At 70.6% G+C, this 54250-nt stretch carries 59 protein-coding genes and 3 pseudogenes (2 of these 62 only partly in view); 24 read left to right on the top strand and 38 right to left on the bottom strand.

What is annotated here, in order from left to right:
- The 17 genes and pseudogenes from AC5Y2S_RS06280 to AC5Y2S_RS06200 form a co-directional block, all read left to right on the top strand.
- Nucleotides 1–1469, top strand: the 3' portion of a protein-coding gene (locus AC5Y2S_RS06280; protein WP_499954698.1) for a nickel-dependent hydrogenase large subunit. Its footprint begins 331 nt before the window's first position; only the last 1469 of its 1800 coding nucleotides appear in the window; its start codon lies beyond the left edge, outside the window; it ends in the stop codon at nt 1467–1469.
- Between the two features lie 3 nt (nt 1470–1472).
- The gene (locus AC5Y2S_RS06275) at nt 1473–2375 is read left to right on the top strand and encodes a NifU-related iron-sulfur-binding protein (RefSeq protein WP_499954696.1); all 903 of its coding nucleotides are present in this window, start codon (nt 1473–1475) and stop codon (nt 2373–2375) included.
- A complete protein-coding gene (locus AC5Y2S_RS06270; protein WP_499954694.1) occupies nt 2372–3019 on the top strand; it encodes a DUF5947 family protein in 648 nt (215 codons plus the stop codon). Before AC5Y2S_RS06275 ends, AC5Y2S_RS06270 begins: the two co-directional genes overlap by 4 nt.
- Nucleotides 3016–3669, top strand: a complete 654-nt coding sequence (locus tag AC5Y2S_RS06265; protein WP_499954692.1) for a DUF6084 family protein — start codon at nt 3016–3018, stop codon at nt 3667–3669. Before AC5Y2S_RS06270 ends, AC5Y2S_RS06265 begins: the two co-directional genes overlap by 4 nt.
- Nucleotides 3666–5013, top strand: a pseudogene (locus AC5Y2S_RS06260) (hypothetical protein). Before AC5Y2S_RS06265 ends, AC5Y2S_RS06260 begins: the two are co-directional and overlap by 4 nt.
- Nucleotides 5001–5120 (top strand): DUF6893 family small protein, encoded by a 120-nt coding sequence (locus AC5Y2S_RS06255; protein ID WP_499902557.1) that lies wholly within the window; start codon nt 5001–5003, stop codon nt 5118–5120. The pseudogene AC5Y2S_RS06260 and the gene AC5Y2S_RS06255 overlap by 13 nt, the downstream one beginning before the upstream one ends.
- Nucleotides 5121–5137: 17 nt before the next feature.
- Nucleotides 5138–5635 carry a hydrogenase maturation protease gene (locus AC5Y2S_RS06250; protein ID WP_499954690.1) on the top strand — a complete coding sequence of 166 codons (498 nt, stop codon included), beginning with the start codon at nt 5138–5140 and terminating at the stop codon, nt 5633–5635.
- The gene (locus AC5Y2S_RS06245) at nt 5635–5901 is read left to right on the top strand and encodes a HypC/HybG/HupF family hydrogenase formation chaperone (RefSeq protein WP_499902559.1); all 267 of its coding nucleotides are present in this window, start codon (nt 5635–5637) and stop codon (nt 5899–5901) included. Before AC5Y2S_RS06250 ends, AC5Y2S_RS06245 begins: the two co-directional genes overlap by 1 nt.
- A gap of 1 nt (nt 5902) precedes the next feature.
- Complete coding sequence (hypF, locus tag AC5Y2S_RS06240; protein WP_499954688.1) at nt 5903–8263, top strand: carbamoyltransferase HypF; 2361 nt, start codon at nt 5903–5905, stop codon at nt 8261–8263.
- Nucleotides 8263–8982: a HypC/HybG/HupF family hydrogenase formation chaperone gene (locus AC5Y2S_RS06235; protein ID WP_499955662.1), complete on the top strand. Its 720-nt coding sequence runs from the start codon at nt 8263–8265 to the stop codon at nt 8980–8982. Before hypF ends, AC5Y2S_RS06235 begins: the two co-directional genes overlap by 1 nt.
- The gene (locus tag AC5Y2S_RS06230; protein ID WP_499954687.1) at nt 8979–9647 is read left to right on the top strand and encodes a D-sedoheptulose-7-phosphate isomerase; all 669 of its coding nucleotides are present in this window, start codon (nt 8979–8981) and stop codon (nt 9645–9647) included. The genes AC5Y2S_RS06235 and AC5Y2S_RS06230 overlap by 4 nt, the downstream gene beginning before the upstream one ends.
- Complete coding sequence (hypE, locus tag AC5Y2S_RS06225) at nt 9644–10750, top strand: hydrogenase expression/formation protein HypE (RefSeq protein ID WP_499954685.1); 1107 nt, start codon at nt 9644–9646, stop codon at nt 10748–10750. The genes AC5Y2S_RS06230 and hypE overlap by 4 nt, the downstream gene beginning before the upstream one ends.
- Nucleotides 10751–10762: 12 nt before the next feature.
- Nucleotides 10763–11035 carry a HypC/HybG/HupF family hydrogenase formation chaperone gene (locus tag AC5Y2S_RS06220; RefSeq protein ID WP_499879851.1) on the top strand — a complete coding sequence of 91 codons (273 nt, stop codon included), beginning with the start codon at nt 10763–10765 and terminating at the stop codon, nt 11033–11035.
- Between the two features lie 13 nt (nt 11036–11048).
- Nucleotides 11049–12176, top strand: coding sequence for a hydrogenase formation protein HypD (gene hypD / locus AC5Y2S_RS06215; RefSeq protein ID WP_499954683.1), 1128 nt, complete (start codon nt 11049–11051; stop codon nt 12174–12176).
- A complete protein-coding gene (locus tag AC5Y2S_RS06210) occupies nt 12173–12907 on the top strand; it encodes a DUF6390 family protein (RefSeq protein WP_499954681.1) in 735 nt (244 codons plus the stop codon). The genes hypD and AC5Y2S_RS06210 overlap by 4 nt, the downstream gene beginning before the upstream one ends.
- A gap of 10 nt (nt 12908–12917) precedes the next feature.
- Nucleotides 12918–14030 (top strand): alkaline phosphatase family protein, encoded by a 1113-nt coding sequence (locus tag AC5Y2S_RS06205; RefSeq protein ID WP_499954679.1) that lies wholly within the window; start codon nt 12918–12920, stop codon nt 14028–14030.
- 616 nt (nt 14031–14646) lie between these two features.
- A complete protein-coding gene (locus AC5Y2S_RS06200) occupies nt 14647–15489 on the top strand; it encodes a PPE domain-containing protein (protein WP_499954677.1) in 843 nt (280 codons plus the stop codon).
- Here AC5Y2S_RS06200 and AC5Y2S_RS06195 read toward each other — a convergent pair.
- The 13 genes from AC5Y2S_RS06195 to dxr form a co-directional block, all read right to left on the bottom strand.
- Nucleotides 15476–16252 (bottom strand): 3-oxoacyl-ACP reductase, encoded by a 777-nt coding sequence (locus tag AC5Y2S_RS06195; RefSeq protein WP_499902569.1) that lies wholly within the window; start codon nt 16250–16252, stop codon nt 15476–15478. The genes AC5Y2S_RS06200 and AC5Y2S_RS06195 overlap by 14 nt on opposite strands.
- Nucleotides 16249–17616 (bottom strand): aldehyde dehydrogenase family protein, encoded by a 1368-nt coding sequence (locus AC5Y2S_RS06190; RefSeq protein ID WP_499954675.1) that lies wholly within the window; start codon nt 17614–17616, stop codon nt 16249–16251. The genes AC5Y2S_RS06195 and AC5Y2S_RS06190 overlap by 4 nt, the downstream gene beginning before the upstream one ends.
- Complete coding sequence (locus tag AC5Y2S_RS06185) at nt 17613–18398, bottom strand: gamma-glutamyl-gamma-aminobutyrate hydrolase family protein (RefSeq protein WP_499954673.1); 786 nt, start codon at nt 18396–18398, stop codon at nt 17613–17615. The genes AC5Y2S_RS06190 and AC5Y2S_RS06185 overlap by 4 nt, the downstream gene beginning before the upstream one ends.
- Nucleotides 18385–19737, bottom strand: coding sequence for a glutamine synthetase family protein (locus AC5Y2S_RS06180; RefSeq protein WP_499954671.1), 1353 nt, complete (start codon nt 19735–19737; stop codon nt 18385–18387). Before AC5Y2S_RS06180 ends, AC5Y2S_RS06185 begins: the two co-directional genes overlap by 14 nt.
- Before the next feature lie 11 nt (nt 19738–19748).
- Nucleotides 19749–20300, bottom strand: coding sequence for an alpha/beta fold hydrolase (locus AC5Y2S_RS06175; RefSeq protein WP_499902640.1), 552 nt, complete (start codon nt 20298–20300; stop codon nt 19749–19751).
- A 59-nt stretch (nt 20301–20359) separates the two neighbouring features.
- On the bottom strand, nt 20360–21856 hold the full coding sequence (locus AC5Y2S_RS06170; protein ID WP_499954669.1) for a cobyric acid synthase: 1497 nt from the start codon (nt 21854–21856) through the stop codon (nt 20360–20362).
- Between the two features lie 70 nt (nt 21857–21926).
- Nucleotides 21927–22784 carry a type I methionyl aminopeptidase gene (map, locus tag AC5Y2S_RS06165; RefSeq protein WP_499954667.1) on the bottom strand — a complete coding sequence of 286 codons (858 nt, stop codon included), beginning with the start codon at nt 22782–22784 and terminating at the stop codon, nt 21927–21929.
- 137 nt (nt 22785–22921) lie between these two features.
- Complete coding sequence (locus AC5Y2S_RS06160; protein ID WP_499954666.1) at nt 22922–23506, bottom strand: DUF1707 SHOCT-like domain-containing protein; 585 nt, start codon at nt 23504–23506, stop codon at nt 22922–22924.
- Nucleotides 23507–23550: 44 nt separating this feature from the next.
- A complete protein-coding gene (locus AC5Y2S_RS06155; protein WP_499954664.1) occupies nt 23551–25380 on the bottom strand; it encodes a penicillin-binding transpeptidase domain-containing protein in 1830 nt (609 codons plus the stop codon).
- A 119-nt stretch (nt 25381–25499) separates the two neighbouring features.
- On the bottom strand, nt 25500–26354 hold the full coding sequence (locus AC5Y2S_RS06150; RefSeq protein WP_499954662.1) for a GNAT family N-acetyltransferase: 855 nt from the start codon (nt 26352–26354) through the stop codon (nt 25500–25502).
- 54 nt (nt 26355–26408) lie between these two features.
- Nucleotides 26409–27557, bottom strand: coding sequence for a flavodoxin-dependent (E)-4-hydroxy-3-methylbut-2-enyl-diphosphate synthase (ispG, locus tag AC5Y2S_RS06145; protein WP_499955661.1), 1149 nt, complete (start codon nt 27555–27557; stop codon nt 26409–26411).
- Nucleotides 27558–27568: 11 nt separating this feature from the next.
- A complete protein-coding gene (locus AC5Y2S_RS06140) occupies nt 27569–28783 on the bottom strand; it encodes a M50 family metallopeptidase (RefSeq protein WP_499954660.1) in 1215 nt (404 codons plus the stop codon).
- Nucleotides 28780–29952 (bottom strand): 1-deoxy-D-xylulose-5-phosphate reductoisomerase, encoded by a 1173-nt coding sequence (dxr, locus tag AC5Y2S_RS06135; protein WP_499954658.1) that lies wholly within the window; start codon nt 29950–29952, stop codon nt 28780–28782. Before dxr ends, AC5Y2S_RS06140 begins: the two co-directional genes overlap by 4 nt.
- Before the next feature lie 81 nt (nt 29953–30033).
- Between dxr and AC5Y2S_RS06130 the strand changes: the two genes are divergently transcribed.
- On the top strand, nt 30034–30288 hold the full coding sequence (locus tag AC5Y2S_RS06130; RefSeq protein WP_499954656.1) for a DUF2631 domain-containing protein: 255 nt from the start codon (nt 30034–30036) through the stop codon (nt 30286–30288).
- On the opposite strand, the gene AC5Y2S_RS06125 is transcribed toward AC5Y2S_RS06130, so the two are convergent.
- The 8 genes from AC5Y2S_RS06125 to pyrH form a co-directional block, all read right to left on the bottom strand.
- Nucleotides 30281–31087 carry a DUF4097 family beta strand repeat-containing protein gene (locus AC5Y2S_RS06125; RefSeq protein WP_499954654.1) on the bottom strand — a complete coding sequence of 269 codons (807 nt, stop codon included), beginning with the start codon at nt 31085–31087 and terminating at the stop codon, nt 30281–30283. The genes AC5Y2S_RS06130 and AC5Y2S_RS06125 overlap by 8 nt on opposite strands.
- 36 nt (nt 31088–31123) lie before the next feature.
- Nucleotides 31124–31615, bottom strand: coding sequence for a YlcI/YnfO family protein (locus AC5Y2S_RS06120; protein ID WP_499902641.1), 492 nt, complete (start codon nt 31613–31615; stop codon nt 31124–31126).
- Between the two features lie 4 nt (nt 31616–31619).
- Nucleotides 31620–32516: a cytochrome c biogenesis CcdA family protein gene (locus tag AC5Y2S_RS06115; RefSeq protein WP_499954652.1), complete on the bottom strand. Its 897-nt coding sequence runs from the start codon at nt 32514–32516 to the stop codon at nt 31620–31622.
- A 4-nt stretch (nt 32517–32520) separates the two neighbouring features.
- Nucleotides 32521–33027 (bottom strand): disulfide bond-forming protein DsbE, encoded by a 507-nt coding sequence (gene dsbE / locus AC5Y2S_RS06110; protein ID WP_499954650.1) that lies wholly within the window; start codon nt 33025–33027, stop codon nt 32521–32523.
- A 69-nt stretch (nt 33028–33096) separates the two neighbouring features.
- Nucleotides 33097–34191, bottom strand: coding sequence for a dual-specificity RNA methyltransferase RlmN (gene rlmN / locus AC5Y2S_RS06105; RefSeq protein ID WP_499954648.1), 1095 nt, complete (start codon nt 34189–34191; stop codon nt 33097–33099).
- A 101-nt stretch (nt 34192–34292) separates the two neighbouring features.
- Nucleotides 34293–35222 (bottom strand): phosphatidate cytidylyltransferase, encoded by a 930-nt coding sequence (locus AC5Y2S_RS06100; RefSeq protein ID WP_499954646.1) that lies wholly within the window; start codon nt 35220–35222, stop codon nt 34293–34295.
- Between the two features lie 16 nt (nt 35223–35238).
- Complete coding sequence (frr, locus tag AC5Y2S_RS06095) at nt 35239–35796, bottom strand: ribosome recycling factor (RefSeq protein ID WP_499902588.1); 558 nt, start codon at nt 35794–35796, stop codon at nt 35239–35241.
- Between the two features lie 22 nt (nt 35797–35818).
- The gene (pyrH, locus tag AC5Y2S_RS06090; protein ID WP_066930239.1) at nt 35819–36568 is read right to left on the bottom strand and encodes a UMP kinase; all 750 of its coding nucleotides are present in this window, start codon (nt 36566–36568) and stop codon (nt 35819–35821) included.
- 318 nt (nt 36569–36886) lie between these two features.
- Between pyrH and mbp1 the strand changes: the two genes are divergently transcribed.
- Complete coding sequence (gene mbp1 / locus AC5Y2S_RS06085; RefSeq protein ID WP_499902589.1) at nt 36887–37123, top strand: microaggregate-binding protein 1; 237 nt, start codon at nt 36887–36889, stop codon at nt 37121–37123.
- 199 nt (nt 37124–37322) lie between these two features.
- The gene (locus tag AC5Y2S_RS06080; protein WP_499954644.1) at nt 37323–38069 is read left to right on the top strand and encodes a winged helix-turn-helix domain-containing protein; all 747 of its coding nucleotides are present in this window, start codon (nt 37323–37325) and stop codon (nt 38067–38069) included.
- 30 nt (nt 38070–38099) lie between these two features.
- Here the strand turns inward: AC5Y2S_RS06080 and AC5Y2S_RS06075 are convergent, their stop codons facing one another.
- A complete protein-coding gene (locus tag AC5Y2S_RS06075) occupies nt 38100–39035 on the bottom strand; it encodes a lysophospholipid acyltransferase family protein (RefSeq protein WP_499954642.1) in 936 nt (311 codons plus the stop codon).
- Nucleotides 39036–39128: 93 nt separating this feature from the next.
- Nucleotides 39129–39686, bottom strand: coding sequence for an MPT63 family protein (locus AC5Y2S_RS06070; protein WP_499902592.1), 558 nt, complete (start codon nt 39684–39686; stop codon nt 39129–39131).
- Nucleotides 39687–39948: 262 nt separating this feature from the next.
- Here AC5Y2S_RS06070 and AC5Y2S_RS06065 point away from each other — a divergent pair.
- Nucleotides 39949–40199, top strand: a pseudogene (locus tag AC5Y2S_RS06065) (SDR family NAD(P)-dependent oxidoreductase); the annotation flags it as partial.
- Between the two features lie 26 nt (nt 40200–40225).
- Here the strand turns inward: AC5Y2S_RS06065 and AC5Y2S_RS06060 are convergent.
- The 3 genes from AC5Y2S_RS06060 to AC5Y2S_RS06050 are packed head-to-tail and all read right to left on the bottom strand — an operon-like array spanning nt 40226 to nt 41445.
- Nucleotides 40226–40438: a DUF2795 domain-containing protein gene (locus AC5Y2S_RS06060; RefSeq protein ID WP_499954640.1), complete on the bottom strand. Its 213-nt coding sequence runs from the start codon at nt 40436–40438 to the stop codon at nt 40226–40228.
- A 44-nt stretch (nt 40439–40482) separates the two neighbouring features.
- Nucleotides 40483–40896 (bottom strand): ChaB family protein, encoded by a 414-nt coding sequence (locus tag AC5Y2S_RS06055; RefSeq protein ID WP_499954638.1) that lies wholly within the window; start codon nt 40894–40896, stop codon nt 40483–40485.
- 12 nt (nt 40897–40908) lie between these two features.
- Nucleotides 40909–41445, bottom strand: coding sequence for a DUF1360 domain-containing protein (locus AC5Y2S_RS06050; RefSeq protein WP_499954636.1), 537 nt, complete (start codon nt 41443–41445; stop codon nt 40909–40911).
- Between the two features lie 97 nt (nt 41446–41542).
- Between AC5Y2S_RS06050 and AC5Y2S_RS06045 the strand changes: the two genes are divergently transcribed.
- Nucleotides 41543–41965: a MarR family winged helix-turn-helix transcriptional regulator gene (locus tag AC5Y2S_RS06045; protein WP_499954634.1), complete on the top strand. Its 423-nt coding sequence runs from the start codon at nt 41543–41545 to the stop codon at nt 41963–41965.
- On the opposite strand, the gene AC5Y2S_RS06040 is transcribed toward AC5Y2S_RS06045, so the two are convergent.
- The 3 genes from AC5Y2S_RS06040 to rpsB are packed head-to-tail and all read right to left on the bottom strand — an operon-like array spanning nt 41962 to nt 45070.
- Entirely contained in the window at nt 41962–43380 is a 1419-nt protein-coding gene (locus AC5Y2S_RS06040; RefSeq protein ID WP_499954632.1) for an amidase, read from the bottom strand. The two genes, AC5Y2S_RS06045 and AC5Y2S_RS06040, sit on opposite strands and share 4 nt — an antisense overlap.
- A 30-nt stretch (nt 43381–43410) precedes the next feature.
- Nucleotides 43411–44229: a translation elongation factor Ts gene (gene tsf / locus AC5Y2S_RS06035; RefSeq protein ID WP_499902600.1), complete on the bottom strand. Its 819-nt coding sequence runs from the start codon at nt 44227–44229 to the stop codon at nt 43411–43413.
- Nucleotide 44230: 1 nt separating this feature from the next.
- Nucleotides 44231–45070, bottom strand: coding sequence for a 30S ribosomal protein S2 (rpsB, locus tag AC5Y2S_RS06030; RefSeq protein WP_499902601.1), 840 nt, complete (start codon nt 45068–45070; stop codon nt 44231–44233).
- A 253-nt stretch (nt 45071–45323) separates the two neighbouring features.
- Between rpsB and AC5Y2S_RS06025 the strand changes: the two are divergent.
- Nucleotides 45324–45794: pseudogene (locus AC5Y2S_RS06025) on the top strand (M23 family metallopeptidase); the annotation flags it as partial.
- A gap of 79 nt (nt 45795–45873) precedes the next feature.
- On the opposite strand, the gene AC5Y2S_RS06020 reads toward AC5Y2S_RS06025, so the two are convergent.
- The 9 genes from AC5Y2S_RS06020 to AC5Y2S_RS05980 all read right to left on the bottom strand — a co-directional run bounded on the left by AC5Y2S_RS06020 (nt 45874) and on the right by AC5Y2S_RS05980 (nt 53977).
- Nucleotides 45874–46764 carry a tyrosine recombinase XerC gene (locus tag AC5Y2S_RS06020; RefSeq protein ID WP_499954630.1) on the bottom strand — a complete coding sequence of 297 codons (891 nt, stop codon included), beginning with the start codon at nt 46762–46764 and terminating at the stop codon, nt 45874–45876.
- Nucleotides 46765–46796: 32 nt separating this feature from the next.
- Nucleotides 46797–47960 carry a lactate 2-monooxygenase gene (locus AC5Y2S_RS06015; protein ID WP_499954628.1) on the bottom strand — a complete coding sequence of 388 codons (1164 nt, stop codon included), beginning with the start codon at nt 47958–47960 and terminating at the stop codon, nt 46797–46799.
- Between the two features lie 7 nt (nt 47961–47967).
- Entirely contained in the window at nt 47968–48816 is an 849-nt protein-coding gene (locus AC5Y2S_RS06010; protein ID WP_499954626.1) for a siderophore-interacting protein, read from the bottom strand.
- Between the two features lie 32 nt (nt 48817–48848).
- Complete coding sequence (gene dprA, locus AC5Y2S_RS06005) at nt 48849–50000, bottom strand: DNA-processing protein DprA (protein ID WP_499954624.1); 1152 nt, start codon at nt 49998–50000, stop codon at nt 48849–48851.
- A complete protein-coding gene (locus AC5Y2S_RS06000) occupies nt 49997–51508 on the bottom strand; it encodes a YifB family Mg chelatase-like AAA ATPase (RefSeq protein ID WP_499954622.1) in 1512 nt (503 codons plus the stop codon). The genes dprA and AC5Y2S_RS06000 overlap by 4 nt, the downstream gene beginning before the upstream one ends.
- Nucleotides 51508–51885: a YraN family protein gene (locus AC5Y2S_RS05995; protein ID WP_499954620.1), complete on the bottom strand. Its 378-nt coding sequence runs from the start codon at nt 51883–51885 to the stop codon at nt 51508–51510. The genes AC5Y2S_RS06000 and AC5Y2S_RS05995 overlap by 1 nt, the downstream gene beginning before the upstream one ends.
- Before the next feature lie 113 nt (nt 51886–51998).
- Nucleotides 51999–52172, bottom strand: a complete 174-nt coding sequence (locus AC5Y2S_RS05990; RefSeq protein WP_499954618.1) for a 5'-phosphate oxidase — start codon at nt 52170–52172, stop codon at nt 51999–52001.
- A gap of 4 nt (nt 52173–52176) precedes the next feature.
- Nucleotides 52177–52992, bottom strand: coding sequence for a formate dehydrogenase accessory sulfurtransferase FdhD (gene fdhD / locus AC5Y2S_RS05985; protein ID WP_499954616.1), 816 nt, complete (start codon nt 52990–52992; stop codon nt 52177–52179).
- 4 nt (nt 52993–52996) lie between these two features.
- Nucleotides 52997–53977 (bottom strand): NAD-dependent epimerase/dehydratase family protein, encoded by a 981-nt coding sequence (locus AC5Y2S_RS05980; protein WP_499954614.1) that lies wholly within the window; start codon nt 53975–53977, stop codon nt 52997–52999.
- 124 nt (nt 53978–54101) lie between these two features.
- Between AC5Y2S_RS05980 and AC5Y2S_RS05975 the strand changes: the two genes are divergently transcribed.
- Nucleotides 54102–54250 carry the 5' end (the start) of a GAF and ANTAR domain-containing protein gene (locus AC5Y2S_RS05975; RefSeq protein WP_499954612.1) on the top strand. Its footprint extends 607 nt past the window's final position, so the window shows 149 of its 756 coding nt (coding positions 1–149); it begins with the start codon at nt 54102–54104; the stop codon falls past the right edge of the window.

Below are 54250 nucleotides of genomic sequence, written 5' to 3'. Positions count from 1 at the left end.
ACCTCGGCGAGGCCGCCGAGTACATGTTCGACCACAACATCTTCCAGGAGAACCTGGTCGGGGTGGACTTCTGCGAGAAGATGGTCGCCGAGACCAACCCGAGCGTGCTCTCCCTGGCGGAGAAGACCCAGGCGCCGCACGCCGACGCGCACGGGTACCGGACGATCGCCGACATCATGCGGTCGCTCAACCCGTTCAGCGGCGAGTTCTACCGCGAGGCGCTGCAGGTCAGTCGCTGGACGCGAGAGATGTTCTGCCTCATGGAGGGTCGCCACGTGCACCCGTCCACGCTGTACCCCGGCGGCATCGGCACCGTCGCGACCATCCAGCTGATGACGGACTACATGACGCGGCTGATGCGCTACGTCGAGTTCATGAAGAAGGTCGTGCCGATGCACGACGACCTGTTCGACTTCTTCTACGAGGCGCTGCCCGGTTACGAGAAGGTCGGGCTGCGACGCACGCTGCTCGGCTGCTGGGGCTCGTTCCAGGACCCCGAGGTGTGCAACTTCGCCTACAAGGACATGGAGCGTTGGGGCAACGCGATGTTCGTCACCCCGGGCGTGGTGGTCGACGGCAAGCTCGTCACCCACTCGCTGGTGGACATCAACCTCGGCATCCGGATCCTCTTAGGCAGTTCGTATTACGACGACTGGACCGACCAGGAGATGTTCGTCAAGACCGACCCGCTGGGCAATGCGGTGGACCGGCGCCACCCGTGGAACCAGCACACCAACCCGCATCCGCAGAAGCGGGACATGGAAGGTGGAAAGTACAGCTGGGTGATGTCCCCGCGCTGGTTCGACGGCACCGACCACCTGGCGCTGGACACCGGCGGCGGACCGCTGGCCCGGCTGTGGGCGACGGCGCTCGCCGGCCTGGTCGACATCGGCTACGTCAAGGCGACCGGCAACAGCGTCAAGATCAACCTGCCGAAGACCGCGCTGAAGGGCCCCGTCGAGTTCGAGTGGAAGGTACCCAAGTACGGCAGCAACACGATCGAACGCGACCGGGCCCGCACCTACTTCCAGGCCTACGCCGCCGCATGCGCATTGCACTTCGCCGAGAAGGCGTTGGCGGAAATCCGCGCGGGACGCACCAAGACGTGGGAAAAGTTCGAGGTGCCCGACGAGGCCATCGGTTGCGGCTTCACCGAGGCGGTGCGCGGCGTGCTCAGCCACCACATGGTGATCCGGGACGGCAAGATCGCGAATTACCACCCGTACCCGCCCACCCCGTGGAACGCCAACCCGCGCGACAGCTACGGGACGCCGGGCCCGTACGAGGACGCGGTGCAGGGTCAGCCGATCTTCGAGGAGAACGGCCGGGACGCCTTCAAGGGCATCGACGTCATGCGCACGGTGCGCAGCTTCGACCCGTGCCTGCCCTGCGGCGTGCACATGTACCTCGGAAAGGGCAAGACCCTGGAGAGACTGCACACGCCGACCCAATCGCCTGTCGGGGAGTGACGCATGGCGGATCGCCCGAACCCCGATAACGACACGCAGTGGCGCGCAGCGGGCGATCGGATCCAGACACTCCTGGATTCCTGCGCGGCGGGTGGGGCGGTCGCCCACGAGCGCGCGCAGCAGTTGGTCCGCGAGGTGGTCGGGCTCTACGGGGCCGCCCTCGAACGGATCGTGCGAGCCGGCGACGCCGGTTTCGCCGAGCGGCTGGCCACCGACGACCTGGTGGCCAGCCTGCTGCTCGTCCACGGCCTGCACCCGCACGACACGCACCGGCGGGTGTCCGACGCGCTGGACCGGGTGCGGCCCTACCTCGGGTCGCACGGCGGCGACGTCGACCTGCTGGAGGTTGTTCCCGTCGGAGCGACGGGAGAAATCGTGGTGCGGCTGGCGTTCAAGGGGAGTTGCAAGAGCTGCCCGTCGTCGGCCGTGACGCTGGAGCTGGCCGTCGAGGACGCGGTCCGGGCCGCCGCGCCGGAGATCTCGTCGATCGAGGTGGTGACGGCCGAGCCGGCGAGCAACGCGGCCGTGATCCCGACGGAATCGCTGATGGCGCACCTCCGTTCGAACGCGTCGAACGGGGCCGGCAACTGGCACCCGCTTCCCGAGGTGGCCGAGCTGGAGCCCGGCGACGTCGCGGGGTTCCGGGTCGCCGGCGCCGCGCTGCTGGTGTGCAGGGTCGGCGACCTGCCGCTGGCCTACCGCGACCATTGCCCGGTGTGTGACGACTCGTTGGCGGGCGCGCGACTGAACGAGACGCTGCTCGGTTGCCCGCGCTGCGGCACGCAGTTCGACATCGTGCACGCGGGCGCCGGCCCCGACGGAACTCACCTCGAGCCGCTCCCTCTGTTGCCCCGCGACGGGGTGCCCTCGGTGGCGCTGGCCGAACCGCTGGGAGCGCGCGCATGACGAGCCCGTATGACGTTCTGGCCCGCATCCGAAGCGATCGCGCGGCCCCCGCGCCGGCGGGCGAGCGATGCGAGATGTGCGCGGAGACGATTCCCGACGAGCACCAGCACGTCGTGAATGTGGCCGCCCGGCAGCTGATGTGCGTATGCCGGGCCTGTTATCTGCTGTTCACCGACCGCACCGCCGAACTGCGCTACCGGGCGGTGCCGGACCGGTATCTGGCTTTTGGAGGCTTCGCGCTGGATCGCCGCGCGTGGGAGGCGCTGCAGATTCCCGTCGGCGTCGCCTTCTTCTTCACCAACTCCGCGCTGGGGCGCACCGTCGCCTTCTACCCCGGCCCGGCCGGGGCGACCGAATCCGAACTCGACCTACAGGCCTGGAAGGCCATCGGCGGCGCCGATCCGCGGGTGGCCCTGCTGACCGAAGACGTCGAGGCGCTGCTGGTCCGCGTCCCCGACACCAGCGCGGACGATACCGAAACTGCCGAGCCGCAAAGCTATCTCGTGCCCATCGACGCCTGCTACGAGTTCGTCGGGCGCCTGCGCATGCTGTGGCGCGGGTTCGACGGCGGCCAGGAGGCCCGCGCCTTCATCGACGACTTCTTTTCGCGGATCGCCGCGCGCGCGGTGGAGACGCCACCATGAGCGGAGAGCACGTGGACGTGAACTTCGCGGTCCTCGACGTGGCGCCCGAACCGTACTCGGTGAGCCCGGTGCTGACCGCGCGGGTCAGCGTCGCCGCCAGCGGTGACGACCCGGTGCACGCGATCGCCCTGCGCTGCCAGGTCCGCATCGAACCGCTGCGCCGCTCCTACTCGGAGGCGGAGGCGGCCGGGCTGCTCGACCTGTTCGGGCCCCGCGAACGCTGGGCCGCCACGCAGCGCACCTTCCTCTGGCAGCACGCCACCGCGATGGTGCCGGGCTTCGCCGGCAACACGACGGTCGCGCTCCCGCTGGACTGCACCTACGACTTCGAGGTCGCCGCCGCCAAGTACCTGCACGCGCTGCGCGACGGTGCGCTGCCCCTCCAGTTCCTTTTCAGCGGAACAATTTTCGTCAAATCCGAACGCGGGTTCTCGGTCCAGCAGGTGCCATGGGACTGCGAGTATCGCTACGACATGCCGGCCGCGGTCTGGCGCGACCTGATCGAGCAGCACTATCCGAACACCGGCTGGGTGCGCCTGAGCCACGAAACCATCGCGGCGCTGGCGGCCTACAAGTCGGCGCAGGGGATGCTCGACCTCGACCACGCGGTCACCACGCTGTTGGGTGTCGACCGGGAGGAGGCCAAATGACCTCCGCCTGGGACCGGGCCCGCGCCGTCGCCGACGCGGTGCTGTACGAGGGCTACTTGCTCTACCCGTACCGCGGCACGTCGAGCAAGAACCAGTCGCGCTGGCAGTTCGGCGTTTTGGGTCCGCCCGGCGCCGCGGAGGCCGGCCTGGGCGAAGACGACACCCTGGCGGCGCAGTTCCTGGTCGACGGTTCCCAGGCGCTGACCCTGGTGGTCCGGTTCCTGCAGCTGCAGCACCGCGGGGCCGAGCGCGAATTCGCCCACGGCGCATTCGAACCGGTCGACGAGCTGACCACCGCGGCCGGGTCGTGGCTGACCTGGGACGAGGCGGTCGAGTGCGAACTGTCCTTCGGCCCGCTCGCGTTGGACGGTCCGCCGCGCACGCTGCCGGTCGTGGCGAAGGCCGCCACGGACGTCGAACTGCTCGCCGGGGGGCGGCTGGTCCGCGAGCGACGCGAGGTGCGCGGTGAGCTGACGGTCGCCAGCGAACCGGACGGCGACCTGCGCCGCGTCTCGGTGCGGGTGGCCAACGTCGGCGCGGCCGCGGCCGACAAAACCGATGCGATCGCGCGGTCCATGATCGGCACCCACCTCATCGCCGAAGTCGTTGGCGGTCAATTCGTTTCGCTGCTCGAGCCGCCGCCGGGCGCCGTCGCGGCGGCGGCGCGCTGCCGCCAGCACCGCTGCTTCCCCGTGCTGGCGGGCCCCGCCGGCACCCGCGACATCCTCCTGATCTCGCCGATCATCCTCTACGACCACCCCGAGGTCGCCGAACAGAGCAACACGGCGCTGTACGACTGCACCGAGATCGACGAGATCCTCACCCTGCGCGTGATGACGATGACCGACGAGGAGAAGGCCCAGGCCCGGGCCACCGATCCGCGGGCCGCGCAGATCATCGACCAGTGCGACGCCATGTCACCCGACGCGATGGCGCGCCTGCACGGGGTGCTGCGCGACCCGCACGCCCTGTCCGGGCTGGTGCCCGAGGTCCCCGAGGGCGTCGACTGGTGGGATCCGCTGGCCGACAACGCCGTTCGCCCCGAAGTCGACGCGGTGCTGGTGAACGGCGTGCGGGTCGCGCGCGGCAGCCGGGTCCGGCTGCGGCCGGCGCGCAATGCCGACGCGCAGGACATCTTCGTCGCCGGCAGGACCGCCCGCGTGACCTCGGTGCACGAGGACGTGGAGGGCAACAAGCACGTCGCGGTCGTCGTCGACGACGACCCCGCCGCCGAGCTGCACGACTGGTACGGCCGCTACCTGTATTTCTCCCCCGACGAGGTCGAGCCGCTCGAAGCCGGACAACCCGCAAATCCCTGAAAGGAGTTCGAAATGGAAGTCTTAGGCTGGATATTCATCGCCATCCTCGCGTTGGTGGCCGCGATCGCGGTCACGCTCGGACTGATATCGCTGCCCGACGCCCGCCGCTACCTGAAGCTGAGGCGGATGTAGCCAACCCGGGGGAACCGATGACGACGCGCATCCTGGTCGCCGGGATCGGCAACATTTTCCTGGGGGACGACGGTTTCGGCTCGGAAGTGGTCCGCAACGCCGAGATCCCGCAGGACGACGCGGGCGGCAATTCCTGCGTCCGGGTCATCGACTACGGCATCCGCGGCATGCACCTGGCCTACGACCTGCTCGAGGAGTGGGATTCGTTGGTCCTCGTCGACGCCGTGCCCAGCCGCGGCAGCCCAGGCACGCTGCACGTGTTCCAGGCGGACTGCCAAGAGTCCTCGGGGGCAACGGGTTTGGACGCCCATAGCATGGATCCGGCGGCGGTGTTCGCCAGCCTGCGGGCCCTCGGCGGCAGCCCGCCGTACACGGTGGTCGTCGGCTGCGAGGCGGGCAGCGTCGAGGAAGGCATCGGCCTCACCGAGCCCGTGGCCAAGGCCGTCCCCCGCGCCGCGCGGGCCGTCCAGGAGATCGTCGCGGCGCTGCAGACCGCGACGCGGGCGGACCGCTGATGTGCCTGGGGATCCCGGGTCAGGTGATCCGGATGTTGGACGGCTACGAGGGGCAGCTCGCGCTGGTCGACGTCACCGGTGAGGAGCGCCGGGTCAACGTCGGAATGCTGCCGGAGGAGACGTTCGCGCCCGGCGACTGGATAATCATCCACATGGGCTTCGCGGTGGAGAAGACCGACCGCGCCGGCGCGGAGGAGGCGATGGCCGGCCTCGAGCTGATGGGCAGGGGCCGCACGGACCCGACAACCCGCCCGGAGGGCGGTTGAGATGACCCAATCCCCCCTGATGCTGCGGGCCGCCGATATCCGGCAGCGCTTCACCGTGACCGGTGTTGTCCAGGGGGTTGGCTTCCGTCCCTTCGTCCACCGCATCGCCAGCGAGCTCGGCCTCGCCGGATTCGTCGGCAACGATTCCGGCGCGGTGTTCCTCGAGGTGCAGGGCGACCGCGCCAGCGTCGCCGAATTCGGGCGCCGGCTGCGCGCCGAGGCGCCACCGCTGGCGCGCATCGGCAGCGTGACCGTCACCGACCTGGTCGCCGACCCCGGGGGTGACCCCGAGTTCCGGATCGTCGAAAGCCGGACGGTCACCGGCGAGCGCACTTTTAAGACGCCCATCCCGCCCGACATCGCGGCGTGCGACGACTGCGTGCGCGAGCTGTTCGACCCGCGCGACCGGCGTTACCGCCATCCCTTCGTGACGTGCACCAACTGCGGGCCGCGGTTCACCATCATCCGCGCGTTGCCCTACGACCGCCCGGCGACCACCATGTCGACCTTCGCCATGTGCGAGCGGTGCGCGGCCGAATACCACGATCCGGCGGACCGCCGGTTCCACGCGCAGCCGATCGCCTGCCCCGATTGCGGCCCGTCGCTACGGTTTTCGTCGGTGGCCGGTGAGGTGACCGGATCGGACGCCGCGCTGGCGGCCGCCCAACGGGCCCTGGCGGCCGGCGCCGTCGTCGCCGTCAAGGGGATCGGCGGGTACCACCTGGCCTGCGCGGTCGACGACGACACGGCGGTCGGTGCGCTGCGGGCCCGAAAGGCGCGGGGCGCCAAGCCGTTCGCCATGCTGGTCCGCGACCTCGATGTGGCGCGCCGCTGCGCGCACATCGACGCCGACGAGGCCGCGGTGTTGTCCAGCCCCGCCCGCCCGATCGTGCTGCTGCGCCGCCGCGATGCAGCGCCCGTCGCCGACGCCGTCGCGCCCGGCAGCCCGCTGCTCGGGCTGATGCTGCCCTACTCCCCGATCCATCACCTGCTGCTGGCGCCCATCCCCGGCGCCGCCGGACGGGTCCCCGACGCGCTGGTGCTCACCAGCGCCAACCGCTCCGACGAGCCCATCTGCTTCACCGATGAGGATGCCGCCGAACGGCTCGGAGCGCTGTGCGACGCGGTCCTCGACCACGACCGGCCGATCCACGTCCCGTGCGACGACTCGGTGGTGCGCGTGGTCAGGGACGAAAAAGGGGCTCGGGAGTTGCCGATCCGCCGGTCCCGCGGTTACGCGCCGCTGCCGGTCGACCTCGGGCGGCCGGGTCCCGCTGTGCTCGCGGTGGGCGGGGAGCTGAAGAACACCTTCTGCCTCACCGACGGCTCGCGCGCCTACCTGTCCGGTCATATCGGCGACATGGCCACCTGGGAGACGCTGCGGGCGTTCGAGCGCGCGGTCGGTCAGCTCACCGGGATGCGCGGCGAGCCCGCGCGATTGGCCGCCGACCTGCATCCCGGGTATCACACCCGGGACTGGGCGGAGCGCCACGCCGGCGAGCGACCGCTGGATCTCGTCCAGCACCACCACGCGCACGTCGTCTCGCTGCTGGCCGAGCACGGCCGCATCGGGCAGCCCGTCATCGGTGTCTCGTTCGACGGGACCGGGTATGGCTGCGACCAAACCATCTGGGGCGGTGAAATTCTCGCCCTCGGGACCGACAGCCACCGGTTCGTCCGGGCCGGCCACCTGCTGCCGGTGCCGCTGCCGGGCGGCGACGCCGCGGTGCGCAACCCGTGGCGGATGGCGCTGTCCCAGTTGTGGGCGGCCGGCATCGACTGGACCCCGGACCTGGCGCCGGTCGCCGCCGCGACCGAGGACGAATTGCGGCTGACCCGTTCGCAATTGGACAGTGGCGCCGGGTGCGTGCCGTGCTCGAGCGTGGGCCGGCTGTTCGACGCCGTCGCCTCGCTGCTCGGGGTGCGGCACCGGATCGACTACGAGGGCCAGGCCGCCATCGAGCTCGAGGCGCTCGCGGAGTCGGCCCTGGGCGATCAGGGGCCGTCGCTGCCGCTGGCCGTGCGGGCCGACGGGGTGGTCGATCCGACGACCATGGTGCAAACGATGGTGGCGGCCCTCTACGCCGGCACCCGGCCCGCGCTGCTGGCCGCCGCCTTCCACGAGGCGCTCGCGGACGCCGTCGCCACGGTGGTCGGTCACGTGGCGGGCGAGGTCCGGCTGGTGGGCCTCACCGGCGGGGTTTTCCAGAACGTGCTGCTGCTGCGCGCGTGCCGCACGCGCCTGCAGCGCAACGGGTTCGAGGTGCTGACCCATCACACCGTTCCGCCCAACGATGGCGGGCTGGCGCTGGGTCAGGCCGCGATCTCGATGCTGATGGGTTCGAAAGAGGATGATCGATGATGACCACCACCGCGATCGACCGGGGCCTGGGCGCCGAATTGGCCGAGGACCTGGCCGCCACCGCATTCACGCTGGCCAAGCGGTTCGCCGCGGGGGCGACCATGTGGTCCATCGCGCCGTCGTGGGAACCGCACGCGCTGCACATCGCGGTCGAGTTCGTGCATCCCGTGATCGTGGGCAAACGGGCGCTGCCCGCGGTCGCGCTGACCGGCCCCGACCTGGTTGACCTGGTGCGGGTGTCGGTGCGGCCCGGCGACATCGTGGTCGCGGTCTCCGGAGCCGACGACGCGCAGGTGCGCTCGGTGATGCGGCGAAGTCCCGCGTGGGGCGCGACCACGATCTGGATCGGCAGCGGCGAGCGGCCGGCGGCCGGAATGGCGGATCACGTGCTGTGGCTCGACGACCCCGATCCGCGGGTGCCCGCGACGGGCGGCTTCGTGCTCTTCTACCACCTGCTGTGGGAGCTGACCCACGTGTGTTTCGAGCACCCCGGCTTGCTGAAAGACAAATGTACGGACGATGTTTGCGTGACGTGCAGCGACGAGGGACGCCTGGGCGAGGTCGTCGGCCCGTCGGCCGCCGGGCAGGCGTCGGTGCGCACCGCGCGGGGCGTCGAGGACGTGATCACCACGCTCGTCGACCCGGTCGCCGCCGGCGAGCTGGTGCTGGTGCACGCGGGCATGGCGATCAGCCGCGTCGGCGAGGAGGACGGCTCATGAGCCCGGACGAACCCACCAACTTCCTGTACCCGTTCATCGACGCGCAGGAGGACGACCCCAAGTCGCTGCTGGCCGACCTGGCCGCGTCGGCGCAGGCCAAGGCGGCGGAAAGCCTGGCGCTGCGGCGCTCCACCCTGGAGGCCAACGCCGACCTGCTGGAGGCGGCCGCCACCGAGCTGGCGCGCCGGTTCGGGACGGGCGGCCGGTTGTTCACCTTCGGAAACGGCGGCAGCTGCACCGATTCCACGACTTTGGCGCGGCTGTTCGCCCGGCCGCCGATCGGCAGGCCGCTGCCCGCGTGGGCGTTGACCGCCGATCAGGCCGTCCTGACCGCGCTGGGCAACGACGTCGGTTTCGAGTTGGTGTTCGCCCGCCAATTGATCGCGCGGGCGAAGGCCGGCGACATCGCGATCGCCATGTCGACCAGCGGCGGCTCGCCCAATCTGCTCGCGGCGCTGGCCGAGGGCCGCCGGCGCGGGCTCTACACCATCGGGTTCGCCGGCTACGACGGCGGCGCCTTCGCGGACAACCCGAACGTGGACGCGTGCTTCGTGGTTCGCTCGCAGAGCGTGCACCGCATTCAGGAATCGCAGGCGCTGCTGGGCTACCAGCTGTGGTTGAGCGTGCATGAACATCTCGGCGACCAGGGTCGGGGGGCGGCATGAGCACGGGCGAATACCTTTCGTCGGGGCCCCGCTTCGGCGAGGGCGAGGTGATCGAGCGGATCGAGTCGTTCCGCAGGCGCCGCCCCCGCTTGCTCGACGACCACGTGACGCTGGCCCACGGCGCCGGCGGCAAGGCCTCGGCGGCTCTGGTGGACGCGGTGTTCGTGGAGGCCTTCCGTAACCCGCTGCTGGAGTCCCTCGGCGACGGCGCGGTGCTGGCACTGCCCGGCGGCGAGCGCCTGGCGATGTCGACGGACTCGTTTGTGGTGCAGCCCAGGCGTTTTCCCGGCGGGTCGATCGGCGAGCTCGCCGTCCACGGCACCTGCAACGACCTCGCGATGGCCGGCGCCGTGCCGGCCTGGATCTCGGCGGCGTTCGTGATCGAAGAGGGCTTCGGAATCGCCGAGTTGAAGGAGATCGTCGCCGACATGGCGGCCGCGGCCGCGGTGGCGGGCGTGCAGATCGTCACCGGCGACACCAAGGTGGTGCCCAAGGGCGCGGCCGACGGGCTGTTCGTCACCACCACCGGCGCGGGCGTCATCCCCGAGGGGCGCTCGCTGTCGGCCGAGTCGGTGCGCACCGGCGACAAGGTGCTGCTGTCCGGGTCGATGGGCGACCACGGCATGGCCGTCATGCTCGCCCGCGGCGATCTGGCGATCGAGGCCGACATCGCCTCCGACACCGCGTCGGTCAGCCCCCTGGTGGAGCTGCTGCTGGCCGCCGCCCCGTCCACCCGGTGGATGCGCGACGCGACCCGCGGCGGCGTCGGCACCGTTTGCAACGAGCTCGCCCAGGCGTGCGGCCTCGGGGTGCTGCTGGAAGAGGAGCGACTTCCGGTGCGGCCCATGGTCAATGGCGCGTGCGAGCTGCTCGGCATCGACCCCTTGTACGTGGCCAACGAGGGCAAGTTCGTCGCGGTCGTCGCCCCGGCGGAGGCCGGCGCCGGGCTGGCCGCGCTGCGGTCCCATCCCCTGGGCACCGACGCGGCCGAGGTCGGGGAGATCGTCGCCGAACCCGCCGAGACCGTGGTGCTGCGCACCGGGTTCGGCGGAACGCGGATCGTCGACATGCTGGTCGGGGACCCGCTGCCGAGGATTTGCTGAAAGGAGCTGGCCATGTGTCTTGGGATTCCGGGCCGGATCGTCGAAATCACCGACCCGGCAAACTATCTGGCGAAGGTGGACGTCAGCGGCGTGCAGCGCACGATCAGCGTGCGCCTGCTGGAGGACGACATGCCCGAGCCCGACGACTGGGTCCTGGTCCACGTCGGTTTCGCCATGGCCAAGATCGACGAGAGCGAGGCGCTGCTCACCCTGGCGGCCATCCAGAAACTCGGCGAGGCCTATACCACCGAAATGGAAGCCTTCGACTCGTCGGCCATCATTTAAGAGGGGTACGCAGATGAAATTCGTTGACGAGTTCCGTGACCCGGCCGCGGCCCGCAAGCTGCTGGGCGCCATCGAGCGCCTGGCCAGTGGCCGTGAACAGTTCAAGTTCATGGAGGTGTGCGGCGGGCACACGCACACGATCTACCGGCACGGCATCGAACACCTGCTGCCCGACAACGTGGAACTGGTGCACGGCCCGGGTTGCCCGGTCTGCGTGATCCCCATGGGCCGCATCGACGACGCGATGTGGCTGGCGGGCCAGCCCGACGTGATCTTCACCTGTTTCGGCGACATGATGCGGGTGCCCGGCTCGGGCGGCAGCCTGCTGGACGCCAAGGCCCGCGGCGCGGACGTGCGGTTCGTCTACTCGCCGCTGGACGCGCTGAAGATCGCCGTCGACAACCCCGGCAAACAGGTGGTGTTCTTCGCCATCGGCTTCGAGACCACCGCGCCCTCGACCGCCGTGACGCTGGTGCGCGCCCGGGATATGGGCCTGGCCAACTTCAGCGTCTTTTGCAACCACGTCACGATCGTGCCGCCCATCAAGGCCATCCTCGAATCGCCCGATCTGCGGCTGTCGGGTTTCATCGGCCCCGGGCACGTGTCGACGGTGGTGGGCAACCGCCCCTACCGGTTCGTGCCCGAGGTATACCGAAAGCCGTTGGTGGTGGCCGGTTTCGAGCCGCTGGACATCCTGGCGGCGGTCGCGATGCTGCTGACCCAGATCCGCGAGGGCCGCTGCGAGGTGGAAAACCAGTACAAGCGCGTGGTGCCCGAGGGCGGCAACCTCGCGGCGCTGGCGCTGATGGGCAAGGTGTTCGCGCTGCGCCCGCACTTCGAATGGCGCGGGCTGGGGTTCATCTCGCAAAGCGCGCTGCGGCTGCACGACGACTTCGCGGAATTCGACGCCGAGCTGCGCTTCGCGATGCCCGGCGTGCGCGTCGCCGACCCCAAGGCCTGCCAGTGCGGCGAGGTCCTCAAGGGCGTGCTCAAGCCCTGGGAGTGCAAGGTTTTCGGCACCGCGTGCACACCGGAGACGCCGATCGGCACCTGCATGGTCTCCCCCGAGGGGGCGTGTGCCGCCTACTACAACTTCGGCCGCATGCATCGCGACGCGGTGAAGCTGGTGGGGCGCGCTTGACCGATATCGCCGGTGCCGAGATGTTCGCCCGGTACGCGTACGCCCCCAACGCCCTGGGCTACTGCGGTCCCCCGCTGGGGGCGACCCTGCGCGACGGTTCCGTCGACGAGGTGCGCCGCGCGGCGACGGGGTTTTCCGGGGCGTGGCCCTACCTGCGGGTGCTCTCCGAACTGACCGGCATCGCCGACCCGCTGGACTATCGGCTGGTCGAATCCTATTGGCTCGGCGGTGGTCTCGGAGCCGGCCTCGACCCGCAAGACTTCTTCGACGCGCTGCTGGCCATCATCGGCCCGCAGGCCGGCCGGTACTGGTCGCACCTCACGGCCGACCTGGCCCACGAGGCCGCCGCCAACCACTGCTTCCACGTGTTCGGGGTGTACCCGTGGACCCGGTTCCTCGGCCGCGGGATGGATGAACACCCGCTGAGCGTCCTGGACAACTGCCGGATCACCTGGGGCACAGTCGTTTCCCGCGATGGCGACGACGTCGAGGTGCTGTGCCGCAAGCTGCTCTGGGACGGCCGGGCGCTATCCCTGTCCGAGCCCGCGGTCCGCCCGCTCGACGTCTGGGCCGACGGCTACAGCGCCGTGCCCGACGTCGCCGTCGGCGACGAGGTCGCGGTGCACTGGGGCCGGCTGTGCGGCCGGGTCTCACCGGAGCAGGTTCGCGCGCTCGCCGACAGCACCGATCGTCAGCTGCGGGTGACCAGTCAGCGGCTGACGCACGTCTAGTCTTACCGTCGTGCCCGGTTCGATCTGCGACGTGCTGCCGGCCGCGGCCGCCCTGCTCGGCGCCCCCGACGGGGCCGACCGCTTGGGCCTCGCGCAATCCGTCGGCGCCGTCGATCGCGTCGCGGTCGTGCTGGTCGACGGGCTCGGCTGGCACCTGCTGCCGCAGCTGGCCGGGGATGCGCCGCTGCTGGCCGCGGTGCTCACCGGCGAGAAGGGGCGGCTTGCCGAACTCACGTGTACCTTCCCGTCGACCACGCCGAGCAGCCTGGTGTCCCTGGGGACCGGGGCCCGTCCCGGCGAGCACGGCATCCTTGGTTTCACCCTCAACGTGCCCGGCACCGACCGGGTGCTCACCCACATTGTGTGGCGCGACGACCCGCCCCACGCCGAATGGCAGCCGCTGCCCACCTGGTTCGGGCGCCTGCGGCGGTCCGGCATCGCCGCACGCGCCGTGCTGCCCGCGGCCTTCATGGGCAGCGGGCTGACGGACGCGGCCTATCGCGGCGCCCAGATCCGCCCGACGCAGCCGGCGGACGACTACGCCGCAGAGCTGGCGGGCGAGCTGAACGCGGCGCCCGGGCTGGTGTACGGCTACACCGCCGACCTGGACACCGCGGCCCACCTGTTCGGCATCGGCTCCGAACGGTGGCACGAGGCGGCGGCGCGCGTCGACGCGCTGCTGACCCGGCTGGTCGAGGCCCTGCCGCCGAACGCGGCGCTGCTGGTGACCGCCGACCACGGCGGCCTCAACGTCCCCCCGGACGCCCGGGTCGACCTCGACGCCGACCCGCGGCTGGGCGACGGGGTGCGCGTGGTCGCCGGCGAGCCGCGGGTGCGCTACCTGCACACCGAGCCGGGCGCGGCCGCCGACGTGCGGGCGACCTGGGCCGAGGTGCTCGACGACCGGGCACACGTCTACGGCCGCGATCAGGCGGTGGCCACCGGCATGTTCGGGCCGGTCGACCCGGCGCACCTGGCGCGGATCGGCGACGTCGTCGTCGTCTGCACCGGCGACACCGCCGTCCTGGCCACCGCCCACGAGCCCCCGGAAATCGCGCGCCTCATCGGCTTTCATGGCGGGGCCACCCCGGCCGAGATGGCGATCCCGCTGATCGTTTTCTGAGCCGTCACCACCAGGCCATGCGAAACCGCGCCAGGTCGCTCAGCCGAACGAGGGCGCGCCGCAGACCCATCGGGACGATCTCACGGAGCCGCAGCGCGCGGATACGCCGGCGCGCCGAGCCGGCGTCCACACCCGCCGTGGCGCCAACTCGGGATCTGTCCGGGACCAGCCATCGAGGCGCCCCCACCAATTCGGGGGGCATCGGTTCGTGCGACATTCGGGGGCGCTCGCCGGCCGACTCCAGGCAATAGAGGCCGTTGGGATCACTTTTCGAGGAGCCATCCCGGGGAATCCAAACGCCCGAAGGGTGCTGGACAATTTCCCTGCCGCAGTGGCGGCAGGTGGCCGCGTACAACTTTCGTTCCCTTGTGATATTTCGCTAGCAGGTCCGCGTCGCCCCGACCGCATCGCGTTATGTCAACTTTACGTCGCAGTCACGCCGAAATGAAAGCGCGTGTTTTCAGCCTTCGTTTCGTGTCGGGTTTGGAGCGTTCTCACAGCTCGCTCCCGCCGTTGACCCAGCATGCGGCACTACCGTCGGGACACTGTGCGCCCGGGCTGTAACCCCTGGGCGTATCTCAAGGAAGATTCGATGCTTTCGGGTGCAGGGGTTGTAATGGATTTCGCGAAGCTACCGCCGGAAATCAACTCGGGGCTGGTGCATTCGGGCCCCGGCGCGGGATCGATGGCGGCGGCGGCCACGGCCTGGGAGCGGCTGGCCGAGGGGCTGCATGCGGCGGCGGCGCAGGCGCCGACGACGGAAGGCGCGGCGCCCTACGTAGATTGGCTCGCCGCCACCGCGGCGCGCGCCGAGCGGGCGGGTGCCCAGGCCGCGGCGGCGGCGAGCGCCCACCACTCGGCGCTGGCGGCGATGGTTCCGCCACGGGCGATCACCGCCAACCGCGCCCGGCGACGCTCGCTGGCCCGGCGGAACCACCTCGGGCAGGCCGGCCCGGCCATCGCGGAGGTCGACGCCGAGTACGAACGGATGTGGGCGCGGGACGCCGACGCCATGTACGCCTACGCCCGCGCCGCGGCCGCCGCGGCCACACTGGCCCCGTTCACCTCGCCGCCGGGTTGCCGGGGCACGACCGCCGGCCCGTGGGCGCTGCGCTCCGCGCCGGACGTCGTGTCGGCCGGCGATCGGGTGATGTCCGCGATTCCCCACGCGCTGCAGGCATTTTCGGCGTCGCCGCTGACCTCGCTCGAGGCGACGCTGTCTGCGGTCACCCCGTCGCTGTCCAGGCTGAGTTCGCTGTGCGCGCCGTCGGGCGCCGCGATCAGGCAGCTCAACATCCTCAACAAGGCGGCGGCATTGCGCTGGCTGTTCACGAAGCCGGCCCGCGTCGGCCCCGCCGACAGTTTCGGACGCGGGGCGGCGATCGGGGGGCTCTGCGTGCCACCGGCGTGGGCAACCGCGACGGCGCGGCACCGGCACCCGGCTGTCAGAGCGGGGTGACGTAGGCGGAGCTGATGCCGCCGTCGACCAGGAACGTCGACGCGGTGATGAACGATGCGTCGTCGCTGGCCAAAAACGCGACCGCGGCGGCGATTTCGTCCGGTTCGGCGAATCGGCCCAGCGGCACGTGCACCAGCCGGCGCGCCGCCCGTTCGGGGTCCTTGGCGAAAAGCTCTTGCAGCAGCGGGGTGTTGACCGGTCCCGGGCACAGCGCGTTGACGCGGATGCCCTGCCGGGCGTACTGCACGCCCAATTCCCGCGACATCGCCAGTACCCCGCCCTTGGACGCGGTGTAGGAGATCTGCGAGGTGGCCGATCCCAGCACCGCGACGAACGACGCCGTGTTGATGATCGAGCCCCTGCCGAAGGGCACCATGTGCCGCAGCGCGGCCCGGCAACACAGGTACACCGATTTGAGGTTGACGTCCTGGACCCGTTGCCACGCCGGAAGTTCGGTGTTCTCGATCAGGTCGTCGTCCGGTGGTGAGATGCCGGCGTTGTTGAACGCGATGTCGACCCAGCCGTAGGCCTCGGCCGCGGCGTCGAACAGCGCGTTGACCGCGTCTTCGTCCGAAACATCAGTGGGCACGAACAAACCCGACAGCTCCTCGGCGGCCGCCGCGCCGGCGTCGCGGTCGACGTCACCCACCACGATGCTCGCGCCCTCCGCGCGCATCCGGCGCGCCGCGGCCAACCCGATGCCGCCGGCACCGCCGGTGATCACGGCCACCCGGCCCGCCAGCCGCTGTGACAGGTCCATCACGAGCCCTCCTTGACGGCGATGAAGACGTTCTTGGTCTCGGTGAAATGCGATGGCGCGTCGGGGCCCAGCTCGCGGCCCAGCCCGGACTGCTTGAAACCGCCGAACGGCGTGCTGTACCGGACCGACGAGTGCGAGTTCACCGACAGGTTGCCGGACTCGATCGCCCGCGACACCCGCAAGGCGCGGGACAGGTCGTCGGTCCAGATGGATCCTGAGAGCCCGTAGTCGGTGTCGTTGGCCAGCGCGACGGCGTCGTGCTCGTCGTCGAAGGCCAACACGGTGACGACCGGGCCGAAGATCTCCTCGGTGACGGCGCGGTCGGTGCGCTGCGGGGTGAGAACCGTTGGCGGAAACCAGAATCCGGGGCCGGACGGCGCCACGCCGCGGAAGGCGACGGGGGCGTCGTCGGGCACGTAGGAGGCGACCCTGTCGCGGTGCGCGCCGGACACCAGGGGCCCCATCTCGGTGTCCCGGGAAGCGGGGTCCCCGACCGTGACGGCCCGCACCGCGGGCTCGAGCAACTCCATGAACCGGTCATACACGCTGCGCTGCACCAGGATCCGGCTGCGCGCGCAGCAGTCCTGCCCGGCGTTGTCGAACACCCCGGCGGGCGCGGTCGCCGCCGCGCGCTCCAGGTCGCAGTCGGCGAAGACGATGTTGGCGCTCTTGCCGCCCAGTTCCAGCGTCACCCGCTTGACGTGCGCGGCCGCGCCCGCCATGACGCGCTTGCCCACCTCGGTGGAGCCGGTGAACACCACCTTGCGCACTCCCGCGTGGGTGACGAACCGCTCCCCCACCACGGCACCCTTCCCGGGCAGCACCTGCAGCAGGTCCGCGTCGAGTCCCGCCTCGACCGCCAGCTCTCCCAGCCGCATTGTGGTCAACGGTGTCCACTCGGCGGGCTTGACCAACACGGCGTTGCCGGCGGCCAGCGCGGGGGCGATGCTCCACGCCGCGATCGGCATCGGGAAGTTCCACGGCGTGATCACGCCGACCACACCCAGCGGTTCGTTGAACGTGATGTCGAGCCCGTCGGCGACGGGAATCTGCTTGCCGGACAGGCGTTCCGGGCTACCCGAATAGAACGTCAACACGTCGCGGACGTGGCCGGCCTCCCATTCCGCCGACGCGATCGGGTGCCCCGAGTTGGCCACCTCGAGGGCGGCGAGCTCGTCGACGTGGGCGTCGACGACGGCGGCGAACGCGCGCAGGGCCGCCGCGCGCCCTGCCGGCGCCAACCGCGCCCAGCGCCGCTGGGCCGCCCGGGCGCGCTGCACCGCGTCGTCGACCGCGGCGGCGTCGAGCAGGTCGACCGACCGCAGCACTTCCTCGGTCGCCGGGTTGACCAGTTGTGTCGCCGTCATCGGGTGACCGCGTGCGACCGCGCGGCGTCGACCACCGCCCTGAACAGCCGCAGGTCGTCGAGCGATTTCTCCGGATGCCATTGCACCGCAAGCGCGAACGCCTGGCCCGGCACCTCGACGGCCTCGACCACGCCGTCGGGGTCCATGGCGCTCACCACCAGGCCGTCACCGACCTTGTCGATGGCCTGGTGGTGGTAGCAGGGCGCGTCGACGCACTCACCGATCAACGCGGCCAGGCGCGTGCCCGCGACGGTGCGGACCGGCAACCGGCTGAACACGCCGTTGCCGGCCCGGTGGCCGTGGTGGCCCAGGACGTCGGGCAGATGCTGGTGCAGGGTGCCGCCGAATGCGACGTTGAGCAGCTGCGCGCCGCGGCAGATGCCGAGCACGGGTAGCCCGCGGTCCAGCGCGCCGCGCAGCAGCGCGAGCTCCCAGGCGTCGCGGTCGCCGCGCGGCAAATCGGTGGCCGGATGGGGTTCCTGGTCGTAGTGCGCGGGGTCGAGGTCATAACCCCCGGTGATCACCAGCGCGTCCAGGCGCTCCAGCAGCCGGTCGGCGACCTCGGGGTCCACCGGCTGCGGCGGCAGCAGCACGGCGATGCCACCGGCCATGACGACGCCCTCGAAGTAATCGGCCGGCAGGTAACCGGCGGCGACGTCCCATATCCCCGTCCGCACCTGCTCCAGGTAACTGGTCAGGCCGATCACGGGCCTACGTGGCGATCGCAAGCGCGGCGTAGCCGGGCGCAGCGGGTCGCCACCGTCCGACTCAGAGGCGTTCAAACCCTCGCATCCTCTCCCAGTCCGTGACCGCCGCGTTGAACGCCGCCACCTCCACGCGTGCGTTGTTCAGGTAATGCGCGACGACGTCGTCGCCGAAGACCTCCCGCGCGAGCGCCGAGCCTTCGAAGAGCGCCGCCGCCTCGGCGAGCGTGGCGGGCAGTCGCTCGACGTCGGTTGCGTCGTAGACGTTCCCGACGTAGGGCGCGGGCGGCTCGAGGCCCCGTTCCATACCGTACAGCCCGCCGGCGATCAGCGCCGCCGCAGCGAGGTAGGGGTTGACGTCGCCGCCGGGAACCCGGCATTCGACCCGGATGTTGCGCCCGTGGCCGACGACCCGCAGGGCGCAGGTGCGGTTGTCCAGGCCCCACGCGATCGCGGTGGGCGCGAAGCTGCCGTCGGCGAATCGCTTGTAGGAGTTGATGTTTGGCGCGTAGAACAGTGTCAGTTCGCGCAGGGTGGCCAACAGTCCCGCGAGGAAACCGCAGAACGTCGCCGACATTCCGTGCGGGCGGGTGGCGTCGGCGAACACCGCCGAGCCGTCCCGGTCGCGCAGCGACAGGTGGATGTGGCAGCTATTGCCTTCCCGCTCATCGTATTTCGCCATGAACGTCAGGCTCTTTCCGTGCTGGTCGGCGATCTCCTTGGCACCGTTCTTGTAGATGGTGTGGTTGTCGCACGTGACCATCGCCTCGTCGTAGCGGAACCCGATTTCCTGCTGGCCCCGGTTGCATTCGCCCTTGACGGCCTCGAAGCGCAGGCCCGCGCCCTCCATGCCCAGCCGGATGTCGCGCAGCAGCGGCTCCATCCGCGAGGACGCCAGCATGGCGTAGTCGATGTTGTAGTCGCTGGCCGGCGTCAGCCCGCGATACCCGCCGGCCCAGGCCTGACGGTACGGCTCGTCGAACACGATGAACTCCAGCTCGGTGGCGATGTCGGCGGCCAGCCCGCGCTCGCCCAGCCGGCCGAGCTGGCGGCGCAGGATCGCCCGCGGCGCGACGGCGACCTCGCCGCCGTCGGCCCAGCCGAGGTCGGCGATCACCAGGGCGGTGCCGGGCAGCCACGGAACCAGGCGCAGCGTGGCCAGATCCGGGGTCATCACCATGTCGCCGTAGCCGGTTTCCCAGCTCGACATCGCGTAGCCGGAGACGGTGTTCATGTCGACGTCGACGGCGAGCAGATAGCTGCAGCACTCGGCACCGTGCGCGGCTATTTCCTCGGCGAAGAGCCGGGCCGACACGCGTTTGCCGACCAGCCTGCCCTGCATGTCGGCGAACGCCACGATCACGGTGTCCACCGCGCCGCTTCCCACCAGCTCTTCCAGCGCGGCCAACGTGAGCATGGCGGACGGCGCTACCACGTGCTGGTGCGCAAGACGATCTCGGCGGCCAGCTGCGCCGTCGACTCCTGCACGGTGCGCCGGCCCAGGTCGACCACGCGGTATTCGGCGTAGACGTACCGCTGGCTCGCGTCGGCCACCGCCTTGGCGGCCGCGGAGCTGACCAACACGGTGGTGCCGATTTCCACGGGCGGGCAGTGCTCGTCGAGCACCACGCCCTTGGGGTCGGCCACCCGCGGATGGCCGCGGTCGATCACGACCAGGCCGACGAACCGGCCCAACCGGGTGGCCGCCAGTTCCCAGGCGAGCTCGCCGCCGGCGCGGTCGCCGAAGACGACGGCCCAGCGGATGCCCAGCGAGTCGAGGATGCCGACCACCGATTTCGCGGTCAGCCGTGGATCGAGGCCGATGACGACCGTCCGCAGCGAGGCGGTGTGCAGCCGCTCGCACACCGCGTCATAGGCGACCGGCGAACGCTGCTGGTCTCCGAGGATGACGACGACGACGCCCTTGTCCGGCCCGGCTACCGACACCGGGACGGGGAATCCGTCGAGCGTGGTCATCATCGAGTGCACCCACGCACGTTACCTGTCAAAGGCCAGCGTGCGCGAGGTTTCCTCCTCACCTACTGGCGTAACGCGCTGGTTATCGGCGGTCGCGGCGGCGGTCCGTCGAGCAGCCCGAGGACCGCGTCGACGTCCAGATGGGCGGCCAGCAGGTCCGCGATCGCGTCGAGTTGGGCATCGCGGCGCGCGGCGACGTCGGTGTCGGCGACGACGAACCCGCCGCGGCCGGCCGCGTCGGCGACCCGGGAGAGCCACCCCCGGCGGAAGTCGTCGTTGTCGAGCAGGCCGTGCCAGTGGGTGCCGTAGACCGCGCCGCGCACGACACCCTGGGGTTCGGCGTCCTGTGCGAACCAGGTCTCCTCGGCGCAGCGGGCGAGCCGCCCGTGATGAATTTCGTATCCGGAGAGCGGCCGCTGCCGGCGCCGCAGGACCTTGGCCTGGCCGAAGACGATGTCGGCGTCCAGCAGGCCCAGGCCGGCGAGCGCCCCCGCGCCGGATTCGACCGTGTCCTCGATGCGCCGGCACAGCATCTGGAACCCGCCGCAGATGCCCAGCACCGGCTTGCCGGCCCGGGCGTGGTCGACGATCGCGCCGGCCAGGCCGCGCTCCCGCAGCCACGACAGGTCGGCGACGGTCGCCTTGCTGCCCGGAACCACGACCAGGTCGGTGTCGGCCAGGTCGGCGGGATCGGTGATCCAGCGCACCAGCACGCCCGGCTCGCACGCCAGCGCCTCGACGTCGGTGGAGTTGGAGATGCGGGGCAGCCGGATCGCCGAAACCCGCAGCCACTGGTCGCCGCGCGGCGGCGCGGGCCTGCCGACGATGCGGTTCGCGACCACCGACAGCGAGTCCTCGGCGTCCAGCCAGAGCTCCTCGGCGTAGGGCAGCACCCCGTAGGTCGGGCGGCCGGTCATCGCCTGCAGCTGCTGCAGGCCGGGTTCCAGGAGCGCGGGGTCGCCGCGGAACTTGTTGACCACGAAGCCGGCGATCAGCGCCTGGTCGTCGGGCTCGAGCACCGCGACCGTCCCGAACAGGTGCGCCAACAGGCCGCCGCGATCGATGTCACCGACCAGGATCACCGGCAGGTTCGCGGCCCGGGCCAACCCCATGTTGGCCAAATCCGTGGACCGCAGGTTGATCTCGGCCGGCGAGCCGGCGCCCTCGCAGATCACCGCGTCGAATTCGTCTCGCAGCGAGGACAGTTCGTGTGCGACGATGCCCGCGAGCCGGTCGCGGTGCCGGATATAGCCTGCGGCGGTGACCGACTCGGCGACCTGACCCCGGATCACCAACTGCGACGTCCGATCACCGCCCGGTTTGAGCAGGATCGGGTTGAATCGCACGCTGGGCTCCAGCCCCGCCGCGCGCGCCTGGATCGCCTGGGCGCGGCCGATCTCGCCGCCTTCGACGGTGACCACCGAGTTGTTGGACATGTTCTGGGCCTTGAACGGCGCCACCCGAATCCCCTTGCGCGCCAACAACCGGCACAGGCCCGCCACCACCACCGATTTGCCGGCGTCGGAGCTGGTGCCGGCGACCAGCAGAGCCCCGCTCACCTTTCTGTGGCGACCAGACGCAGAATCGCACTTTCCGGGAGGAAATCGTGCGATTCTGCGACTGCTCGCGCTAGAGACAAGTGAGGATCTCGACGCCGGTGTCGGTGACCAGCAGGGTGTGCTCGAACTGGGCGGTCCACTTGCGGTCCTTGGTCACCACGGTCCAGCCGTCGTCCCAGATCTCGTAGTCCAGCGCGCCGAGGTTGATCATCGGCTCGATGGTGAACGTCATTCCCGGCTGGATGACCGTCGCCACGGAGGGCTGCTCGTAGTGCAGCACCACCAGGCCGTTGTGGAAGGTGGTGCCGATGCCGTGGCCGGTGAAGTCACGAACGACGTTGTACCCGAACCGGTTTGCGTACGACTCGATGACCCGGCCGACCACCGACAGCGCGCGGCCCGGTTTGACGGCGTTGATCGCGCGCATCGTCGCCTCGTGGGTTCGCTCCACGAGTAGCCGGTGCTCCTCGGCGACGTCGCCGGCCAGGAACGTCGCGTTGGTGTCGCCGTGCACCCCGTCGATGTAGGCGGTGACGTCGATGTTGACGATGTCGCCGTCCTCGATCACCGTCGAGTCGGGGATGCCGTGGCAGATGACCTCGTTGAGCGACGTGCAGCACGACTTCGGGAAGCCCTTGTAGCCCAGCGTCGACGGGTAGGCGCCGTTGTCGATCATGTACTCGTGGGCGATCCGGTCGAGCTCGTCGGTCGTCGCCCCGGGCGCGACCGCCTTGCCCGCCTCGGCCAGGGCGCCGGCCGCGATGCGGCCCGCGACGCGCATCTTCTCGATCACCTCGGGCGTCTGCACCCACGGCTCGCTGCCCTCCCGGGCCGTCGGCTTGCCGACGTACTCGGGGCGGGGGATGCGTCCGGGCACCGGCAGAGTCGGTGATATCACGCCGGGGGAAAGCGCGGTGCGAGCTGGCATGCAGGCCAGCTTAATAGGCGCCCGCCCGGTGCGGCGCGTGTGCGTCAGCGGCTTGGAGTGTGAGCGCAGGGCGCCACGGCTTCACAATCGCCGCCGCCAATTCACACGTAACGCCGTCAGTTCACACGCAAAGCCGATCAACCGGAGCGGCGGCGCAGCAACGAGCGCCGCGGCCCGCGGATGATCAGCGACCCGCACACCACCCGGCCCGTCAACACGACATGCGGCGTGCCCTCGCCCGGCGCGCCTTTGCGACGGTCGCTGGCGCTGCCCACGTAGACCTCGACGTCGTCGATCGACGCGCTGGCGCCGTCGGGCAAGCGGACCTCCACCGAGCCGAACCTCATGTCGAGCTCGATGATCACCACCGGCCCCGCGAATCGGGCCCTGGTGAGGTCGAGGTGCACCGAGCCGAGCCGGCGCACCAGCGCCAGCCGGGTGGGCACGGTCCACTCGCCGTGGCGCCTCAGCGAACCGGCCCAGCCGCGCAGCTCCACCCGGTCGGCCGCGGACGAGACGAACGCGCCGGGCCCGGGCAGGTCACCGACCAGCCCGTCCAGCTCGCTTCGGGTGCGCGCGTAGGAGACCTGGGTGGAGCGCTGCTCGAACTCGTCGATGTCGATCAGGCCGAGCGCGACGGCGTTGTGCAGCCGGCGCATCGTGCCGTTCCGGTCGGCGTCGGAGACCCGGAGCGCCAGCATGTCCCCGCCGGTATCGGTCATGTTCGCAATTTACCGCTGTTGCCCGCCCCCGGGGGCCGGGCAGTTCAGGCCAGGTAGCCCGGCGGCATGGACTCGAACATGAATTTCGTCATCCGAACCGCCCACTCCGAGCTGCCGCCCCCGACGATCAGCGCGGCGAAGGCGAGGTCGCCGCGGTACCCGGCGAACCAGGAGTGCGATCCGCCCGGGAACTCGGCCTCACCGGTCTTCCCGTAGATCTCGCCGCAGCCGTTGATCTCCTTGGCGGTCCCGTTGGTCACCACCAGCCGCATCATGGGCCGCAGCGCGTCGACCATCTTCGGGCTGATCGGGGTGTCTGGGACGTTCGGGCCCTCGACCGTCGTCGGGCGCCCGGCGATCAGCTGCGGCACCGGGGTTTTGCCGGCCGCGACGGTGGCCGCCACCAGGGCCATCCCGAACGGGCTCGCCAGCACCTTGCCCTGGCCGAAGCCGTCCTCGGTGCGCTCGGCCAGGTCCACCGTCGGCGGCACGGACCCGGTCACGGTGGTGAGGCCGTCGACGGTGTAGTCGAGCCCGATGCCGTAGCGGGTGGCCGTCTGGGTCAGGCCGCGGGGCGGCATCCTGCTGCTCAGCTCCGCGAACGTGGTGTTGCACGAACTGGCGAACGCGCGCGACATGGACACCACGCCCAGGTCGAAGCCGCCGTAGTTGGGGATGGTGCGATGCCCGATGTCGATATGGCCCGGGCAACCCAGCATCGAGTTGGGCGTGGCCATGTCGCGGTCGATCGCGGCGCCCGCCGTGATCATCTTGAACGTCGACCCGGGCGGGAACAGGCCGTTGGTGGCCGGCAGGCCGTCGGCGTCGGCGCCCTTGTTCTGCGCGATCGCGAGGATCTCCCCCGTCGACGGCTTGATCGCGACGATCATCGCCTTGCCGCCCTTGTTGTCCACGGCGCGCTGCGCGGCGTTCTGCACGACCCGGTCGAGCGTGATCGACACCGACGGCGCCGGCAACCCCTCGACCTCGTGCAGCACGGCGACGTCGACGTTGTTCTGGTTGACGCTGACCACCCGCCAGCCCGCCTGGCCGTCCAGCTGGTCCGTCACGGCTTTTTTCACCTCGCCGATGACGGCCGGCGCGAAATGCGGGTCGGTGGGCAGCATTTCGGGCTGTGGCGTGACGACGATGCCGGGCAGCCGGCCGATCGCGGGAAAGACCTTGTCGTTGTCGGCGGGCAGCAGCGTGACGCCCAGGTCCACCTGGTTGGTCGTCGAGCTGGCCCGCTCGGCGAGCAGCTGCGGGTCGGTCAACGTGTCGTTGAACGGCCGCAGCACGTCGACGATCGTGTGGGTGGTGAAGCTCAGCGACTGTGGCGGTCCGGCCGCGGCGGCGTCCAGCGTGTAGTGATAGCGGTAGCCCGGCGCCAGCACGTCGCTGCCGCCGAGTTCATTGACCGACGCGCGCCGCGGCTGATCGGCGCGCAGCGCGAACGTCTGATGCTCGCCCAGCCGCGGATGCAGGTCGGTCGGGGTCCACCGGACCTCCCAGCGCCCCTCGTCGCGGGCCATCTTCAGCTGGCCGTCGTAGCTCCAGGTCCGGTTCTTGGGCAGGTGCCAGGTGAAGCGGTAGTCGACGGTGCCGGTGTCCTCGGCGTACTTCGAGCTGAGGACCTGCGCGTCCAGGTGGGTGGCCTGCAGACCGGACCAGGCCGCGTTGAGCGCCTCGCGGGCCTCGTTGGGGTTGTCGGCGAGCTGCGCGGCCGTCGCGGTGTCCCCGATTGCCAAGGCGCCGAAGAACTTCTCGGCGGCCGGGCCCGGGCCGTCGGGCCGCGGGGTGCAGCCGGACAGGCCGACCGACGCGACGAGCAGCAGACTCGTCGCGGCCGATACCAGTGGGGTTTTTGTGACCATCGGTACAGATGTTATGAATGCTGGGCCGCCGACAAGCGCCGACACACCGAGACCTGACCGTTATGCGCGGATTGGGCTGCCGAGCTGTGCGCCAGAGTGACGCTCGCGGGAGAAGGACCTCAGTCCAGCAGGACCGTCGCGAAAGTGCCGACTTCGGCGAAGCCCACCCGCGCGTACGCGGCGCGGGCGACGGTGTTGAAGCTGTTCACGTACAGGCTGGCGACCCGCCCGGTAGCCACGATCACGGCGGCCACCGTCGCGGTGCCCGCTGTGCCCAGCCCCTGGCCGCGCCACTCCGGGTGCACCCAAACCCCTTGGATCTGACCGACGCCCGGCGACTGCGACCCGACTTCGGCCTTGAAGATCACCTGACCGTGCTCGAAGCGGGCCCAGGCCCGGCCGGCCGCGATCAGGCTGGCCACCCGCCGGCGGTAGCCGCGCCCGCCGTCGCCGAGCCGCGGGTCGACGCCGACCTCGCCGATGAACATGTCGACTGCGGCCACCAGGTAGGCGTCCAGCTCGTCCGGTCGCACCTGCCGAACGCCGGGGTCGATGTCGCAGTTCGGGTGGCTGGTCAGCGCCATCAGCGGCTGGTCGTCACGCACGTCGCGCGCCGGGCCCCAGGCCGACTCGAGGCGCTCCCACATCGGCATCACCAAGTGGGCCCGGCCGACCAGCGAGGAACAGCGCCGCGTGGCGCTCATCGCCTCGTCGGCGAAGGCGTTCAGGTCGGCCGGTCCGCCGCGCAGCGGGATGAGGTTGGCGCCGGCGAAGCACAGCGATTCGTCGGGGCCGCGGCGCGTCCACAGTTCGCCGCCGATCGCAGTGGGCTCGATGCCGTGGTCGGCCACCCGGGCCGCGACCATGCAGGAGCCCACCGGGTCGTCGCCCAGCACCCGCCAGACGGCGGCGGCGTCACGCACCACGGACACCCGCCGCTCGCCGACAAGGCGAAAGATGGGCGGAGCCGACATCGGGGGAACTCTCTGTGGTGCGAACTGAAGATCAGAGCTGGGCGCGGGCCCCTATCAGCTTACGGTCACAATCGGCGAACCGCTCGATTCTGTTCCCGGTCCGTGACCCGTTTCCATTTCGGAGGCCAACCGCATGGCCTCCTCGATCAGCGTCTCGACGATCTGCGCCTCGGGCACGGTCTTGATCACCTCGCCGCGAACGAAGATCTGTCCCTTGCCATTTCCCGACGCGACGCCCAGGTCGGCCTCGCGGGCCTCGCCCGGACCGTTGACGACGCAGCCCATCACGGCGACCCGCAGCGGGACGTCGAGCCCGTCCAGGCCGGCGGTGACCGCGTTGGCCAGCGTGTAGACGTCGACCTGCGCGCGCCCGCACGAGGGGCAGGACACGATCTCGAGCCCGCGGGGCCGCAGGTTCAGCGACTCGAGGATCTGGATGCCGACCTTGACCTCCTCGACCGGCGGCGCGGACAGCGACACCCGGATGGTGTCGCCGATCCCCCGCGACAGCAGGGCGCCGAACGCGACCGCCGACTTGATGGTGCCCTGGAAGGCCGGGCCGGCCTCGGTGACACCGAGGTGCAGCGGGTAGTCACATTGCGCGGCCAGCTGCTCGTAGGCGGCGACCATCACGACCGGATCGTTGTGCTTGACGCTGATCTTGATGTCGCCGAAGCCGTGCTCCTCGAACAGCGAGGCCTCCCACAGCGCGGACTCGACCAGCGCCTCGGGGGTTGCCTTGCCGTACTTCTCCATGAACCGCTTGTCCAGCGAGCCGGCGTTGACGCCGATGCGGATCGGGATGCCGGCCGCCGCCGCGGCCTTGGCGACCTCGCCGACGCGGCCGTCGAATTCCTTGATGTTGCCGGGGTTCACCCGCACCGCGGCGCAGCCGGCGTCGATGGCGGCGAAGATGTACTTCGGCTGGAAGTGGATGTCGGCGATCACCGGGATCTGGCTGTGCCGCGCGATCTCGGCCAGCGCGTCGGCGTCCTCCTGGCGCGGGCACGCGACCCGGACGATGTCGCAGCCGGCGGCGGTCAGCTCCGCGATCTGCTGCAGCGTCGTGTTGACGTCGTGTGTCTTGGTGGTGCACATCGACTGCACCGAGATCGGGTGGTCGCTGCCGACCCCGACGTCGCGGACCATCAGTTGCCGCGTCTTGCGCCGCGGTGCCAGCGTCGGCGGCGGGGAGTCCGGCATGCCCAGGCTGGTCACTGGAACAGCCTGATCGGGTTGACGAGGTCGGCGGTCACGGTCAGCAGCATGTAGCCGACCACGAACACCAACACCACGTACGTGGCGGGCATCAGCTTGAGGTAGTTCACCGGCGCGGCCGCGACCATGCCGCGGGCCGAACGGATCAGGTTGCGCATCTTCTCGAACACCGCGATGGCGATGTGGCCGCCGTCGAAGGGCAGCAGCGGCACCAGGTTGATGGCGCCCAGGATGAGGTTCAGCTGCGCCAGGAAGAACCAGAACGCCACCCACAGCCCGTGGTCGACGGTGTCGCCGCCGATGATGCTGGCGCCGACGACGCTCATCGGGGTTCCCGGGTCGCGCTGGCCGCCGCCGATGGCGTGCACCAGCGCACCGACCTTCGTCGGGATGGTCACCAGCGCCTTGCCCACCTCGACGGTCAGGTCGCCGGCGAACGCGAAGGTGGCCGGGATCGCCGACAGGACGTTGTAGTGCGTGGGCGCGACCCGGACCGTGCCGACTCCGATGGCGCCGACGGTGGAGGCCTCCGGCTGGCCCTTGGCGCCCTTGGTCAGGAAGCGCTGGGTGGGGGTCACGTCGACGTAGGTGGTGATGGTGGTGCCGTCGCGCTCGACGACGACGGGAACCGTGCCGTGCAGCTTGCGCACCGCGGCGGCCATGTCCTCGAACGTCGACACCGGGGTGTCGCCGACCTTGACCACGACGTCGCCGGGGCGGATTCCGGCGGTCGCCGCCGGACCGGCCCCGGTGCAGTTGCCGAGCTTGCCCGGAGCGGTTTCCGGTGCGACGCAAGCGGTTTCGCCGATGATGGCCTTGGTGGGCGGGTGCAGGTTGGGCAGCCCCCAGACCAGCGCGATGCCGTAGATCAGGACCAGGCAGATGACGAAGTTCATGCCCGGGCCCGCGAACAGCGTCGCCACCCGCTTCCAGGTCGCCTGCTTGTACATCGCGCGGTCGGCCTCGTCGGGCTCGAGGTCCTCGACCGGGGTCATCCCGGCGATGTCGCAGAAGCCGCCCAGCGGAACGGCCTTGATGCCGTACTCGATCTCCCCGCGCCGGGTCGACCACAGCGTGGGCCCGAAGCCGACGAAATAGCGGCGCACCTTCATGCCGGTGCCGCGCGCGACCCACATATGGCCGCACTCGTGCAGGGCCACCGAGATCAGGATGGCGAGCGCGAACAGCACAATGCCGATTGCGAACATCATCGGGTTACTAGGACCTTTCTGACAGCGCGCTGCGCTCGCTCACGTGCCCAGCGCTGCGCGTCCAGTACCTCATCCACGGTAGCGGGTTCCGCGGCCCATTGGTCGGCAGCGCGCAGCACCTCGGCGATGGTGCGGACGATCGCGGGGAAGCCGATCCTGCCGTTCAGGAACGCCTCCGCGGCCTCCTCGTTGGCCGCGTTGTAGACGGCGGTCATGCAGCCGCCGGTCTGACCGGCGTGCCGGGCCAGCTCGACGGCGGGGAAAACGTCGTTGTCCAGCGGCTCGAATTCCCAGCTAGACGCGGTGCTGAAGTCGCAGGCGGGGGCGGCGCCCGCCACCCGGGCCGGCCAGCCCAGGGCCAGGGAAATGGGCAGCTTCATGTCCGGAGGGCTGGCCTGGGCGATCGTCGAGCCGTCGACGAAGGTGACCATCGAATGAACAATCGACTGAGGGTGCACGACGACGTCGATGCGGTCGTAGGGAACGCCGAACAGCAGGTGGGTTTCGATGAGCTCGAGCCCCTTGTTGACCAGCGACGCCGAGTTCAGCGTGTTCATCGGGCCCATCGACCAGGTCGGGTGGGCGCCCGCTTGCTCGGGCGTGACGGCCTCGAGGTCGGCGGCGGCCCAGCCGCGAAACGGCCCGCCCGACGCGGTCAGCACCAGTTTGGCGACCTCCTCTGGGGCGCCACCGCGCAGGCACTGCGCCAGCGCCGAGTGCTCGGAGTCGACGGGCACGAGCTGGCCCGGCCGCGCCGCCCGCAACACCAGCGGCCCCCCGGCGATCAGCGATTCCTTGTTGGCCAGCGCCAGCCGGGCCCCCGAGTCGAGCGCCGCCAGCGTGGGCTGCAGGCCCAGCGCCCCGACCAGGGCGTTGAGGACGACGTCGGCGTCGGTCTCCTGGACCAGCCGGGTCGCCGCGTCCGGGCCGCTGTAGGCGACGTCCCCGAGCTGCTGCGCCGCACGCTCGTCGGCGACGGCGACGTTGGTGACCCCGGTCTCGGCGCGCTGACGCGCGAGGGCCTCGGGTTTGGCGCCCCCGGCGGCCAGCCCGACCACCTGGAAGCGGTCGGGGTTGGCCGCGATGACCTCCAGCGCCTGGGTGCCGATCGAGCCGGTGCTGCCCAGCACCAACACGCGCAGGCGGCCCCCGGCAGTCGCGTTAGTCACCCACTCATTGTGCCCCCCACGCTCTCGCAGCGGGTGTGCCAGAATCTCCACGGGAGCAGCCGACAGGAAAGAGGATTCGCCGTGGCCAGTACCGAGGTGGAGCACTACAACGGCGTCGACGTCGCCGAGGTGCCGTCGGCGGCCTGGGGGTGGAGCAAGATCAACGTCCGCACCTGGCACGCGGTCGGGGCGTTCGCCGTCATATTCCTGCTGGCGATGATGTGGGGGAACCACGTCGGCCACGTCGAGAACTGGTTTTTGATCGGCTTCGCCGCCCTCACCCTCGTCGTGCTGGTGCGCGATCTCTGGGGCCGCCGCCGCGGCTGGATCAGGTAGCGTTCGCCGTCTTCGTCCGGTGAATGCTCACGTCACCCGAACCGCTGCGCACGGTTAGGGCGAACTTTTCGTCGCCCTGTCGCGGGCCGTCGGATGGCTCCAGTTCGCTGCTGAGGACGCCCGATCCGGTAACGATGTCCAGCCGGACCGCCGTGCCCTCGGCGATGCCGACCGTGACCTCGCCGCTGCTGGCGTGGGCCGACACCCCGCCCCGGACGGCGGCCGCGACGTCAACCGACCCCGAGGCGGTCCGCGACTTCACATAGCCGCTCAGCCGGTCGACGCGCAGCGAGCCGCTGGCGGCCTTGAACTTCAAATCGCCGTCCAGGTCCCCGACCGTCACGTCGCCCGACGCGGTGGCGATCGACGCGCCGCCGGACACCGCGCGCACGCTGATGGACCCGGACGCGGTGGTGGCCTTGAACTTTCCCGTCACGGAGTCCACCTCGGCGTTGCCGCTGGCCGACGCGACCCGAACGTCGCCGAACTCGCCCTCGGCGCGCAGGTCGGCCGACGCCAGCGACGCGTGCAGCCGCGAGCGTGCGGGCAGCGCGATGTCGACGTCGACGGCGGCGTCCCGGAAAGGTGTCATCCCGCGCTTGGCGCCGGAAACGATGAGCTTGCCGTCGCGGAAGTCCACGCGTGTGTGCTCCGCGGCGGAGACGTCGGCGCTGCGCGATTCGTCGTGGGGCCGCACCTCGACGACGGTGTCGGCTCGGTCGGCGGCCACGAGCCGGATCGAACCGTTCCTGGCCTCGATGCTCACGGCGATCGGCTCGGGGGTGGCGAACGTCGGCATTCTGATCTCCTTCGATGGACGGTGTGTTCGGTGGTGTCAGCGCACCCAGCCGGTGACGCGGTGGCCGGAGGTTCGGCCGGAGTGGCCCTTGGCGGACGCCTGACCGTCGCCATGGCTGGCCATGGCGGCCGCACGCACCAGCCAGGCGTTCAACGAGGCGCCGTCGCGGCGGGCGGCCGACTCGACCGCCGACCGCAGCCCCTCCGGGAGGCGCAGCGTGACCCGCCAGGTGCCGCCGTCGTCGTCGTATTGCGCGACGAAGGCGCGATCGTCGGGCGGCTCGTCTTCCAAGCCGCTGACGATGAACTCGGGGTCGCGGCCGCGCAGCCGGACCTCGACGGACCCGGGAGCCAGCTCGCCGGTGATCTCCTCGGCGGCGGCCGACAGGGCTTCCAGCAGCGCCAGCCGCATCGCCGCGTCCAGCGGCGCGGTCAGCCGCCCGGCCAGCTCCTGCGCTTCCGAGCCGGCCGCCGCCGCGGCTGCGAGTAAGTCCTGGCGGACGGCGTCGACGTACGGTTGCAGATCCATGGTGTCATGGTGACACCATTTTGATGTCGTGACAAGTGTCGCGATGGTGTCGGCTCCGGACCCGCCGTCGCCAGGCGGCCGCGGCCGCGCCGACCACGATGACGGACAGGGCCACCGCCCAGGGCAGGAGGCCGTGCTGGTGCACCCAGCCGGCCAGCGCGCCCTGCAGGCGGCCGGCGGAGCGGATCACCGCGTCGTCGGGGTTGGCATTCGTGTTGAACAGGCGCAGCTCGTAGACGCCGTAATAGCCGACGTACGAGCCGACGAGCACGAGCAGCGCCCCACCGATCCGGTTGACCAACGGCAGCACCCGCCGCAGCCGGTCGGCCAGCGCCGAGCTCGCCGTCGCCGCCGCGACGGCGAGGGCGCCCACCACCAGCGTCAGCCCCGCGACGTAGGCGAGGTAGACCGAGACGCCCGTGGCCGGGGACCCGCCCCGCAAGCCGGCGGCGGTGACGGCCAGGAACGGCCCGATGGTGCACGACAGCGACGCGATCGCATAGCTGACGCCGTAGGAGTACATGGAGCCGAGCCGCACGGTCGGGGCCCAGCGCGGGCCCAGTTGCCGGGGGGTCAGCGCCGTCAGCTCCCGACCCGAGAGCAGCCAAACCCCGAGCGCGACAAGCACAATGCCGATGACCACGGTCCCGTAGGGCAGGTATCGCTGCACGGTCGAGGCCGCCGATATGGTCAGCGCGCCGAACAAGCCGAACACCGTCAGGAAGCCGAGCGCCATCCCCACGGTGGCCGCGAAAGCGCGGCCCACCGCGCCGATGGGGTTGGTCGCCGACCGGCCGCGCACCACGAGGAGCAGGTACGCGGGCAGCATGGCGAACCCGCACGGGTTCAGCGCGGCGACCAGTCCGGCGGCGAACGCCAGACCGACCAGACCTCGATCCACGGGATCAGCGCAGCGCGGCCACCCGGGCGGCCAGCTCGTCCTGGGGCATCGCCGAGGTGGGGTTGTTGACGAACGTCGAGCTGCCGTCGGCCCGGTAGAACACGTAGGCCGGCTGCCAGGGGACGTTGTAGCGGGCCCAGATCGAGCCGTTGGCGTCGTTGAGGTTGGTGAAATTCAGGCCGTACTTGGAGACGAAGTTCTGCATCGCCCCCACGTCCGAGTGCGCCGCGACGCCGACGAAGGTGACGCCGGGGTTGGCCGCGGCCACCTGGCTGACGCCGGGGGCCTCGGCGTTGCAGAACGGACACCACGGCGTCCAGAACCACAGCACCGCCGGTTTGCCCTGCAGGCTGGCTCCGTTGAACGGCGCCCCGCTGAGCGTGGTCGCGGTGAATTGCAGGCGGTCGTCGGCAGCCGCGGAGCGCGGCGCGTCGGCGAGCCCGAAGATCAGGGCGGCGGCGAAAAGCGCCGCGGCAAAGAGCTTGAGCGGGGTCAAGAACCGAACGAACATGGCATCACCTCGTTTGCTGGTGTTATGCCTAAATGACGCGGGGGACGCCCTCGCGGTTCAGATCGCCGACTACGCGCCTTCGGCGGCCAGCTGTCCGCACGCGGCGCTGATCTCACGCCCGCGCGTATCCCGCACCGTGCAGGAAACCCCGGCGGCCCGGACGCGCCGCACGAACTCGCGCTCGACGGCCTTCGGGCTCGCGTCCCAGTCACTGCCCGGCGTTGGGTTCAGCGGGATCAGGTTCACGTGCACCAGCGGGCCGAGCGCGCCGTGCAGCCGCTTACCCAGCAGGTCCGCCCGCCAGGGCTGGTCGTTGACGTCACGGATCAGCGCGTACTCGACCGAGACCCGCCGGCCGGTCACGTCGCCGTAATAGCGGGCCGCGTCGAGGGCCTCGGCGATCTTCCACCGGTTGTTGACCGGGACGAGCGTGTCGCGCAGCTCGTCGTCGGGCGCGTGCAACGACAGCGCCAGGGTGACCCCGAGCCGTTCGTCGGCGAGTTTGCGGATCGCTGGCACCAGGCCGACCGTCGACACCGTCACCGAGCGCGCCGAAATCCCGAAGCCCTGCGGCGGCGCCTCGGTGATGCGCCGGACCGCGGCCAGCACCCGGTTGTAGTTCGCCAGCGGCTCCCCCATGCCCATGAAAACCACGTTCGACAGCCGGTCGCCGAACTCGTCGCGCAGCGCCGCGGCGCCGGCGCGCACCTGCTCGAGGATCTCGGCGGTGGACAGGTTCCTGGTCAGGCCGCCCTGGCCGGTGGCGCAGAACGGGCAGGCCATGCCGCAGCCGGCCTGTGACGAGATGCACACCGTGTTGCGGTCCGGGTAGCGCATCAGCACCGACTCGACGGTCGCGCCATCGAGGGCCCGCCACAACGTCTTTCGCGTCTGCCCCGCGTCGCAGGTGACTTCGGTGGCCGCCGTCAGCAGGTTGGGGAACATCGCCTCGGCGATCGCCTCGCGCACGGCCGCCGGGAGGTCGGTCATCTGCCGGGGATCGGCGATCAGCCGGCCGTAGTACTGCTGCGCGAGCTGCTTGGCGCGAAAGGCGGGCAGGCCGAGCTCGGCGACGGCCGACGCGCGGCCGGCGGCGTCGAGGTCGGCGAGGTGCCGCGGCGGCTTACTCGGGCGCGGATCGGTGAACACCAGTTGTTGGACCATGACCTGTCCAGTATCGCCGGATTAGTCCGATGGTGGCGACCCGTCCCCCAGCTCCGCGGGGGTACCCCCAGCGCCCGGCTACGCCGCGCTTGCGATCGCCACTAGGGAACCAGGGTCAGCACGATCCAGGCCGCGACGGCCGACGGGAGGACCCCGTCGAGGCGATCCATCAGGCCGCCGTGGCCGGGCAGCAGCCGGCCCATGTCCTTGATGCCGAGGTCGCGCTTGACCTGCGACTCCACCAGGTCGCCCAGCGTGCAGGTCAGCACGAGGACCACACCCAGCAACGCGCCGATCCACAGCGGCTTCTCGGCCAGCAGGGTCGCGGTCAGGATCGCCGCGGTGATGCCGAAGACCAGCGATCCGACCAGCCCCTCCCAGGACTTCTTCGGGCTGATCGCCGGGACCATCGGGTGCTTGCCCAGCAGCACGCCCACGGCGTAGCCGCCCACGTCGGACGCGACGACGGTGATCATCAGGCAGAACACCCGTCCGGCGCCGTCCTTCGGGTACACCAGCAGCGCGGCGAAGGAGGCGAACAGCGGGACCCAGGCGGCCAGGAAGACGGTGGCGGACGCGTCGCGCAGGTAGTTCGCCGACGGGGATCCGGCGAACGGCTCGGGCCGGTGGCTGTTGTCCTGCATGAACAGCCGCCAGACGTTGCAGGCCACCACGGTCGCCGCGAAGCCGGCCAGCGCGCCGGCGGCATGAAACGGCCACGTCAGCCAGACGGTCACCTGCCCGCCGATCAGCAGCGGGATGAGCGGGATGACGTATCCGGCCTCGCGCAGCCGGCGCACCACCTCGTGGCTGGCGACCAGGATGGCGCCGGCGCAGTAGGCCACCCAGACGTGGGGCGCGAAGATCAGCGTGACGACGAGAACGGCGCCGATGCTGACGCCCACCGCGATCGCGGCGCGCAGGTCGCGTCCCGCCCGCGACGTCTTCTGGGCCGGCCGCGGCTCAGGGTTCCTGGGCGGACGCGGGGACTCGTCGGGCGGGTTGCCTGCGCCGGTGGTTGCCACGGACATGATTGCTGAGCGGCCGCTAGACCTCCAGCAGCTCGCCTTCTTTGTGCTTGACCAACTCATCGATCTGGGTTGTGTACTGATGGGTGGTCTTGTCCAAATCCTTTTCCGCCCGGCCGACCTCGTCCTCGCCGGCTTCGCCGTCCTTGCGGATCCGGTGCAGCTCCTCCATCGCCTTGCGACGGATGTTGCGCACCGACACGCGGGCCTCCTCGCCCTTGTGCTTGGCCTGCTTGACCAGCTCCCTGCGGCGTTCCTCGGTCAGCTGCGGCACGGCCACCCGGATCAGGGTGCCGTCGTTGGTGGGGTTGACGCCCAGGTCGGAGTTGCGGATCGCCGTCTCGATGGCGTGCAGCTGGCTGGCCTCGTAGGGCTTGATGACGACGAGCCGCGCCTCGGGGACGTTGATGCTGGCCAGCTGCGTGATGGGCGTGTTGGTGCCGTAGTAGTCGATGACGATCCGGTTGAACATGCCCGGGTTGGCGCGGCCGGTTCGGATGGTTGACAGGTCGTCGCGGGCTACGGATACGGCCTTCTCCATCTTCTCTTCCGCGTCGAAGAGAGCTTCGTCAATCATCGCGTCTTCCCCTCAGTGGTGCTCAGGTCGTAACCAGCGTTCCGATCTTCTCACCAGCGACCGCACGAGCGATATTCCCATTGGTCAGCAGGTTGAACACCAGAATCGGCATGCCATTGTCCATGCACAGGCTGAAGGCCGTGGCGTCGGCCACGCGCAGCCCGCGGTCGATGACCTCGCGATGGCTGATCGCGGTGATCAGCTCCGCCTCGGGGTGGTGCCGCGGGTCGGCGGAGAACACGCCGTCGACCGCCTTGGCCATCAAGACCACCTCGGCGCCGATCTCCAGCGCCCGCTGCGCGGCCGTGGTGTCCGTTGAGAAGTACGGCAGGCCCATGCCGGCCCCGAAGATCACCACCCGGCCCTTCTCCAGGTGGCGGACGGCGCGCAGCGGCAGGTACGGCTCGGCGACCTGACCCATGGTGATCGCGGTCTGGACCCGCGTGACGATGCCCTCTTTTTCCAGAAAGTCCTGCAGGGCGAGGCTGTTCATGACAGTGCCCAGCATGCCCATGTAGTCCGACCGGGTGCGCTCCATGCCCCGCTGCTGAAGCTGCGCGCCGCGGAAGAAGTTGCCGCCGCCGATCACCACCGCGACCTGGACACCGCCGCGGACCACCTCGGCGATCTGGCGGGCGACCTGCGCCACCACGTCGGGGTCCAGGCCGACCTGGCCGCCGCCGAACATTTCACCGCCGAGCTTGAGCAAGACTCTCGAATACTTGGATCGGCTCTCCGGCTGGCCGGAAGCCCCGTTGGTCGGCTCCGTCATCAGACTCCTCGCATGAGAGTGCCATTCCGGGGCGAACTCATCCGGAACGGCATTTCACATCCTGCCTCATCGCAGCACAATGTTGCGCCGGCGGGGTGCATTATCTGCGCAGTTGGCGATTCGCGTGAATTCGCTTTCCTTCCGGTGTCGGATGTTTGAGCGCTCGGCGGGGCGGGGAATCCGCACCAACGCGGGGGGCGAACCTACGGTCTTGAGAATAAGGACCATGCCTCGCCGTGTGACGGGGCCGACCGCATGCGCGGTCGGCGTTGAGCGGGAAGTGCTCAACCACGTACGCCAATGAGGAGGAACAGATCCATGGCGGACCACAATTCGGGACCTGCCGAAGCCGTTAAGGGCGTCGTCGAGGACGTCAAGGGCAAGGCGAAGGAAGCAGTCGGCGCGGTGACCGGTCGGGATGACCTCACGCGCGAGGGCGAGGCCCAGCAGGACAAGGCGGAAGCCCAGCGCGACGCGGCGAAGAAGGAAGCGCAGGCGGAGGCCGCTCGCGGCGGCGCTGAGGCGGCCGAGGAGCGCCAGAAGGCCAACCAGTAGCTTGTCGCTGCGATGGGTCCGGTCCGTGAAAACGGGCCGGACCCATTGGCTTTCCCGGGCCAGAGTGTTGATCCTGCGCACACGCACAATAAACTTTGCTTGGTTTTGCTCTGAACGGGGTACTCAGCGCTGCGCTGGCAGACATCTCACCGTGAGGTGCCTACGGGTGGGGGGCGATGACAAACTCACGAATTTGGAGATGTCGTTGGAAGTTTTACTGCTCACCGAGGCAGACGATTTCGAATCGGCCTTGCCTAGGCTGAGTTCGTTCACGCAAACGGTGCGGCGCGCCCCCCTTACCGGCCATATCGACGGGCATCACGGCAGCGCCGACGTCGCGATCATCGACGCACGCACGGACCTCGACGCGGCCCGGGATGCCTGCCGTCGCCTGACGGCCGACGCGCCGTCCATCGCGGTGGTGGCCGTGGTGACGCCGGCGGCCTTCATGGCGGTGGACGTGGACTGGCACTTCGACGACGTGCTGTTGCCCGCCGCCGGAGCCGACGAACTGCAGGCCCGGCTGCGACTGGCGATCTCGCGTCGGCGCAGCGCGATGGCCGGCAGCCTGAAGTTCGGCGACCTGCTGCTGCACCCGGCCAGCTTCACGGCCTCGATGAACGGCCGGGACCTGGGCTTGACGCTCACCGAGTTCAAGTTGCTGAATTTCCTTGTGCAGCATGCCGGCCGGGCGTTCACGCGCACCCGGCTGATGCACGAGGTATGGGGTTATGACTGCAACGGCCGCGTCCGCACGGTCGACGTTCACGTGCGGCGCCTGCGCGCCAAGCTCGGTCCGGAACACGAAGCGATGATCGACACCGTCCGCGGTGTCGGCTACATGGCGGCCACACCGCCACGACCGGAATGGATTCTCAGCGGCTCGACGCTCACCCCGGTCTGGACGTCGACGGCGCGGCCCGCCACCGATCCCGTCGCACAATAGCGTTGCCGCGCAGCGACTTTCGCGAACCAATCAGGCAAACAGCGGTAATGCCCGCTTGCGGGCCAGCGCGTCCATGCCTTCCTGGATGGCGTCTTCGACCTCGTGGTACTTGGCCTCGACGTAGTCGTCGTCCTCGGCGCGCGCCGGATCGTGGTCGAGCTCGACGGCGGGCATGAAGCGGGTTCTGATCTTGGCCGGCAGCGGCAGCTGCGGCAGCGCCGCCGGGGCGATCCCCCACGGCAGCGAGACCGCCAGCGGGAAGACCTTGAGCCGCAGCACGCGATCGAGCTTGAGCGCCTTGGACAGCCGGTCACCGCGGATCAGCACCGGCATCGCGTCCGCGCCGCCGACGGTCGCGATCGGCACGATCGGCACCCCGGCGCGAACGGCCATTTTCACGAATCCCTTTCGCCCGGCCAGGTTTGCGCGATCGCGCTCGCTCCACGGACGCAGCGAGTCCACTTCCCCGCCGGGCCACAGCGCCACGTCGCGACCCTCGGCCAACGCCGTGGCGATCGCGTCCGGCGCGGCGGGCAACACGCCCATGCAGCGGAAGTACCGCCCGAAGAGCGGGATGGCCATCAACGCGTCGTGTGCCGTGCCGTGCAGCGGGCGGTCCTGGCCGAAGCGCCGCCACCATTGCAGGCCGACGGTCCAGGCGTCCCAGACGAACGGGGCGCCCGAATGGATGCCCACCAACAGAGCCGGCGGCTCGGGGATGTTCTCCCAGCCGTCGATCTCCATGCGGAACCAGTAGTCCACCAGCACATTCCAGAAGAACTTCTGGCGCTGCAGCGTGGTCTCGTCCTGCCCGCTGAGGTCCCACTCGCCGGCGCGCTTGGCCAGCCAGCCGCTGATCCCGCCGTCCTGCTTGTTGCGCCGCTCGTCCATGGTTACCCGCGCCCGCCTGGCGTGGAGCTTGGCCTGCGCGCGTACTTCCGCTGGTCTGTGATCGGGGTTACTCATGGGTTTCGGGTACCCGATTCGGCCGCGCGGGATTCCCGTCTACGCAAATCTCCCCGCGCAATCGGGGTCGCGCGGGGAGATGTTGCAACCGGATCAGGTGTGGGGCGCCGGGGCCGGCGGTTGGCCGGGTGCCGGGCTCGCGTTCGGCGGCACGCCAGGCGAGGAGCCGCCGGGCACGTTCGACGTCCACATCAGGATGTCCTGCAACCCGTCGTTGTAGACGACGCCGTTCGGCGGCGCGCCGGTCACGTCGAAGTACAGGGTGCCGGTCGATTCCTGGCCCTGCGGGATCGGCGCCGGGTTAAGGCTGCCGGGAGCCCCGGCCTTGTCGATCAGCTTGTAAGTCTGACCGTTGGGCCCGCGGGCGCTGAAGTCCTTGACCATCGGGGTGACGAGTCCAGCGTCCGACCGAGCGGTGATGTCCGCCTGGTAGAGCGTCCCCTTCGGGGTGTAGCCGGGGATCGTGACGTTGCTGGGCTGCAAATTGCTCACCGTGTAGTTGGTGATCATCGGCCCGTCGACGAGTTGCTCGCTGATGCCGAACCCCTGGATGTTGGGCGCCGCGGAAGCGGTTGCAGCTGCCAAAACGCCGGCAGCCGCGATGCCGCCGGCAGCAATAGCACTCTTGACGGCTGTTCTGGTGACCTTCATGGTTTTCCTTTCGTGTCGAACACCCACGTAGGGCGATAACCGCACTGGGTTTTCGCATAACCCTTTGGTCCCGCCGCTAAACCCGAACGAATCGCGCCGATCGTTTTTCGCGCCCCAGAATTCACACGGGCATCAGTGGTTGCCGTCGCGAGTGATTATTTGCGGCCGTACCGGGTAGCCGCAGCTAGAGCTCACCTGCCTATCCGGGGGGCAACCGCCTCCAATCGCAAAAGTCACCCGAATCACGAAAGGGGAAGTGGCAATGGCCTTTCCGGCTCAGCAACAAACCGTTCCGGGCATCCAGGCGCAAATGAAGCCCATTCCGGATTGCGGCGAAAACAGCTACCGGGGTTCGGGAAAGCTCACGGGCAAAAGGCGATCGTCACCGGCGGCGACAGCGGCATTGGCCGCGCCGTCGCCATCGCGTTCGCCCGCGAAGGTGCCGACGTGCAGCTGGCCTCGGACGACGCCAGCTACATCTCTGGAGCGCGGGTGGCGGTGACCGGCGGCCGGCCGATTCTTTAGCGCGCGAACCGCGTTCAGGAGCCCTGGTTTTCGTCGGCAATGGTCACCGACGAGGCGACCTGGCCCACGTTGTTGTAGGTCTCGGGCGGGATCCCGCGCAGCGCGCGGACGGTGTCGTCGTCGCAGCCGTTGCGGTCCGCGGCGTCGAGCAGGTCTTGCTTGTTGGCCGGAAAGTCCACGTCGTTGAGGCACTTTCGGAGTTGGCTGGTAGTCGTAGACGCGACCATGGCACTCGGGATGCCCAGCGAATGTCGGCCTAAACACCCACGGTTCAGCGGCCGCGCACCCGCCGGTTCTCCTTCATGATCGCGTCGACGAGCTCCGGCTTACTCATGGTCGACCGGCCGCGCACGTCGAGCCGGCGCGCCACGTCGAGCAGGTGCTTCTTGCTGGCGTTGGCGTCGACCCCTTCGGCCGAGCGGCCGGTGTTGCGCGGCCCGCCGCGCTCGGCCAGCTCGTCGGATGGCCCCTTCTCGTCTTTGGGCTCCCAGTGATCGCCGACCTTTTCGAAGCTGTGCTTGACCGCCGAATAGGCCACCCGGTGGGCGCGCTCCTCGCTGCCGTACTGCTCGGCGGCCGAGTCGTGGGTTTTCGCGAACGTGCGTTGCGCTTTGGCGTCGGAACGCCGCAGGGTGCTCGGCAATTCGCCCCGTTTAGGCGCGCCGCCCTTCGTCGTCTTGGGCATGAAGCTCCTCCGTTAGCCCTCGGTGATCTGCTGCGCCTTGGCGTAGGCGAGCTGCAGAAAGTCGGCGCCCGCCAGAGCGGTGAAGGTGCCCGCGATGAGGCGGGTCGGTCTCGGCGCGAAGACCAGACCGATGACGAACGCGGTGGCCACCCACATGTCGAGGCAGAACGGGCAGGTCAACAGCTCGCCGAGGCTGTGGCGCAGCGCGCTGCCGTGCCGGGTTTCCTCCATCACCTCGGCCGGGCCGCCCGTACCCGCGTAGCGCGCGAAGGGCGCCCGCAACGGGCTGGTCACCGCGTCCTTAGAGATCGTCCGCGACAGCTTGTGGGTGCCTACGGTGACGGTGGCGAGATCCTGCAGGCTCCAGCGCTCCGGCAACCTTCGACCGGTGGCCGCGGCCACGACCCCCGCGAGCGCGACCAGCAGGCCGTAGATGCCCAGGACCACCGAGTAGCCCTCCAGAGGTCGGGGATTGTCTCCGCGGTACGCCTCGGCTTCCCGCCGCGCGCGCTCAGCCACCCGTTCGGTAACTTCCGTTGCATCGCCCATGGGCGTGGGTTACCCCATAGCGGCCGAGAAAATCACCGCCGAGCCGCACCGGCCGACGTGCGCGGCCGAGCGCCCGGGATATGTCAAGATCGCTGACATGGGTGGTCAGGTTGAAAACGCTCCGCTCGGTTATCTGCTGTACCGGGTGGGGGCCGTGCTGCGGCCGGAGGTTTCCGCGGTGCTCGGTCCGCTGGGCCTGACGTTGCCCGAATTCGTTTGCCTGCGCATCCTTTCGATGCACCCGGGCATGTCCAGCGCGGAGCTGGCGCGGCACACCAACGTCACGCCCCAGGCGATGAACACCGTGCTGCGCGGGTTGCAGGACGTGGGCGCGGTGGAACGGCCGGCGTCGGTCTCCTCGGGTCGTGCGTTACCGGCCACGCTGACCGTTCGGGGCCGGGCGCTGCTCAAGCGCGCGGAAGCCGCGGTCCGGACCGCCGATGCCCGGATCCTGAGCAAGCTGACCGACGCGCAGCAGCGCGAGTTCAAGCGGATGCTCGAAAGGCTCGGATCGGACTAGCCGGCGGCCTGGATGCGGGCCCACGGCCGGGCCTCTTCGAGTTCGTAGGCCAGCTCGAGCAGCAGCGATTCCTGCCCGATGTCGGCCGAGAGCATCATGCCCACCGGCATGCCGTCGGCCGACTGCGCCAGCGGCAGCGAGATCGCCGGCTCGCCAGTGACGTTCTGCAGCGGGGTGAACGAGACCCAGTCGATCAGCCGGTCGATGACCTGGTGGTAGTCGGTGGGTGCCAGGTGCCCGATGCGGGGCGTCTCGTCGGCGAGGGTCGGCGTCAGCACCGCGTCGTGGGTGCCGAAGAACCGCGCGGTGCGCCGCCGGGCGCGGCGCAGGCGCATGACGGCCACCGGCAGCCGGTGGAGGTTGCGTACGCAGTGCCGCTCCAGGCCCAGGGTCAGGCTGTCGAGCCGCGTGCGGTCGAACGTCTTGCCGAACATCCGTGGGCCGCCGCGAACCTGCGCCAGCGCCAGGAACCCCCAGTACAAGACGAAATCGTCGACAAAACTGGCCGCCACCGGCGGCTCGTCGATGTGTTCGACGCGGTGGCCCAGCTCCTCGAGAAGCGCCGCCGACTTGAGCGTCAGCTCCCGCACCTGCGGACTGCTCTCCCGTTGCACTGACCGGGTCAGCACGGCGATTCGCAGCCGCTGCCGGCCGGGCCCGGTCACGTCGCCGACCGGCGCCAGCTTGTGGTTACGCCAGGCGCGCTCGGCCTCGCGGTAGAACGCCGCCGTGTCGCGCACCGACCGCGTCACCACGCCGTTGGCGACGACGCCCACGGGCATCCGGCGCAGGTGCGGGTCCAGCGGCAACCGGCCGCGCGACGGCTTCAGCCCGACCAGCCCGTTGCAGGCCGCCGGAATGCGGATCGAGCCGCCACCGTCGTTGGCGTGCGCGATCGGCACCACGCCCGCGGCGACGAACGCGCCGGATCCCGACGACGACGCGCCCGCGCTGTAGTCGGTGTCCCACGGGTTGCGGACCGGGCCCAGGCGGGGGTGTTCGGCGGAGGCGCTGAAGCCGAACTCCGACAACTGCGTCTTGCCGACGGGCAGTAGCCCGGTGTCGAGGAACACCCGGGTGAACTCGCCGTCGGAGGTGGCGTTCCACGGCCGCCACGCGTCGGTGCCGTGCATCGTCGGCTGGCCCGCGATGTCGATGTTGTCCTTGATGAACGTGGGGACGCCTTCAAAAAACCGCGAGAAGCCGTCCGGCGGGGCCGCCGACGCGACGGCGCGCGCCTGCTCGAACGCCGCGTACGCCAGGCCGTTGAGGGCCGGGTCGACGGCCTCGGTGCGGGCGATGGCGGCGTCGATGACCTCAGCTCTGCCGACCGAGCCGGCCCTTAAGGCGTCGGCCAGGCCGACCGCGTCGAGGTCACCGAGGGCATCGTCGCCGAAAGCGTGCACGCGTCGCATGACACGACGCTAGCCGCTCGCGCTTTGGAGCTAGGCCTGGCCCACCTCGAAGCGAACGAACCGCGTCACCGTGACGCCGGCCTCGTCGAGCAGGGCCTTGACGGTCTTCTTGTTGTCGGACACCGACGGCTGCTCGAGCAGCACCGCGTCCTTGAAGAAGCCGTTGAGCCGGCCCTCGACGATCTTGGGCAGCGCCTGCTCCGGCTTGCCCTCGGCCTTGGCGGTCTCCTCGGCGATGCGCCGCTCGCTGGCCACGACGTCCTCGGGCACGTCGTCGCGAGACAGGTAGCGCGCCTTGAGGGCGGCGATCTGCAGCGCGACGGCGTGCGCGGCCTCCTGGCCGTCGGCGCCGCTGTATTCGACCAGCACGCCGACCGCGGGCGGCAGGTCCGCGGCGCGCTTGTGCAGGTAGGCCTCGACGGTGCCGTCGAAGAACGCGACCCGGCGCAGCTCGAGCTTCTCGCCGATCTTGGCCGACAGGTCGGCGATGGCCTGCTCGACCGTCGTGGCGCCGGCGCTGGCCGCTTTCAGGGCGTCGACGTCGGTGGCCCGGGCGGACGCCGCGGCGGCCACCACGTCGTTGGCCAACTTCTGGAATTCGGCGTTCTTGGCGACGAAGTCGGTCTCGGAGTTGAGCTCGATGAGCGCCCCGCCCTTGGCCGCGACCAGGCCTTCGGCCGTCGCCCGCTCGGCGCGCTTGCCGACGTCCTTGGCGCCCTTGATCCGCAACGCCTCGACGGCCTTGTCGAAGTCGCCGTCAGTCTCGGCCAGCGCGTTCTTGCAGTCCAACATGCCGGCGCCGGTCAGCTCCCGAAGCCGCTTGACGTCGGCAGCGGTGAAATTCGCCATTTCAGCCTTCCGTGGGTGTCGATTCGGTTGCGCCCGCGTCGGTGGGGGCGCCGGTGGTGGCCGTCGTCGTCGCGGAGGCCAGCAGCTCCTGCTCCCATTCGGCGAGCGGCTCGGCGGACTCCGCCTCGGGCTTGCCGTCGCCGCGGCCCAGGCCGGCGCGGGCCTGCAGGCCCTCGGCGACCGCGGAGGCGATCACCTTGGTCAGCAGCGCGGCCGAGCGGATCGCGTCGTCGTTGCCCGGGATCGGGTAGTCGACCTCGTCGGGGTCGCAGTTGGTGTCCAGGATCGCGATGACGGGGATGCCCAGCTTGCGGGCCTCGCCGACGGCGATGTGCTCCTTGTTGGTGTCGACGACCCAGATCGCCGACGGCACCTTGTTCATGTCGCGGATGCCGCCGAGGCTGCGCTCCAGCTTGTTCTTCTCCCGGGTCAGGCCCAGGATCTCCTTCTTGGTGCGGCCCTCGAAGCCGCCGGTCTGCTCCATCGCCTCGAGCTCCTTGAGGCGCTGCAGCCGCTTGTGCACCGTGGAGAAGTTGGTGAGCATGCCGCCCAGCCAGCGCTGGTTCACGTAGGGCATGCCGACGCGGGTGGCCTCGGCCGCGACCGATTCCTGCGCCTGCTTCTTGGTGCCGACGAACAGCACCGACCCACCGTGGGCGACGGTCTCCTTGACGAACTCGTACGCCTTGTCGATGAAGGTCAGCGTCTGCTGCAGGTCGATGATGTAGATGCCGTTGCGGTCGGTGAAGATGAACCGCTTCATCTTGGGGTTCCATCGACGGGTCTGATGCCCGAAGTGGGTGCCGCTGTCGAGCAGCTGCTTCATGGTTACGACAGCCATTGCCGCCATTCCTTTGTTGTCGGTTGTCGCCCGGCATCGGGTGAGGCCGGGCCCTGGCGCCTGCGGAATGCCGCACCCGCCTCGGAAAAGCCCGAGCCGGGACCGCACGGCAATCGCTTGGTTGCAGGCGCGCGAAGTCAGCCCGCTAACGAGCTGCGACCAGGAGTTTACACCGTCTCAGCAGGTGCTTTTTCCACAGCGGTGACTGGCGGGGTCGCGCCGGCCGCTCTGTACTCGCCTGGTGCGGCGGGCGATGCTCCTGATCCTGATACTGCTGTGCGCGGCGCCGGCGCGGGCCGACGACGTGCGGCTGGACTGGCCGCTGCGCCCGGCGCCGGCCGTCGCCCGCGGGTTCGGCGCCCCCTCGCCCGACTGGCATCCCGGGCATCGGGGCGTTGACCTGCCCGGCTCCCCCGGTCAGCCGGTGTATGCCGCCGGCGCGGCGACCGTGGTGTTCGCCGGGGAGCTGGCCGGGCGGCCGGTGGTGTCGCTGGCCCATCCGGGCGGCCTGCGCACCAGCTACGAGCCGGTCCGGGCGGTCGTGCGGGTGGGTCAGGCGGTGACGGCGGAGTCCGTGATCGGTTCGCTGGTGGCCGGGCATGCCGGCTGCCGGGCCGAGGCGTGCCTGCACTGGGGCGCGATGTGGGGTCCGGCCTCGCGCGCGGAGTATGTGGACCCGCTGGGGCTGTTGAGGTCCGCGCCGATCCGGCTGAAGCCGCTGAACGGCTGACCTTTCCCGCGCGAGCAGACGCAGAATCGCACGCCGAGGGCGCGGATCGTGCGATTCTGCGTCTGCTCGCCGGTCACGCCCGCGGGTGGGCCTGGTCGTGCACCGCCCGCAGCCGGGAGACCGCGACGTGGGTGTAGAGCTGCGTGGTCGCCAGGCTGGAATGGCCCAGCAGCTCCTGGACGACCCGCAGGTCGGCCCCGCCTTCGAGCAGGTGGGTGGCCGCGCTGTGGCGCAGCCCGTGCGGCCCCATGTCGGGCGCGCCGTCCACCGCCGCGACGGTCTGGTGCACGACGGTGCGCGCCTGGCGCACGTCGAGCCGCCGGCCGCGCGCGCCCAGCAGCAGCGCCGGCCCGGACTCGGCGGTCGCCAGGGCCGGGCGCCCGTCGGCCAGCCACGCGTCCAGCGCGCCGGCGGCCGGCGCCCCGAACGGCACGGTGCGCTGCTTATTTCCCTTGCCGAGGACCCGGACCAGCCGATCGCCGGCGTGCACGTCATCGACGTCCAGGCCGCACAGCTCGCTGACCCGGATCCCGGTGGCGTAGAGCATCTCGACGATCAGCCGGTCCCGCAATGCCAGCGGGTCCCCTTGTTGGGCACCGGATTTCGCGGCAGCCATGGCCTGCAGCGCCTGGTCCTGGCGCAGCACCGAGGGCAGGGTGCGGTGCGCCTTGGGGACCTGCAGGCGGGCGGCCGGGTCTGCCGTGAGCAGGCCGCGCCGCGCCGCCCACGCGGTGAACGCCTTGACCGCTGAGGTGCGGCGGGCCAGCGTGGTGCGGGCCGCGCCGGCGCCCGCGGCCGAGGCCAGCCAGGCCCGCAGCACCGGCAGGCTCAACGCCTCGAGACCCCGGCCGTCGAGGAACGCCAACAGCGAGCGCAGGTCGCCCAGGTACGCGCGGCGGGTGTGCGCCGAGCGCCCGCACTGCAGCGCCAGGTACTCGTCGAACTCCTCGAGGATGGCCTCCACGCCCTTACGGTCGCAGGCGCGGCCGGTTCGGCTCAGCGGACGCGCCGAAGCGTGTCCGGGGTGAGATCTTTGAGCGTCGGATACCCGTCGACGGCCATGATCAGGTCGGCCTCGGCAAGCATCGTGCGCAGCACGTGCACGAGGCCGTCGATGCCGCCGAGGGCCAGCCCGTAGGCGTACGGGCGGCCGATCCCCACCGCAGTGGCTCCCAGCGCGAGGGCCTTGATGACGTCGGCGCCGCTGCGGATGCCGGAGTCGAAGAGCACGGGCAGCCCGCCGGCCGCCTCGACCACCCCGGGCAGGCAGCCGATCGCGGGCAGGCCGCCGTTGGCCTGCCGGCCGCCGTGGTTGGAGCAGTAGATGCCGTCGACGCCGCCGTCCCGGGCGCGCCGGGCGTCGTCGGGGTGGCAGATGCCCTTGACGAGCAGCGGCAGGTCGGTCAGCGAGCGCAGCCAAGGCAGGTCATCCCAGGTCAGGGGGTTTCCGAAGACCTGAATCCAGCGCAGGGTCGCCGCTTGGCGGTCCTCCTCCGGCGGGCGTTGCAGGCTCGCGCGGAAGACCGGATCGCTGAAGTAGTTGGCCAGGCAGTGCCCGCGCAGCTGGGGGAAGTTCGACGTGCTCAGGTCGCGCGGGCGCCACCCCGTGACCCAGGTGTCGAGCGTGACGACGATGCCCTTGAAGCCGGCCGCCTCGGCGCGCTGCACCAGGCTGGCGGCCAGGTCGCGGTCGGTCGGTGTGTACAGCTGGAAGAACCCGGGCGTCTCGCCGAGGGCGGCGGCGACGTCTTCCATCGGGTCCACGGTCAGCGTCGAGGCCACCATCGGCACGCCGGTCCGGGCGGCCGCGCGGGCGGTGGCCAGGTCGCCGTGGCCGTCCTGGGCGCACAGCCCGATCACCCCGATGGGCGCCATGAACAGCGGCGACGGCAGCGTCATGCCGAACAGGTCGACGGAAAGGTCCCGCTTCGCGGCACCGACGAACATGCGCGGGATCAGGCCCCAGCCTTCGAAGGCCGTGCAGTTGGCGCGCTGGGTCCGCTCGTCGCCGGCCCCGCCCGCGACGTAGGACCACACCGACGGCGGCAGGGCGGTGGCGGCCTTGGCTTCCAACTCGGCGAACGCCATCGGCAGCGGCGGCACGATTCCCGCCAGTCCCTGCAGGTAGATCTCGTTCTGGTAGTCCCCGAAATGCGGCATGCCCGTCTTAAGCCCCCGCCTCCGCCTCGGCCAGCTCCTTCTTCCACTGCCGGAACGTCTCCTCGGTGCGGCCGCGCCGCCAGTACCCCGAGATCGACGACGCCCATTTCGCGTCCACGCCGCGCTCCTTGCGGATGTAGGGCCGCAGGTTGTGCATGACGGTCTGCGCCTCGCCGTGGATGAACACGTGCACCTGCCCGGGCAGCCACTGGGCCGTGGTGACCGCCTCGATCAGCGGCGCGAAATCGCCGGCGCGATCCTCGGGCACCAGATCGGCGCGCCCGCCACGGTAGACCCAGCTCACCTCGACGTTGTCCGGCGCGGTCAGCGGGATCTTGTCTTCCTGGCCGGCGACCTCGATGAACGCCTTGCCAACGGCATTGGGGGGCAAGGCTTCCAGGGCCGTCGCGATGGCCGGAAGCGCCGACTCGTCGCCGGCCAACAGGTGCCAGTCGGCGGCCGGGTCGGGGGTGTAGGCGCCGCCCGGTCCCATCAGATAGATCGGCTGGCCGGGTTGGGCCGACGCCGCCCAGGCGCCCGCCACCCCGTGCTCGCCGTGCACGACGATGTCGACCGTGAGCTCGCCCGCCGCGACGTCGACGCCGCGCACGGTCATGGTCCGCACCGACGGCTTCTTCTCCGGGGGCAGGTCGGCGAAGCTGTCCAGGGTCAGCGGCTGCGGCAACCGCGCCATGTCGACGTCCTCGGGGACGAAGGCCAACTTGACGTACGAGTCGGTGAACTTGCTGGGCGCGAACGTGTCGAAGTGATTGCTGCCCAGCACGACCCGAACCATGTGCCGGTTGAGCTGCTCGGTGCGGCTTACTTCGAAGCTTTGTAGAGGTCGACCTGCCACTTATCCTCCTGTCGGGACCCGACCCCCGTCGACTATACGAGCCGCGCCGTCGAACCCCAGGCCGCGCCGGCGCGGACGATTCGCCACCGCCCGTCGTCGCGGCGCGCCAAACCGGCCATCTCGAGCATCGCCAGCGGCCCGAGCACCTGCTCGGGCGGCAGCGCCGCCGCGACGGCGATCTCGTCGACGGTGGCCGCGCCGCGACCGGGCAGCGCCTCGTACACCCGGCGCTCGGCGTCGCCCAGCCCGTCGAGCGCCGTGCTGGGGTGCGGTTCTTCGAGCGCCAGCTCACCGATGCGGCCGACGAGCTCGACGACGTCGTCGGCGCGAGTGACCAGTTGCGCGCCGTTGCGCAACAACGCATGACAGCCCGCCGACGCCGACGAGGTCACGGGCCCGGGCACCGCGGCGACCACGCGGCCCAGCGCCCGCGCCCAGGCCGCGGTGTTCGCCGCGCCGCTGCGCAGGCCGGCTTCGACCACCACCGCGGCCCCAGCGACCGCGGCGACCAGGCGGTTGCGGGTGAGGAACCGGTGCCGGGCCGGGCGGACACCCGGCGGGTATTCGGTGAACACCAGCCCCTGCTGACCGATCCGGTGCAGCAGTCCGGAATGACCTGACGGATAAGGGATGTCGAGCCCGCCGGCAAGCGCGGCCACGGTGATTCCGTCGCCGTTCAGCGCGGCGCGGTGTGCCGCGCCGTCGATGCCGTAGGCGCCGCCGGAGACCACCGCCACGTCGCGCTCGACCAGCCCGGCGGCCAGGTCGTCGGCGACCTGCTCGCCGTATCCGGTCGACGCCCGGGTTCCGACCACGGCCGCCGCGCGTTGGGCCACCTCGTCGAGGCGCGCCGGACCCATCGCCCACAACACCATCGGCGGCCCACCGCGGGCCCTGACCTCGGCATTGCCGAAGGCGGCGAACGCTAGCAGCGGCCACTCGTCGCAGTCGGGTGTGATCAGCCGGCCGCCGCGGTCGTCGAGAAGCACGAGATCCGCCGCGGCGCGGTCTATTTCGCGCCTGGCCTCGGTGTGGCGTGCCAGCTCGGCGTCGACCGATCCGCGCCGGACCCGTTCGGCGGCCTCGACCGGGCCGACGCGTCGCACCAGTTCGGCGAGCGGCGCGCAGGGCGGTTCGGCCACCCGGGACAGGTAAGCCCACGCCAGCGACACGTGATCGGTCATCGCTGCGCCCCCGGTTGGCGGAAGCTGAGCGCGGCCGCGACTTCCTCGAGGCCCGGCATCGGCCGGCCGGCCAGGTCGGCCAGGCTCCACGCGACCCGCAGCGTGCGGTCCAGGCCGCGGATGCTGAGCAGCCCACGGTCCAGCGCCTTGCGCAGCGGCTCCATCGCGGCGTTGCTGGGACGAAACTTTCGCCGCAACAGGGTCCCGCTCACCTCGGCGTTGGTGCGGAATCCGTGTGGCCGCCAACGTTCGGCGGCCGCGTCGCGCGCCGCCGCCACCCGCCGGCGAACCTGCGCGGTCGTTTCGCCGTCGGTGACCGAGATCGCACCGGCGCGCACGGGATTCATCTGCACCCGCAGGTCGACGCGGTCCATCAGCGGCCCGGACAGCTTGCCCAGGTAGCGGCGTTTGGCCGCGGCCGCGCAGACGCAGTCGCGCGGATCGGCCGGCGCGCACGGGCACGGGTTAGCGGCCAGCACCAGCTGGAAGCGGGCGGGGTAACACGCCACCCCGTCGCGGCGGGCGAGGCGAATCTCCCCGTCTTCCAACGGCGTTCGCAGCGCTTCCAGCGCGCTGACGCTGATCTCGGCGCATTCGTCCAAAAACAACACCCCTCGGTGCGCCCGGCTGACGGCGCCCGGGCGGGCCATCCCCGATCCCCCGCCGACGAGCGCGGCGACGGTCGAGCTGTGGTGCGGCGCCACGAACGGGGCCCGGGTGATCAGCGGCGTGTCCGCCGACAGCAGCCCGACCACCGAGTGAATCGCGGTGACCTCCAGCGACTCGTCCTCCGACAGCGGCGGCAGCAGCCCCGGAAGGCGTTGCGCCAGCATCGTTTTGCCGATACCCGGGGGCCCCGTCAGCATGAGGTGGTGCGCCCCGGCGGCCGCGACCTCCACCGCGAACCGCGCCTGCGCCTGCCCGACCACGTCGGCCAGGTCGGCCGCCGGCTCCGGCTCGGTCACTCCCCCGCTGATCCGGCGGTCCAGGCCGCCCGAGCCACCGAGCCAGCGCTGCAGTTGCCGCAGCGTGCGCACGCCCCAGACCTCGATCCCGTCGATCAGGCTGGCCTCGGCCAGGTTGTCGGACGGGACGACGACGGCGGGCCAGCCGTCGCGTTTGGCGGCCAGCACGGCCGGCAGCACCCCGCGCACCGGGCGCACCCGGCCGTCCAGCGACAGCTCACCCAGCAGCACCGTCTTTTCCAGGCGCTCCCACGGGTGCTTGCGCTGCGCCGAGAGCACGGCGGCGGCCAAGGCGATGTCGTATACCGATCCCATCTTCGGCAGCGTCGCCGGCGACAACGCGAGCGTGAGCCGGGCCTGCGGCCAGTCGTTGCCGCAATTGGTGACGGCCGCCCGGACCCGGTCGCGCGACTCCTGCAGGGCGGCGTCGGGCAGCCCGACCAGGTGCACGCCCGGCAGGCCGCTGGTGATGAATGCCTCGATTTCCACCGTCGCGCCGTCCAATCCGCGCACCGCGACCGAGAACGCCCGCCCCAGCGCCATCAGCCGATTCCCCGCAGGTGGCTGATCTCCGGGGTGCGGCGGCGCCCGACCCGCACGCCGATCATGTCGATGCGCAGCGCCGCCCAGCGCTCGTCCTGGCCGGCCAGCCAAAGCCCGGCCAGCCGGCGCAGCCGCCACGCCTTGCGTGGGGTCACCGCGTACGCCAGCCCGCCGTAACCGTCCCCCGTGCGGGTCTTCACCTCCACGAAAACCGCGGTGCGGGTGGCATCGTCGGCCGCGATCACGTCCAGCTCGCCGTAGCGGCAGCGCCAGTTGCGGGCCAGGATCCGCAACCCCATCCGCGTCAGGTGATCCACCGCGAGCGCCTCGCCCATCGCGCCCAGCTGCAGCCGGGTCATGCTCTCTTCGGTCGTCATGGGGCCAAGGTGCCCGGCGGCGCCGACACGCGCGGTCCCGGCGGCGGCCTGGAGCTCGGTGCGGCGGCGAGTTATCCCCAGTCAGGCGTCCATCCACAGCCGCGAACGGGAAGCTAGCTCCAGTGCGGCGGCACGTCGTTGCCCGGGCAGTCGGCGGACCGGCAGTGCACGTCGCGCACCCGCCGGCTGGTGACGTTGCCGTCGCTGTCGTAGGTGTACTCGACCGTGGCCTCGGCCTCGCGCCGGCAGGCGGGGCAGGTCGCCATTTCCGTCTTGAACCGCGACATGGCCCTACCGGATCCGGTCGGCCCGGGTGTAGACGTTCATCGAGTCCTCCCGCAGGAACGCGACCAGCGTGACGCCGGACTCCTCGGCCAGCGACACCGCCAGCGACGACGGCGCCGACACCGCGGCCAGCACGGGAATGCCCGCCAGCACGGCCTTTTGCGTCAACTCGAACGACGCCCGCCCGCTGACCAGCAGCACGCACCCCTGCAGCGGAACGCGCCCGTGTTCCAGCGCCCAGCCGACGACCTTGTCGACCGCGTTGTGCCGGCCGATGTCCTCGCGCACCACCAGCGGCGCGCCGTCGACCCCGAACAGCGCCGCGGCGTGCAGCCCGCCGGTGCTGTCGAAAACCTTTTGTGCGGAACGCAATTGGCCCGGCATCGCCTGGAGCGTGACCGCGGAGACGGTCGCCGGATCCGCGCCGGGCGAGAAGCGCCCGATCAGCCGCACCGCGTCCAGCGACGCCTTGCCGCAGACCCCGCACGACGACGTGGTGTAGAAGTTGCGGGTGACGTCGAGGTCCGGTGGCGCGACACCGGGCGCCAAGGTGACGTCCAGGACGTTGTAGGTGTTCGGCTCAACGCCCGCGCCGCAGTAGCGGATGGTGTGCACGTCGTCGCGCCCGCCGATGACCCCCTCGGTGAGCAGAAAGCCTTGCGCCAGTTCGAAATCGGAGCCGGGCGTGCGCATGGTCACCGTGACCGGCGCGCCGTTGACGCGGATCTCCAGCGGCTCCTCGACGGCCAGGGTCTCGGGCCGGGTGACGGCACGGCCGGCGGTGAGATGCCGCGCGCGCCGGCGCGCCGTTACCTGGCCCACGCACTCAAACTACCTCGGCCAGCGCCGCCAGGGTCTCCTCCACGGAGTGGACCGGCCGCCACCCCAGCTGGGTCCGCGCCTTGGTGGTGTCCATCACCACCGACGTCCGCGCGGAGTGCAGCCATTCCAGCATGGACGGGACGAACGGCACCTTGGAAATCGCCGCCGAGGCCGCCGAGGCGGCGATCGCGGGCACCCGCACCGGCCGGCCACCGAGCGCCTTGGCCACCTCCGACACCGTCACCACCCCGTCACCGGCGATGTTGTAGGCCCCCGGCGGGGCGGGAGCCGTCGCCGCCAGGGCGATCGCCTCGGCGACGTCGTCGTGGTGGACGAGCTGCAACGGGATCCCCGGATCCGGGACGACGGGCTTCAGCACCGGCGCCACCTTGGTGACGGCGCGCACCGGTGCGGGCAGCTGGTTCCAGGGCATCGCGTCGGCCAACGCCGTCGCCCGGGGCCCGGCGACGATGCACGGCCGCAGGACGAACACCTCGAGCGACGAGGCCTTGGTGATGTCGGCGAGCAGCGCCTCGCACGCGGCCTTCTGCGCCGAGTAGTAGTGCTCGGCGGTCCCCCGCGCCGGCACGTCCTCGGTCAGCGGGACGGGATTGTCGGAGTGGTAGCCGTAGGCCGCCACCGACGACGTGTACACCAGGCGCCGCGGCCGCTGCGCGGCGACGGTCGCCTCGAACACGTTTCGGGTGCCTTCCAGGTTGATGCGTTGGCTCTCGTCGCGCGAGCCCATGATGATGAACGCCAGGTGGACCACCACGTCAGCCTCGGCGACCAGGGCGTCGACGGCCTCCCGGTCGGTGATGTCGCCCTGCTGGTAGCTGGTTTTCACCCAGCCACACGACGCCGGGTCGAACGGCCGGCGCGCCATCCCGATAATCGTCTCCACCGCGGGCTCGCGCTCGAGCGCCGTCACCGCCGAGACACCGATCTCCCCGGTTGGCCCGGTCACCGCCACAGTCAGCCCCATGCCAGAGGTCCTTCCCTCCCCCACAGGTCTGAAACCCGAGATGACTAACGCCCTGGGTCGATACGCTCAGGGATGGGCAATCTAGCGTGGTTTCGACACCGACACCGCGGGAATGAGGCAAAGCGTGGTAGAAGACTCGCGTTCAACAACGGGCGGGGAGAAGGCCGACCCGGCGACGGTCTTCGCCGCCCTCGCGGAGATCATCTACCAGGGCTCGGACGTCAAACAGATGTACGCCGCCATCTGCATCGCCGCGACCCTGACCGTGCGCGG

The sequence above is a fragment of the Mycobacterium sp. NGS69 genome (assembly GCF_059812165.1).
Note: the sequence above shows the minus strand (reverse complement) of the source record. Positions and strands in the feature narration are given on the sequence as shown.

Excerpts from the sequence above, each read along its gene's own strand:
- tsf (WP_499902600.1), bottom strand. The coding sequence starts at position 44,229 with ATGGCGAATTTCACCGCTGCCGACGTCAAGCGGCTTCGGGAGCTGACC.
- AC5Y2S_RS06120 (WP_499902641.1), bottom strand. The coding sequence starts at position 31,615 with ATGGATCTGCAACCGTACGTCGACGCCGTCCGCCAGGACTTACTCGCA.
- AC5Y2S_RS06070 (WP_499902592.1), bottom strand. The coding sequence starts at position 39,686 with ATGAAGGTCACCAGAACAGCCGTCAAGAGTGCTATTGCTGCCGGCGGC.
- rlmN (WP_499954648.1), bottom strand. The coding sequence starts at position 34,191 with ATGGTCCAACAACTGGTGTTCACCGATCCGCGCCCGAGTAAGCCGCCG.
- AC5Y2S_RS06230 (WP_499954687.1), top strand. The coding sequence starts at position 8,979 with ATGAGCCCGGACGAACCCACCAACTTCCTGTACCCGTTCATCGACGCG.
- AC5Y2S_RS06235 (WP_499955662.1), top strand. The coding sequence starts at position 8,263 with ATGACCACCACCGCGATCGACCGGGGCCTGGGCGCCGAATTGGCCGAG.
- AC5Y2S_RS06275 (WP_499954696.1), top strand. The coding sequence starts at position 1,473 with ATGGCGGATCGCCCGAACCCCGATAACGACACGCAGTGGCGCGCAGCG.
- AC5Y2S_RS06100 (WP_499954646.1), bottom strand. The coding sequence starts at position 35,222 with ATGTCCGTGGCAACCACCGGCGCAGGCAACCCGCCCGACGAGTCCCCG.
- hypE (WP_499954685.1), top strand. The coding sequence starts at position 9,644 with ATGAGCACGGGCGAATACCTTTCGTCGGGGCCCCGCTTCGGCGAGGGC.
- frr (WP_499902588.1), bottom strand. The coding sequence starts at position 35,796 with ATGATTGACGAAGCTCTCTTCGACGCGGAAGAGAAGATGGAGAAGGCC.
- rpsB (WP_499902601.1), bottom strand. The coding sequence starts at position 45,070 with ATGGCTGTCGTAACCATGAAGCAGCTGCTCGACAGCGGCACCCACTTC.
- AC5Y2S_RS06000 (WP_499954622.1), bottom strand. The coding sequence starts at position 51,508 with ATGGCGCTGGGGCGGGCGTTCTCGGTCGCGGTGCGCGGATTGGACGGC.
- AC5Y2S_RS06045 (WP_499954634.1), top strand. The coding sequence starts at position 41,543 with ATGGGTGGTCAGGTTGAAAACGCTCCGCTCGGTTATCTGCTGTACCGG.
- AC5Y2S_RS05990 (WP_499954618.1), bottom strand. The coding sequence starts at position 52,172 with ATGTCGCGGTTCAAGACGGAAATGGCGACCTGCCCCGCCTGCCGGCGC.
- AC5Y2S_RS06150 (WP_499954662.1), bottom strand. The coding sequence starts at position 26,354 with ATGTCGGCTCCGCCCATCTTTCGCCTTGTCGGCGAGCGGCGGGTGTCC.
- hypD (WP_499954683.1), top strand. The coding sequence starts at position 11,049 with ATGAAATTCGTTGACGAGTTCCGTGACCCGGCCGCGGCCCGCAAGCTG.
- AC5Y2S_RS06250 (WP_499954690.1), top strand. The coding sequence starts at position 5,138 with ATGACGACGCGCATCCTGGTCGCCGGGATCGGCAACATTTTCCTGGGG.
- AC5Y2S_RS06160 (WP_499954666.1), bottom strand. The coding sequence starts at position 23,506 with ATGACCGATACCGGCGGGGACATGCTGGCGCTCCGGGTCTCCGACGCC.
- AC5Y2S_RS06255 (WP_499902557.1), top strand. The coding sequence starts at position 5,001 with ATGGAAGTCTTAGGCTGGATATTCATCGCCATCCTCGCGTTGGTGGCC.
- AC5Y2S_RS06265 (WP_499954692.1), top strand. The coding sequence starts at position 3,016 with ATGAGCGGAGAGCACGTGGACGTGAACTTCGCGGTCCTCGACGTGGCG.
- AC5Y2S_RS05995 (WP_499954620.1), bottom strand. The coding sequence starts at position 51,885 with ATGACGACCGAAGAGAGCATGACCCGGCTGCAGCTGGGCGCGATGGGC.
- dprA (WP_499954624.1), bottom strand. The coding sequence starts at position 50,000 with ATGACCGATCACGTGTCGCTGGCGTGGGCTTACCTGTCCCGGGTGGCC.
- AC5Y2S_RS06245 (WP_499902559.1), top strand. The coding sequence starts at position 5,635 with ATGTGCCTGGGGATCCCGGGTCAGGTGATCCGGATGTTGGACGGCTAC.
- AC5Y2S_RS06055 (WP_499954638.1), bottom strand. The coding sequence starts at position 40,896 with ATGCCCAAGACGACGAAGGGCGGCGCGCCTAAACGGGGCGAATTGCCG.
- mbp1 (WP_499902589.1), top strand. The coding sequence starts at position 36,887 with ATGGCGGACCACAATTCGGGACCTGCCGAAGCCGTTAAGGGCGTCGTC.
- map (WP_499954667.1), bottom strand. The coding sequence starts at position 22,784 with ATGCCAGCTCGCACCGCGCTTTCCCCCGGCGTGATATCACCGACTCTG.
- AC5Y2S_RS06180 (WP_499954671.1), bottom strand. The coding sequence starts at position 19,737 with ATGCTCACGTTGGCCGCGCTGGAAGAGCTGGTGGGAAGCGGCGCGGTG.
- pyrH (WP_066930239.1), bottom strand. The coding sequence starts at position 36,568 with ATGACGGAGCCGACCAACGGGGCTTCCGGCCAGCCGGAGAGCCGATCC.
- AC5Y2S_RS06040 (WP_499954632.1), bottom strand. The coding sequence starts at position 43,380 with ATGCGACGCGTGCACGCTTTCGGCGACGATGCCCTCGGTGACCTCGAC.
- AC5Y2S_RS06190 (WP_499954675.1), bottom strand. The coding sequence starts at position 17,616 with ATGACGGCGACACAACTGGTCAACCCGGCGACCGAGGAAGTGCTGCGG.
- AC5Y2S_RS06050 (WP_499954636.1), bottom strand. The coding sequence starts at position 41,445 with ATGGGCGATGCAACGGAAGTTACCGAACGGGTGGCTGAGCGCGCGCGG.
- AC5Y2S_RS06220 (WP_499879851.1), top strand. The coding sequence starts at position 10,763 with ATGTGTCTTGGGATTCCGGGCCGGATCGTCGAAATCACCGACCCGGCA.
- AC5Y2S_RS06140 (WP_499954660.1), bottom strand. The coding sequence starts at position 28,783 with ATGATGTTCGCAATCGGCATTGTGCTGTTCGCGCTCGCCATCCTGATC.
- dsbE (WP_499954650.1), bottom strand. The coding sequence starts at position 33,027 with ATGTTCGTTCGGTTCTTGACCCCGCTCAAGCTCTTTGCCGCGGCGCTT.
- AC5Y2S_RS06080 (WP_499954644.1), top strand. The coding sequence starts at position 37,323 with ATGTCGTTGGAAGTTTTACTGCTCACCGAGGCAGACGATTTCGAATCG.
- AC5Y2S_RS06075 (WP_499954642.1), bottom strand. The coding sequence starts at position 39,035 with ATGAGTAACCCCGATCACAGACCAGCGGAAGTACGCGCGCAGGCCAAG.
- AC5Y2S_RS06175 (WP_499902640.1), bottom strand. The coding sequence starts at position 20,300 with ATGATGACCACGCTCGACGGATTCCCCGTCCCGGTGTCGGTAGCCGGG.
- AC5Y2S_RS05980 (WP_499954614.1), bottom strand. The coding sequence starts at position 53,977 with ATGGGGCTGACTGTGGCGGTGACCGGGCCAACCGGGGAGATCGGTGTC.
- AC5Y2S_RS06200 (WP_499954677.1), top strand. The coding sequence starts at position 14,647 with ATGGATTTCGCGAAGCTACCGCCGGAAATCAACTCGGGGCTGGTGCAT.
- AC5Y2S_RS06125 (WP_499954654.1), bottom strand. The coding sequence starts at position 31,087 with ATGCCGACGTTCGCCACCCCCGAGCCGATCGCCGTGAGCATCGAGGCC.
- AC5Y2S_RS06155 (WP_499954664.1), bottom strand. The coding sequence starts at position 25,380 with ATGGTCACAAAAACCCCACTGGTATCGGCCGCGACGAGTCTGCTGCTC.
- AC5Y2S_RS06060 (WP_499954640.1), bottom strand. The coding sequence starts at position 40,438 with ATGGTCGCGTCTACGACTACCAGCCAACTCCGAAAGTGCCTCAACGAC.
- AC5Y2S_RS06270 (WP_499954694.1), top strand. The coding sequence starts at position 2,372 with ATGACGAGCCCGTATGACGTTCTGGCCCGCATCCGAAGCGATCGCGCG.
- ispG (WP_499955661.1), bottom strand. The coding sequence starts at position 27,557 with ATGCCGGACTCCCCGCCGCCGACGCTGGCACCGCGGCGCAAGACGCGG.
- AC5Y2S_RS06015 (WP_499954628.1), bottom strand. The coding sequence starts at position 47,960 with ATGCCGCATTTCGGGGACTACCAGAACGAGATCTACCTGCAGGGACTG.
- hypF (WP_499954688.1), top strand. The coding sequence starts at position 5,903 with ATGACCCAATCCCCCCTGATGCTGCGGGCCGCCGATATCCGGCAGCGC.